Here is a 56,453-nt window from a genome sequence, read left to right on the forward strand (position 1 = left end):
GCCGGCCCGGACCGTGCGCGTCTCCCGTACGGAACGGATCAGGCCGGCCGGCGCAGCACCGTCAGCGTGAGCGGGGCGAGCGTCACCCGCTCGCCGGCCGCCACCCGCGGGCCCTCCTGCGGCGGCATGCCCTCCGGGTGGGAGGTGTCCACGACCACCCGCCAGCACTCGCCGTGGCTGTCCGGCACCTCGAACTCCAGCTCCTCCGAGGAGGCGTTGAACATCAGCAGGAAGGAGTCGTCGGAGATCCGCTCGCCCTGCGGGCCCGGCTCGGAGATCGCGTTGCCGTTGAGGAAGACCGTCAGCGCCTTCGCGTGCGCCGCCTGCCAGTCCCGGGCGGTCATCTCCTCGCCCTGCGGCGTGAACCACGCGATGTCGGTGAGCTCGTCGTGGGTGCCCTCCACCGGCCGCCCGTGGAAGAAGCGGCGCCGCCGGAACACCGGGTGCTCGCGGCGCAGCCGCACCATCGCCCGGGTGAACCCGAGCAGCGTGGACTCCGGTTCGCTGCCCGGCTTGGGCCAGCGCACCCAGGAGATCTCGCTGTCCTGGCAGTACGCGTTGTTGTTGCCGCCCTGGGTGCGCCCGAACTCGTCGCCGTGGGCGAGCATCGGCACGCCCTGCGACAGCATCAGGGTGGCCAGGAAATTGCGCATCTGGCGCTGCCGCAGCTCGCGGATGCCGATGTCGTCGGTGTCGCCCTCGGCACCGCAGTTCCAGGAGCGGTTGTGGCTCTCGCCGTCCCGGTTGCCCTCCCCGTTGGCCTCGTTGTGCTTCTCGTTGTACGAGACCAGGTCGCGCAGGGTGAAGCCGTCGTGGCAGGTCACGAAGTTGACCGAGGCGAGCGGCCGGCGCCCGTCGTCCTGGTAGAGGTCGGAGGAGCCGGTGAGCCGGGAGGCGAACTCGGCCAGCGTGCGCGGCTCGCCGCGCCACAGGTCGCGCACGCAGTCCCGGTACTTGCCGTTCCACTCGGCCCACTGCGGCGGGAAGTTGCCCACCTGGTAGCCGCCCTCGCCCAGGTCCCAGGGCTCGGCGATCAGCTTGACCTGGCTGACCACCGGGTCCTGCTGCACCAGGTCGAAGAACGAGGACAGCCGGTCCACCTCGTGGAACTGGCGAGCCAGGGTGGCCGCCAGGTCGAAGCGGAAGCCGTCCACGTGCATCTCGGTGACCCAGTAGCGCAGACTGTCCATGATCATCTGGAGCACGTGCGGGGACCGCATGAGCAGCGAGTTCCCGGTGCCCGTGGTGTCCGTGTAGTAGCGCGGGTCGTCGCCGAGCCGGTAGTACGAGGGGTTGTCCAGGCCCCGGAAGGAGAGCGTCGGGCCCAGGTGGTTGCCCTCGGCCGTGTGGTTGTAGACCACGTCGAGGATCACCTCGATGCCGGCCTGGTGCAGCGCCCGCACCGCCGACTTGAACTCCAGCACCTGCTGGCCCCGGTCGCCCCAGGAGGCGTAGGCGTTGTGCGGGGCGAAGAAGCCGATGGTGTTGTAGCCCCAGTAGTTCGACAGGCCCGCGTCGGCGAGCCGGTGGTCGTTCACGAACTGGTGCACCGGCATCAGTTCGAGCGCGGTCACCCCGAGTTCCTTCAGGTGGTTGATCACCGCCGGGTGCGCGAGGCCCGCGTACGTCCCGCGCAGCTCCTCCGGCAGGTCCGGGTGGAGCATCGTCAGGCCCTTCACATGGGCCTCGTAGATCACGGTGTGGTGGTACTCGGTGCGCGGGCGCCGGTCGTCGCCCCAGTCGAAGTACGGGTTGACCACGACCGAGGTCATCGTGTGCGGCGCGGAGTCGAGGTCGTTGCGCGCGTCGGGCCGCCCGAAGGGGTAGCCGTACACCGCCTCGCCCCACTTCACCGAGCCCGAGACCGCCCGCGCGTACGGGTCGAGGAGCAGCTTCGCGGGGTTGCAGCGCAGCCCGCGCTCCGGCGCGTACGGCCCGTGCACCCGGAAGCCGTAGCGCTGGCCGGGCATCACGCCCGGCAGATAGGCGTGCCGCACGAAGGCGTCGGTCTCGCGCAGCTCGACGGAGGTCTCGCCGCCGTCGTCGTCGAGCAGACACAGCTCGATCCGGTGCGCGGCCTCCGAGAAGACCGCGAAATTGGTACCGGCGCCGTCATAGGTGGCGCCCAGGGGATACGCCTGTCCCGGCCAGACCTGCATAGACCAACTCTTCCACTTCTGATCCGGGGTCACGGTGCTGCGGAGCCGCCCGGCCGAAACGGGGGGCCGGACGGGCCCGACTCGGCCAGATCCTGCCCGAAAGAGGCGCAACCTCCTAGGACTTCGGCCCGTCCTAACGGGTGACCACACCGCGAATCGGGGGATATGCGGAAGATACGTGCAAAGTGGGGGGAAGTGTGTACGACATAGTGCGCCGCCACCTGGGGAAGGTGGTGGCCGGCGCGGCGATGGCGGTGACCGGCACCGCGGTCGCCGTGGCCGTCACCCTGCCGGGGAGCGCCGGGGCCGACGAGGCCCCGCGCGGCACGGCCGCGAGCGGCACCGGCCCGGACGCCGCCGCCGACGGCACGCCCGGGCGGCCGGCCGCCGACGGGCCGGCACCCGGACCCGCCGCGCAGGCCGCGGCACCGCCCGAGGGGGCCAGGGGAGTGGGCACCGACCCGCTCACCGACGACGAGCTGAAGCGGGCCGAGGCCCTGGCGCTGACCCCGCCGGCCGCCCCGGACCGGCAGGGGGCCCAGCGGAACGCGGACGGCGGCCGGGGGCCGCAGCGCCTCGCCACCGAGCTGGCCGACCCGCGGCCCGGCGAGGAGGGCGGCGGGCCGCGCCGGGCCGTGGTCCGCCTCTACGACTACGCCCGCGACGAGCTCGTCACCCGGACCGTGAACCTCGACACCGGGAAGGTGGAGGAGTCCGGTGCGCAGCGCGGCGTCCAGCCCTCCGCCCACCCCGAGGAGCTGCGGGCCGCGCTCCGGCTCGTGCTCGGCAGCCCGCTCGGCGACGGCGTCAGGGCGGACTACCGGGACGCCACCGGCAAGGCGCTCACCTCGCCGGACCAGCTGTGGTTCAACGGCGACGTCTACCGCACCTACCGGGAGAAGGACGTGCCGCCGCAGCTCGCGAAGTGCGGCGAGCACCGCTGCGTCCGGCTCGTCACCAAGGTGCTCAACGGCCCCTGGATCGACACCCGCGGCCTGGTCGTCGACCTCAGCGCCCGCACCGTCACCCGCGTCGGCTGACCACCGACCCGGCCCACGTCACGCACGACCGTACCGAGGGAGTACGTCCGCATGTCCTCTTCGCGACTCCGGCACGCCCGCACCACGGGTGCCGTCCTCGCCGCCGGCGCCCTGCTCGGCGCCGCCACCGCCGCCACCGCCGCGCCCGCGAGCGCCGCGCCGGCCGCCCCCGCGCCGCCGCCCCCGGCGGCCGACTGCTCGGCCGCGTACCGCATCCAGCAGAAGCTCGACGGCGGCACCGTCTGGCGCATGTGCTGGCGCTATTCGACCGACTCCGGTCTGATCCTGGACAAGGTCACCTACCAGCCGCCCGGCGAGCCCGCCCCCATCCGGGTGCTGAACAGCGCCAAGCTCGCCCAGATCCACGTCCCGTACGACGACGGCAACGCCGAGTACGACGACCTCACCGGCGCCGGCTTCGGCTGGGGCCTGCAGGGCCTCAAGCCCGGCGAGTGCCCCGGCGGCACCCTCACCTCCGTGAAGATCCCCGACGTCGGCCGGGTGAACGGCCTGTGCACCACCACCCGGGCCCGCGGCCACGCCTACCGGATGGCCGCCGACAGCCCCGGCAGGGTCTGGCAGGCGCAGGGCAAGGACCTGCTCGTCTACACCGTCAACAAGGTCGGCTGGTACGAGTACATCAGCGAGTGGCGCTTCTCCTCCGACGGGACGATCTCGGCCAACGTCGGCGCCACCGGCAGCCTCTCGCCGGTCGACTACAACGCCACCGACGGACGCGGCTGGCCCATCGGCAAGGGCGCGCGCGACTACGCCACCAGCCACGCCCACAACGTCTTCTGGAAGCTCGACTTCGGTCTCGACGGGAGCTCCAAGGGGCGCGTCGAGCAGTACGACTCGACGGTCACCCCGCCCGCCCGGGACGGCAGCCCGACCGTCAAGACCACCCGGACCGTCGTCACCAAGGAGCTGGCCGGGGACGCGAAGAGCATGCGCTGGTGGCGGGTGGTGAGCCAGAGCGGCAAGAACAAGGACGGGCACCCGCGCTCGTACGAGATCGTGCCGGGCCACACCAACACCTACGCCGGACGCCCCTTCACCCGGCACGACGTCTACTTCACCCAGGCCCGCGCCTGCGAGCAGTTCGCCAGCAACAACATCCTGAACTGCGGCCGGAACGCGCCCACCAGCGTGGACAAATGGGTCAATGGGGAGACTCTGACCCATCCCTCCGTCTGGGTCAACATCGGGTTCCACCACATCGCCCGGGACGAGGACCAGCAGCCGATGCCGGTCCACTGGCAGGGATTCCAGCTCGCGCCCAGGGACGTAACCGCTATGAATCCGCTCACTCCGGCCGATCTCGCCGGCCGGAACGGTGCGCCGAATACGGGCAGTTGAGCAACCGGCCCGGCGATCCTGCTGCACCGCCTCCCGCTCCCGGAGTACCCTTCCTTGATCGTTGTCGGGAGCAGAAGGCGGTGCGCGGGTGAGCTCGGGAGGTCTGGAGCTGCCCCCAGGCGAGGCGGGTCACGACGGGGGACCGGCCGACCCCGGCGAGGTGCCGCCCGGCGCGGTCTCCGTCGCCCGGCCGGTGGAGATCGGCGCCGAACTGGAGTGGGGCGCGGAGGCGTGGAACGAGGTGCGCACCCGGGCCCAGCGGGCCGGCCGCGCCTACGTCTGGCTGAATCTCGTCGAACAGCGGCTGCGGGCGGTCGTCGCGGCCGTGCTCCGTCCGGTGTACGAGCCGGTGCACGGCGAGGAGTGGGTGGTGGCCGCGGCCGGGCCGGCCGGCCAGGAGTGGGTCCAGCGGGCGGTCGCCGTCCGCGAGGTGTCCCGCCGCAAGGGCTATCTGCTCGACCCGGCCGACGACAACGTGCTCAGCTTCCTCACCCTGCCGCAGCTGCGCGAGCTGATGGTGCAGCACTGGCCCTGCTTCGAGCCCTACTTCGACGACCGGCGCGAGGTCGAGCTGGCCCTGGACGAGCTGGAGGTGACGCGCAACGTCGTCTCCCGCAACCGGGCCCTGTCGCTGACCGTCCTGGCCCAGTCCGAACGGGCCTCCGCCCGGCTCCTGGACATCCTCGGGAGCGGGGCGGGAGTGCGCTCGGCGGACCGGCTGCCGGTCGACGCGGTCGAGGACCTGGTCGGCGACCGCTACGCGGACGTGGTGTCCGTGCACCCCGACCGGGTGCGGCTGCAGCGCCAGCTGCCCGCCGAGGACCTGTTCGGCGGGGCCCGCCGGCTCGACGCCACGGGCATAGGTCTGAATCTCCTGGTGCAGAACTTCTCGGGCCGGCGGATGGTGCACCTCGCCGAGTCCGGCTGCCGGATACGGCTGCTCTTCCTCAACCCGGCCAGCAGCGCCGTCAAACGGCGCGAGCGCGAGCTCGGCCTGAAGAAGGGCGAGCTGAGCCGCGCGGTCGAGATGAACATCCTGCACATGCGCCGGGTGCGCTCCAAGCTGCGCGACCCCGGCGCCTTCCAGATCCACGTCTTCGACGAGACCCCCCGCTTCACCGCCTATCTGGTGGACGGGGACGGCCCCGACGGGGTCGCGGTCGTCCAGTCCTATCTGCGCAAGGCCCGCGGCATGGAGGCCCCGGTGTTCGTGCTGCGCGGCGGCGGCCGGAACGTGGTCCGCTCCGGACAGGGCCCCGACAGCGGCACCGAACACGGACTTTTCTCGACATATCGGGAGGAATTCGAGTCGGTCTGGCTCGACTCCCGGCCGGTCTCCTGACCCCGTCCCGGGAGGCCGGGCGCTTTCGTTGTCAGTGGCCCGTGCGAGGGTGTCCATCACCACGGGGGAGAACACACGAGGAGGTCCCGATGGCTTGGCATGGGGAAGAGCTGGTCGGCTTCGACCTGGAGACGACCGGTACGGACCCGCTGGAGGCCCGCATCGTCACGGCCTCCGTCGTCGGCGTCCGCGGCGGCACGGTGGTGCGCCAGCGCGACTGGCTCGCCGACCCGGGCATCCGCATCCCGGCGCAGGCCTCCGCGATCCACGGCATCAGCAGCGAGCGCGCCGCCGCGGAGGGCCGCCCGGTCCGCGAGGTCGCCGACGAGATCGCCGAGACCCTGACCGGCTACTGGGCGCAGGGCGTCCCGGTCGTCGCGTACAACGCCTCCTTCGACCTCACCCTGCTCGCCGCCGAGCTGCGCCGGCACGGACTGCCCTCCCTCCAGGAGCGGCTGGGCGGCGCCGGCATAGGCCCGGTCGTAGACCCGTACACCATCGACCGGGCCGTCGACCGCTACCGGCGCGGCAAGCGCACCCTGGAGGCGGTCTGCGGGGAGTACGGGGTGGAGCTCACCGCCGCCCACCAGGCCGCCGCCGACGCGCTCGCCGCGGTCCGGGTCGCCATCGCGATAGCCGAGCGGCACCCCTCGGTCGCCGCCCTCGACCCGGCCCGGCTCCACGAGCGCCAGATCGTCTGGTACCGGGAGTGGGCCGAGGACTTCCAGTCCTTCCTGCGCCGCAAGGGCGACCCGGAGGCGGTCGTGGACCCGGTGTGGCCGCTGCGGCAGCCGGCTCCGGTGGCGGGCTAGGGGGTGTCTTGTCGATCAGGCCGGACGAGCGAGCGGCGTCCGGTGCGTGGGGTCTCCCCAGGCCCGTCAGGGCCGAGGGGAGGGATCGCAAGGCGGAGGAGGGACGCGATGCGGTGGGGGTACCTCCCGGGCGAAGCCCAGGGGGCCATCGGCGACCGACGACAACGCGGCGAGGCGCGGCACCGGGCGTCGAGAGCCCGGCATGATCGGCGAGACACCCCCTAGTCCCGCGTGGTCAGAGGTTCTCCTTGAGGAAGGAGAGCAGCAGCTCGTTCACCTTCTGCGGCTGGTCGAGCTGGAGCCAGTGGCCCGCGTCCTCGATCCGCTCGTAGCGCCAGGAGCCGGCGACGTACTCGGCGGAGTCCGTCATCGACCGCTCGGTGAGGAAGCGGTCGCCGGTGGACCAGACGCCCAGGACGGGGACCTGCTCCGGGAGGGGCGACAGCGGGAGTTCCGGGGCGAACTGCACCTCGGCCGGCAGCCCCGAGCGGTAGATGTTCAGCGCGGCCGTCAGGCCGCCGGGCTCGCGCAGGGGCGCCAGCACCGCCTCCGCGTCCGGGTGCTCGGCGAGCATCTCGCGCAGGTTCGCGTGGTCGTCGTGGGCCAGCCAGGTCTCGGCGACGTCCGCGAGCTGGAAGAGGAGCATGTACCAGGAGCGCTGCTTCTGCTCCCAGCCCGCGCCGCGGACGGCCCCGATGTGGCCCACCGACAGGATCGTCAGGCTCGCCACCCGCTCCGGCGCGACCTGGGCCAGGGCCTGGGCGATGCCCGAGCCCCAGTCGTGGCCGACCAGGTGGAAGCGGTCGACGTCGAGCCGGGCCAGCAGCTCCAGCATGTCGCCCACGTGCTTCGCCGGGTGGTACGCCTCCGCCCCGCCCTCCGGCCGGTCCGAGCCGCCGAAGCCGCGCAGGGTGGGCGCGATCGTCCGGAAGCCGGCCGCGTTCAGTGCGGGGACCTGGTGGCGCCACAGCCGGTGCGAGTCCGGGAAGCCGTGCAGCAGCAGCACCGCCGGGCCCTCACCGCTCACCTCGACGTCCAGCGTGACGTCCGACAGTTCCATCCGCATCCTCAACACCCCGTCCCTACCGTCCGGTTCGACAGGGATCATGATGTCAGAAGGGATACCAGCGCACCTCGGGGTCGCCGTCCCGCAGCGAGGCCACCCGCCGCTCGAACTCGGCGAGCGCCTTCGGATTGGCCGGCGCGTGCTGGGCCACCCAGGCGCAGCTCGCCGTCTCCCGCGCCCCGCGCAGCACCGCACAGCCCTCCCAGGCGCGCACGTCCCAGCCGTAGGCCTCGGTGAAGGCCTCGTAGGCCGCCGGGTCCAGGCCGTAGCGGTCCCGGGACAGGGCGAGCACCACCAGGTCGTGCTCGCGCAGGTCGGAGGAGAAGGTCTCCAGGTCCACCAGGACCGGGCCGTCGGGTCCGACGTGCACGTTGCGCGGCAGCGCGTCGCCGTGGATCGGGCCCGGCTCCAGGTGCGGGACGAGCGCGGCGGCGGCCGGGGCGAAGGCGTCGCGGCGCTCGCGCAGGAAGGCGGCGTCCGCCGGGTCGATCGCGTCGCCCGCGAGCCGCAGCCAGCGCTCCACCCCGCCGAGCAGCTCGCGCCGCGGCAGGTCGAGCCCGGCCGGCTCGGGCAGTGCGTGCACCGCCCGCAGCAGCGGCGCCAGATCGCGCGGCTCGCTGGGCCGCACGGCCTCCGGCAGCCGGTGCCAGAGGGTCACCGGATGGCCCTCGGCGAGCAGCGGCGCCGGCTCCGCGGCCCGTACGGCGGGGATGCCGGCCGACTCCAGCCAGCCGGCCAGGGCCAGCTCGCGCTCGGCGCGCGGCAGCAGCTCGGCGTCCCGGCCGACCTTCACCACCAGGTCGCCCAGCGCGAAGACCGCGTTCTCGCCGAGCGCCAGCAGGCGCGCGTCGTCCGCCCGCAGTCCCGCGGCGGCCAGGATCTCCCGGGCCCGCGCCTCGTCCATCGTCTCTCTCCCCACAGCAGTCTCTTCCGCCCCAGAGTCTCCCATCCGTGCCGCTCTCCTTGACGAACCGACCACCCGTCACGACGATGACCGGGTCCCAGGCAGGGTGACCGACCAGGCACAGGGGGTCGACCGTGAGTGTGCTGACCGCGCCGAAACGGTCCTCGGGCCGGGCCGCCCCCGACCGCGCCGCCCGGGGCCCCGGCCCCGGCCGCGACTTCGGGGCCTGGTTCCTGGTCCTGCCGGCCCTGCTGCCGATCCTGGTCCTCAGCGTCGGCCCGCTGCTGTACGGCATCGGGCTCGCCTTCACCGACGCCCAGTCCGGCCGCACCCAGGCCACCCGCTGGATCGGCACCCTCAACTTCCAGGACCTGCTGCACGACACCCTCTTCTGGGAGTCCTTCCGCATCGGCCTGCTGTGGGCGGTGGGCGTCACCGTCCCGCAGTTCCTGCTCGCCCTCGGCCTCGCCCTGCTGCTGAACCAGAACCTCCGGCTGCGCTGGCTGGCCCGGGCGCTCGCGATCGTCCCCTGGGCGATGCCCGAGGTCGTCGTCGGCATCATGTGGCGGCTCGTCTACAACCCGGACGCCGGCGTCCTCAACGAGACCCTGCACGACCTCGGCCTCGGCGACGGCCGCGCCTGGCTCAGCGGCCTCGGCACCGCCCTGCCCGCCGTGATCGTGGTCGGTGTCTGGGCCGGCCTGCCGCAGACCACGGTCGCCCTGCTGGCCGGGGTGCAGAACACCCCGCGCGAGCTGCACGAGGCCGCCGCCCTCGACGGCGCCGGCGCCTGGCGCCGCTTCCGCACCGTCACCTGGCCCGCGCTGCGCCCCGTCGCCCTGGCCATCACCTCGCTCAACTTCATCTGGAACCTCAACTCCTTCGCCCTGGTCTACGTGCTGACCAACGGCGGACCCGGCGGCCGCACCCGGCTGCCCATGCTCTTCGCCTACGAGGAGGCCTTCCGCTACGGGCAGTTCGGCTACGCCGCCGCCATGGGCTGCGTGCTCGTCGCCGTCGTCTCGGTGCTCCTCGCCCTGTACCTCGTCGGACGGCTGAAGGAGGAACGGTGAGCGCCTTCCGGACCCGCGGGGCCGCCCGCGCCGGGCAGTACGCCGCGCTCCTCGCGTATCTGCTCTTCCTCGCCTTCCCGTTCCTGTGGCTGGTCTCCACCGCCTTCAAGCCGGCCACCGAACTCGGCTCCCTGCACCCCACCTGGATCCCGAAGGACCCCACGCTCGCCAACTTCCGGCAGGCCTTCGACGAGCAGCCGCTGCTGCGGGCCGCCGGGAACAGCCTGCTCGCGGCCGTCGCCGCCGCGCTGATCGCGGTCGCCGTGGCCACCCCGATGGCCTACGTCCTCGCCCGGCACCGCTCGCGGCTCACCGCCGCCGCCACCGGCTGGGTCGTGGTCAGCCAGGCCTTCCCCTTCGTCCTGCTGGTCATCCCGCTCTTCCTCGTCCTGAAGAACCTGCACCTGATCAACAGCCTGCCGGGCCTCGTCCTGGTCTACGTGGTGTGGTCCCTGCCCTTCGCGCTGTGGATGCTCACCGGGTACGTGCGCGCGGTGCCCGTCGAACTGGAGGAGGCCGCCGCCGTCGACGGCGCCGGGCGGCTGCGGACCCTCGTCTCGGTGACCGCGCCGCTGCTCGCGCCCGGCCTGGTCGCCACCGCGCTGTTCGCCTTCGTCACCGCCTGGAACGAGTTCTTCTTCGCGCTCGTGCTGCTCAAGTCCCCGGAGAAACAGACCCTGCCCGTGGTCCTCACCCACTTCCTCGGCGCCGAGGGCGCCGCCGACCTCGGCCCGCTCGCCGCCGCGGCCTTCCTGGCGACCCTGCCGTCCCTGGTGGTCTTCGCCCTCGTCCAGCGCCGGATCACCGGAGGCATGCTCGCCGGGGCGGTGAAGTCATGAGCCGCGCCCGGCGGTTCGCGACCGCCCTGACCGCGCTCGCGCTGCTGTTGACCGGCGCCGGCTGCACGGCGGACACCGGCCGCGACGGCGGGGGAGCGGACGGCGTCGTCCGGCTCCGCTTCCAGTCCCTGGCCTGGCAGAAGGAGTCCGTCGACGCCAACCGGCAGCTGGTCGCCGAGTGGAACGCCGCCCACCCCGGCATCCAGGTCGAGTACGTGCAGGGCAGCTGGGACTCCGTCCACGACCAGCTGCTCACCTCCTTCGAGGGCGGCGAGGCCCCCGACCTCGTCCACGACGCCTCCGACGACCTCGCCGACTTCGCCTACGGCGGCTACCTGGCCGATCTGCGCCCCCTGCTGTCCGAGCGGCTGCGCTCCGGCATCCCGGCCGAGAGCTGGCGGACCACGACCTTCGGGGAGGGGGTGTACGGCGTGCCGTTCCTCCAGGAACCCCGCATGATCATGGCCAACCGCACGCTGCTCACCGAGGCGGGCGTGCGCATCCCGACCGCCGGACGGCCCTGGACCTGGGAGGAGTTCCGCGGGGTCGCCAAGACGCTGACGGCCCGGATGGGCACGGGCCGGTACGCCGTGGCCTGGCCGCTCAAGGAACCCGTGTCCGTCTCGCTCAACCTGGGCCTCTCGGCCGGCGGCCGGCTCTTCCACCGGGGCGCCGACGGCAAGGTCACCCTGCGCTTCGAGGACGCCGACGCGGTGGTGCCGGAAACCGTGCGCGCCATGGTCGGCACCGATCGGACCGCCTCCCCGGCCACCCTCGGCAGCGGCGGCTCCGACACCCTGCCCGGTTTCTTCGGCGGCAGGTACGCGATGGTGCCGCTGGGCTTCTCGTACCGCCAGCAGATCGCCCAGCAGGCCCCCGAGGGCTTCGACTGGACCGTGCTCCCGGCGCCCGCCGGGGCCGGCGGGCTCGCCCAGGGGGTCAGCCCGCAGACCCTGTCCATCGCCGCCGACAGCCCGCACAAGAAGGAGGCCGCCGCCTTCCTGGAGTTCTTCCTCCAGCCGCGCAACACGGTGCGGCTCGCGCTCGGCGACTGGATGCTGCCGACCGACACCGCCGCCCTCGCCGATCCCGCCCTGCACACCCCCGAGTTCGGCTGGGCCACCGGGGCCGCCGTCGCCCGCGCGCTGCGCCCGGCGCCCGCGCAGGCGGTGCGGGGCTACCCGGAGTGGAAGGACAAGGTCGCCACGCCCGCCTTCCAGGAGTACTACAGCGGCGCCATCGGGACCGACGAGCTGAGGCGGCGTCTGGTTACCGATGGAAACAGGGTGCTGGCCCGCTACCAGCGCGACTGAGCGCGGCCCCCACCTTCTCCTTGGTGCCCCTGCCGGTACGAAACGCCGGAGTCAAGGGGGGAGTTGGGGAGATCCTCTGCCCTTCTCATTAAGAAGCCTTGTTGAACAAGTCACACCCTCCGGAGGGGGTTGATTTGCACTCGTCAATGGGACAGGGTTTCGAACGTGCCGCCGGAGAGTTTCCGTCCGACGGCCCAACCCCCCACAAATCCTGACGAGGAGACCCCTCTTCATGGCCATACACAAGCGTGTCCGCCGGACCCGTTACATCGCCGTCACGACCGCGATCGCGGCCGCCGCCGGAGTCACCGTCCTCACCGGCCAGTTCGCCGGCGCGGCCCCCGCGCCCGCCGAGGGCACGGTCTACGGACTCGGTGTCGAAGGCGCCGTCGCCGGCAGCTACGTCGTCCTGCTCGACGAGAAGACCAACCAGGCCGGCAAGAACGACCTCGCGAAGGAGTACGGCGGCACCCTGCGCCGCAGCTACGACTCCGCCGTCAACGGCTTCTCGGTGAACGGGCTCACGGAGACCGAGGCCAAGCGCCTCGCCGCCGACCCGTCCGTCGCCAAGGTGGTCCAGAACCGCACCTTCAGCATCAAGGAGACCCAGGAGAACCCGCCGTCGTGGGGCCTCGACCGGGTCGACCAGACCGACACCGCCGGGGACCAGAAGTACACCTACCCCGACGGCGCGGGCGAGGGCGTCACCGCGTACGTCATCGACACCGGCGTGCGCATCAGCCACCAGGACTTCGGCGGCCGGGCCTCGTACGGCTTCGACGCCGTGGACAACGACAACGAGGCCCAGGACGGCAACGGCCACGGCACCCACGTCGCGGGCACCATCGCCGGCGCCTCCCACGGCGTCGCCAAGAAGGCGAAGATCGTCGCCGTCCGCGTCCTCGACGACAACGGCTCCGGCACCACCGAGCAGGTCGTCGCCGGCATCGACTGGGTCACCAAGAACCACCAGGGCCCGTCCGTCGCCAACATGAGCCTCGGCGGAGGCGCCGACCCGGCCCTCGACGACGCCGTCAAGAAGGCCATCGCCTCCGGCGTGACCTTCGGCGTCGCCGCCGGCAACGAGTCCTCCGACGCCGGCCAGGGCTCCCCGTCCCGCGTGCCGGAGGCGATCACCGTCGCCTCCTCCACCAAGGACGACCAGCAGTCGAGCTTCTCCAACTTCGGCTCGGTCGTGGACCTCTACGCCCCCGGCTCGGACATCACGTCCGCCTGGAACGACAGCGACACCGGCACCAAGACCATCTCCGGCACGTCGATGGCCACCCCGCACGTGGTCGGCGCCGCCGCCGTCTACCTGGCCGGCCACCCCGACTCCACCCCGGACCAGGTCGCCCAGGCGCTGGTCGGCGGAGCGACCCCGGACAAGATCGGCAACGCCTCGCCCGGCACCGCCAACAAGCTCCTGAAGATCGTGGAGTAGCCCTCCGGGAGCGACTCCTCACCGCATGACCGGCGACCGCCGTGCCCTCCCCCACGGGGCACGGCGGTCGCTCTAGGGTGTGTCCATGACGAAGACCTACGCCCTGCTGCTGCGCGGCATCAACGTCGGCGGACACCGCAAGGTGCCCATGGCGGAGCTGCGTTCCGTCCTCGAAGGACTCGGGCACCGGGACGTGAAGACGTATCTGCAGAGCGGGAACGCCGCCTTCACCGCCGCCGAGGACGTGGCGGACGCCGGGGACGAGACGGTGCGGCAGGGTGTCGAGGCCGCGATCGAGGCGCACTTCGGCTTCGCCGTCGACTGCCTGGTGCGCGAGCACGCCTACCTCGCGGCCGTCGTCGCCGACTGCCCCTTCCCCGCCGAGGAACTCCAGGGCAAGCAACTGCACGCCCTCTACCTCTCCGAGCGCGTCGACGAGCAGCGCTTCGCCGCCCTCGACCGCGAGGCCTTCCTGCCCGAGGCCTTCGCCCTCGGCGACCGCGTGCTCTACCTCTACGCCCCCGGCGGCCTCGGCACCTCCAAGCTCGGCGAGGCCCTGTCCCGGCCGGCCCTCTTCAAGGGCGTCACCGTCACCGCCCGCAACTGGAACACCGTGCGCAAGCTGGTCGAGATGACCGAGCCCACGGACTGAAGGAGCTCCCGGCGGCCCCGCGAAGTGGCCCAGCCGGGCGACCCGCGATTGGCCCGCCCCGGCGGGCCACCCGGCGCCTAGGCTCGGCACCATGACGACCACCGTGGACTTCTACTTCGACCCCGCCTGCCCCTTCGCCTGGATCACCTCCCGCTGGATCCTCGAAGTGGAACGGCACCGCGACCTCGACGTGCGCTTCCACGTCATGAGCCTCTACCTCCACAACGAGGGCAACGAACTCCCCGACTGGTACCGCACCCTCGTCGACGCCTCCCTCGGCCCCGTCCGGGTCGCCGCCGCGGCCGCCGAACAGCACGGCCCGGAGGTGCTGCGCCCGCTCTACACCGCCTACGGCACCCGCATCCACGAGCAGAAGAACAAGGACTTCGACGCCGTGATCGCCGAGTCCCTCGCCGAACTCGGCCTCCCCGCCGACCTCGCCGCCGCGGCCCACGACCCCGCCCACGACCCCGCCGTCCGCCGCAGCCACGACGCCGGCAAGGACCCCGAGGCCGACGCCTACGTCGGCACCCCCACCCTCCACGTCGACGGCACCGCCTGGTTCGGCCCGGTCCTGCGCGCCGTCCCCCGCGGCGAACGCGCCGCCGACCTCTGGGACGCCTTCCGCACCCTCGCCACCCACCCCGACCTCTTCGAACTCAAGCGCACCCGGACAGGGGGCCTCGACTTCTCCTGAGCCGCGCCCGCCCCGCCCGCCGCGTCCCCTGTCGCGAAACTTCAAGACCCGCCCCCGCACCCCGCCTAGCGTGGGCGGCATGAACGCGATTCACCGACACCTCACCGTCTGCGCCGCCGAATCCGTACGGGTCGCCCGCGGCGTCACCGACGACCGGCTCGCCGAGGGCTCCCGCTGCACCGACTGGACCGTGCGGGAGCTCGTCAACCACCTCGTGCGCTACGGCGCGCACGGGCTCGAACACCGGGCGCTGCGCCTCGAACTGCCCGAGGAGCTGGTGCTGCGGGACTTCGCCGCGGAGGGGGACTGGGCCGAGCGGTACGCGGAGCAGCTCGACCGGGCGCTCGCCGCCTGGGAGAAGCCCGAGGCGTGGGAGGGGGACGTCGACATGGGCGGCAGCCCCGTCCCGGCCGCCGAGATCGCCGCCGTGCTCGTGCTCGAACTCGCCCTGCACGGCTGGGACCTGGCCCGCAGCACCGGGCAGGAGTACGCGCTGCCCGAGGAGACCGGCGCCTACGTGCTGGAGGTGGTCGAGCGCTACGCCGAGATGTACCGGGAGTACGAGGGGTTCGACGCGCCCGTGGCGACGGAGCCCGGGGACGCCGGCGAGGCCTCGTTCGCCCGGGCGCTCGCGCTCAGCGGCCGCGGCGCCTGAGCCGCCGCCCCGTACCGCTCCAGGAGCAGCCGGGCCAGTTCGGGGGAGGGGCCGAGGACCTCGGCGAGGACGTCGGCCCCCGCCGCGCCGGCCGCGATGCGGTCCGGGAGCCGGCCCGGCGCGATCACGTACGGGGCCACCGCCACCCGCCGGACCCCCGGCTCGGCGCGCAGCGCCCGTACCGCCTCCTCCGTACGGGGAAGGGATGCGGAGGCGAAAGCGGGCCGCACGGAGCACCAACCGGTGTTCCGCAGCTCCCGCGCCGTTTCTGCGATCACCGCGATCGCCTCCGGGTCGGTGGAGCCCGCCGAGGCCAGGACGACCCCGGTCGAGCTCTTGTCGGCGGGCGTGAGCCCCGCCTCGTACAGGCGCCGTTCCACCGTCGCGAGCAGCAACGGGGACGGGCCGAGGACCTCCGCCTGCCGGATCCGCAGCGCGGCCGGGGCCTGCCGCAGCACCGCCGGGATGTCCGCCTTCGCGTGGAAGGCGCGGGTCAGCAGCAGCGGCAGCGCCACCACCTCCCGCACCCCCTCCGCGGCGAGCCGGTCGAGCACCCCGGTCACCGACGGCAGGTTGAAGTCCAGGAACGCCGTCTCCACCCGCAGCCCCGGCCGCAGCAGCCCGGCCCGGCGCACCAGCGCCTGGACGGTCGCCGCGTGCCGCGGGTCGCGGCTGCCGTGGGCGATGACGAGGAGGACGGGGGCGCTCACCGGAATCAGGCCTTCACCAGCAGACCGCGGCGGCGCAGCACCGAGCGCTCCAGCGGGCTGAAGATCAGCAGGTCGATGGCGACACCCACCAGCAGGATCAGGATGATCGCCAGGAAGATCCCCGGCATGTCGAAGTTGTTCCGGCCGTTCTCCAGGAGCTGGCCGAGGCCGAGGCCCAGGTCCGGCGAGGAGGCGATGATCTCCGCCGCCATCAGCGAGCGCCACGAGAACGCCCAGCCCTGCTTCAGGCCCGCGAGATAGCCCGGTAGCGCGGCCGGCATCACGATGTGCCAGGCGCCCTTCAGACCCGTCGCACCGAGCGTCCGCCCGGCCCGCAGGAACAGCGGCGGCACCTGGTCCACGCCGGCCACCAGGCCGTTGGCGATGGACGGCACCGCGCCGAGCAGGATCACCGCGTACATCATCGAGTCGTTGAGGCCCAGCCACAGCACCGCCGGCGCCACCCAGGCGACCGAGGGCAGCGACTGCAATCCGGACAGGATCGGGCCGATCGCGGTCCGCACCACGCCCACCCGGGCCACGATCAGACCCAGCGGGGTGCCGATCGCGAGGGCGAGCAGGAAGCCGAGCAGCGCCCGGGACACGCTGGTCCACAGCACGTCGAGCAGCGTGCCCTCCAGCCACATCGTGGCCAGGCTGTCCCACACGGCGCCGGGCGAGGGCAGCTTGCCCTCGTCGGCGACCTGCGCGGTCACCAGGATCTGCCACACCGCGACGACCAGGACGATCGCCAGGACCGGCGGCAGGACCTTCTTCAGGAGGACCTCGCGCACCGGGGTGCGGCGCACCTGCACGCTGTCCAGGGCGTCGAGACCGGCCTCCAGGCCGGCGAGGTCGTCGCCCTTGACGGCGGTGGTCTCAGTGCTGGCCATGGCGGCGGATCTCCCCACGCAGTTGTTCGGTGATCTCGACGGACAGCTCCGCCACGGCGGCGTCCTCGATGCGGCGCGGCTGCGGGATGTCGATCGTCCACTCCCGGGCGATCCGGCCGGGGCGGGACGAGAGCAGGACGACGCGCTGGGCCAGCCGCACGGCCTCGCGCACGTTGTGGGTGACGAAGAGGACGGAGAGGTCGGTCTCGCGCCAGATCCGGGTCAGCTCGTCGTGCAGCACGTCCCGGGTGATCGCGTCGAGCGCGGCGAACGGCTCGTCCATCAGCAGCAGGTCGCTGTCCTGGGCGAGAGCCCGGGCCAGGGCGACGCGCTGCCGCATGCCGCCGGACAGTTCGTGCACCCGCTTGCCGTACGAGCCGCCGAGCCGCACCAGCTCCAGGAGGCGCTCGGCCTCCGGGCGGCGCTCGGACTTCGGCACCCCGCGCAGCTTCAGGGCCAGTTCGATGTTCTTGCCCGCGGACAGCCACGGGAACAGCGCGTGTTCCTGGAACATCAGGGCCGGCCGGCCGCCCGGGGTGTCGATGGTCCCCGCGGACGGCCGGTCGAGCCCGGCGACCAGGTTGAGCAGGGTGGACTTGCCGCAGCCCGAGGCCCCCAGGAGGGTGACGAACTCGCCGGGCGCGACATCGAGCGAGATGTCGTCGAGGACGAGCTGTCCGCCGGACGGACCGCCGAAGGACTTCGAGACGTGCGCGATGCGCGCGGCGTGTCCGGCCGCGGCGACGCGGTCCTCGTCCTTGGCGAGCGTCGTGGTCGTGGCCATGGTCGTCACCTCCTGGGTAGCAGCAGCGGACTGGTTACTTCACGCCGAGACCGGCGTCGGACACCTCGGGCCGGCCCGCGGCCTTGAGGACCTTGTTGAGCGGCTTCAGGTCGTAGATGCCGGCCAGGTCGGGCTCCTTGAGGAGACCGGCCTTCACGGCGTGGTCGGCCTGGGCCTGGAGGGTCGCGGCGAGCGGGTCGTCGATGAACTGGATGGACGCCCAGGCCCCGTCGATCACCTTCGCGCCGAGCGGCTTGCCGGTCAGCTCCTTCAGCTTGGCGTTGGCCGAGGCCTTCGCCTTGTCCGAGTTGGCCTTGATCCACTCGTTGGTCTTCACCGAGCCCCGCAGGACCGCCTCGACGACGTCGGGGTGCTCCGCGAGGAACTTCTGCGACACGATGACGTTGGTGATGACGAACTTCTTGTCGGGCCACAGGTCGGACTCGTCGAGGAGCACCTTCGCGCCCTCGCTGACCAGCTTCGACGCGGTCGGCTCGGGCACCCAGGCGCCGTCGATGGAGCCGGACTTGTAGGCGTCGGGGGTCACCTTGTTGTCGGTGCGGAGCACCGACACGTCGCCCTTGCCGCTCTGCGCGTCGACCTTCCAGCCCTTCTCGGAGACCCAGTTGAGGAAGGCCACGTCCTGGGTGTTGCCGAGCTGCGGGGTCGCGATCCGCTTGCCCTTGACGTCGTCGACGGTCTTGATCTTTTCCGGGTTGACCACGAGCTTCACGCCGCCGGAGGCCGAGCCGGCGACGATGCGCAGGTTGCTGCCCTTGGACTTGGTGTAGCCGTTGATCGCCGGGGAGGGGCCGATGAAGCCGATGTCGATCGAGCCGGCGTTGAGGGCCTCGATCTCGGACGGGCCGGCGTTGAAGGTGGACACCTTCAGCTGGGTGCCGCCCAGCTCCTTCTGGAAGATGCCCTCCTGGTCGCCCACCAGCGCGGTGGCGTGCGTCAGATTGGGGAAGTACCCGAGCCGTACGGTGTCGGCGGAGAGCTTCTTGCCCTCCGCGGCCACCTTCTTCTCGTCGTTCTTGGCCTCGGAGCCGTAGCCGCAGGAGGCGAGCGCCCCGATCAGCAGGGGCAGCGCGGCGGCCGCCGCGAGGCCGCGGCGCAGGGTGGTACCGGTGGTGGCAGGCACGGGAGTGGTTCCCCTCGATTCAGCTTCTGCGAAGTCTGTGTCTATGTCGCCGCCCGGGTCCGGGCGGGAGGTGGTGCGGGTGGAGCGGCATCGCGCCGCGACAGCGGCGCGCGGAGGTCAGCACGCACATCGCGCGACACCTCCCCGGCCCGCACCGAGGGCGCCGGAGCCCACCCGGCCGCCCTCCTTGGCGAAGGTGCCGTAGACGTCCTGGTGCATCAGAAGTCCCACCCCTCCTCGTCCTCCGCGACGGCGGGGACGGCCTTGGCGGTGGCGAAGGACTCGCCCGCCATGCCGGCCGCGAGCGTGGTGCCGTCGGCCGGGTCGATCAGCAGGAAGGAGCCGGTACGGCGCGAGTCGGCGTACGCGTCGAGCGCGAGCGGCTCGGCGGTGCGCACCTTGACCCGGCCGATGTCGTTGGCCACCAGCTGCCCCGGCTCCGGGTGCTGGGAGAGGTCGTCCAGGGTGAGCCGGGACGGGATCTCCTTGACGATGGCCTTGACCGTGCGGGTGGTGTGCTTGAGCAGCACCCGCTGGCCGACCGTGAGCGGCTGGTCCGCCACGTGGCAGACGGTCGCCTCGACGTCCTGGCTGGTGGCCGGCGCGTCGGCGGCCGGCGCGAGCAGGTCGCCGCGGGAGATGTCGATGTCGTCGGCGAGCCGGATGGTGACGGACTGCGGCGCCCAGGCGATGTCCACCGACTGGCCCAGCGCGTCGATCGCGGTGATCGTCGAGGTCTTCCCGGACGGCAGGACGGTGACCTGCTCGCCGACCCGGAAGGCGCCGGCCGCGATCTGGCCCGCGTAGCCGCGGTAGTCGGGGTGCTCGGCGGTCTGCGGGCGGATCACGTACTGCACGGGGAAGCGGGCGTGGCAGGCCGTCAGGTCGTGACTGACCGGCACCGTCTCCAGGTGCTCCAGGACCGTCGGGCCGCCGTACCAGTCCATGTTGGCGGACGGCTCCACCACGTTGTCGCCGGCCAGCGCCGAGATCGGGATCGCGGTGATCTCCGGAACGCCGAGCTCGGTGGCGTAGGTGGTGAACTCCTCGGCGATCGCGGCGAAGACGGACTCCTGGTAGTCGACCAGGTCCATCTTGTTCACGGCGAGCACCACGTGCGGGACGCGCAGCAGCGCGGCGACCGCGGCGTGCCGGCGGGTCTGCTCGACGACGCCGTTGCGGGCGTCGACCAGGACCACGGCCAGCTCGGCGGTGGACGCGCCGGTGACCATGTTCCGGGTGTACTGCACGTGCCCGGGGGTGTCGGCGAGGATGAACCGGCGGCGCGGGGTCGCGAAGTAGCGGTAGGCCACGTCGATGGTGATGCCCTGCTCGCGCTCGGCCCGCAGGCCGTCGGTGAGCAGCGCCAGGTCCGGGGCCTCCTGGCCGCGGGACCGGGAGGCGTGCTCGACGGCCTCCAGCTGGTCGGCGAGGACCGACTTGGAGTCGTGCAGGAGCCGGCCCACCAGGGTGGACTTGCCGTCGTCGACGGAACCGGCGGTGGCGAAGCGCAGCAGCGTGGTGGCCGCCAGCTCGGCGGGCTGCTGCTCGGTGGAGGTCGTCATGGCTAGAAGTACCCTTCGCGCTTGCGGTCTTCCATCGCGGCCTCGGACATCTTGTCGTCCGCGCGGGTGGCGCCCCGCTCGGTGAGGCGGGAGGCGGCGATCTCGGCGATCACGGCCTGCAGCGTGGTGGCGTCGGAGTCCACCGCGCCGGTGCAGGACATGTCGCCGACGGTGCGGTAGCGGACCAGCCGCGTCTGCACCTGCTCGGTGTCCTTCGGGCCGCCCCACTCGCCGGCGGTCAGCCACATGCCGTTGCGCTGGAACACCTCGCGCTCGTGGGCGAAGTAGATCTCCGGCAGCTCGATCTTCTCGCGCTGGATGTACTGCCACACGTCCAGCTCGGTCCAGTTGGACAGCGGGAACACGCGCACGTGCTCGCCGGGGGCGTGCCGCCCGTTGTAGAGCTGCCACAGCTCGGGCCGCTGGCGGCGCGGGTCCCACTGGGAGAACTCGTCGCGCAGCGAGAACACCCGCTCCTTGGCGCGGGCCTTCTCCTCGTCGCGCCGGCCGCCGCCGAACACGGCGTCGAAGCGGTGCTGCTGGATGGCCTCCGTGAGCGGCACGGTCTGCAGCGGGTTGCGGGTGCCGTCCGGGCGCTCCTTGAGGACCCCGCGGTCGATGTAGTCCTGCACGGAGGCGACGTGCAGCCGCAGCCCGTGCTCGGCGACCACGCGGTCGCGGTACTCGAGCACCTCGGGGAAGTTGTGGCCCGTGTCGACGTGCAGCAGCGTGAAGGGGATCGCCGCGGGGGCGAAGGCCTTCAGCGCCAGGTGCAGCATGACGATGGAGTCCTTGCCGCCGGAGAAGAGGATCACCGGCCGCTCGAACTCGCCCGCCACCTCACGGAAGATGTGGACGGCCTCGGACTCCAGGGAGTCGAGGTGCGACAGCGCGAACGGGCTGTCGGTCGCCTCGTGGACGTGGGCAACGGTCGTCATGCGAGACCCCTCTCGGTGAGCAGCGCGTGGACGGCCGCTGCCGACTCCTGCACGGTCTGGTTCTGGGACTCGATCCGCAGATCGGGCGCCTCGGGGACCTCGTACGGGTCGTCGACGCCGGTCAGCCCGCTGATCTCGCCGGCCGCCTGCTTGGCGTACAGGCCCTTGACGTCACGGTCGGCGCACACGTCCAGCGGCGTGGCCACGTGCACCTCGACGTACGGGGTGCCCTCGGCGGCGTGCCGCTTGCGGACGGCCTCGCGGCTGTCGGCGTACGGGGCGATGACGGGCACCAGCACGTGCACGCCGTGCGAGGCGAGCAGCTCGGCGACGAAGCCGATCCGCTGCACGTTGGTGTGCCGGTCCTCGCGGCTGAAGCCGAGGCCCGCGGAGAGGAACTCGCGGATCTCGTCGCCGTCGAGGATCTCGACCCGCCGGCCCTCCTCGCGCAGCCGGCCGGCCAGCTCGTACGCGATGGTGGTCTTGCCGGCGCTGGGCAGGCCCGTGAGCCAGATGGTGGCACCGGTCACGTGATTCTCCTGAGGTGTGGGGGTGTCGTGGGCGTCCGTCATCCGTGCAGCCCGCATTCGGTCTTGGCGCGTCCGGCCCAGCGGCCTGCCCGGGCGTCCTCGCCCTCCAGGACCCGGCGGGTGCAGGGGGCGCAGCCGACGGAGGCGTAACCGTCCATCAGGAGCGGGTTGGTGAGCACGCCGTGCTCGGCCACGTAGGCGTCCACGTCGTCCTGGGTCCAGCGGGCGATCGGGGAGACCTTGACCTTCTGCCGCTTCTCGTCCCAGCCGACGACCGGGGTGTTCGCCCGGGTGGGGGACTCGTCGCGGCGCAGACCGGTGGCCCAGGCGGCGTAGCGGGTCAGTCCCTCCTCCAAGGGCTTGACCTTGCGCAGCGCGCAGCACAGGTCGGGGTCGCGGTCGTGCAGCTTCGGGCCGTACTCGGCGTCCTGCTCCGCGACCGTCTGGCGCGGGGTCAGGGTGATGACGTTGACGTCCATGACGGCGTCGACGGCGTCGCGGGTGCCGATGGTCTCCTCGAAGTGGTAGCCGGTGTCGAGGAAGACCACGTCCACGCCGGGCCGGACCCGGGAGGCGAGGTGGGCGACCACCGCGTCCTCCATGGAGGAGGTGACGCAGAAGCGCTCGCCGAAGGTGTCGGCGGCCCAGCGCAGGATCTCGAGCGCGGAGGCGTCCTCCAGGTCGCGGCCGGCCTGCTCGGCGAGTGCCTTCAGGTCGGCCGCGGTGGTGTCCTCGGCGATCGGAGTGCCCGTCATATCTCTTCCCTCCCAGGGGTGTTGCCCGAAGTGGCCGGGGCCAGGAGCCCCAGGAACTTCAGCTGGAAGGCTCGGCTGCAGGCGTGGCATTCCCACGCCCCGTGTCCCTGCTCGGCCGGACGCAGGTCCTCGTCGCCGCAGTAGGGGCAGTGGAACGGGGCCGCTCGCTCGCTCATACGGCATCCCTCGTTTCGCTCGCCGTGCTCACGACAGTGCCTCTTCCGAGGCGCGGGCGGTCCAGGTGGCGAAGCGCTCGCCCTCCTCGCGCTCCTCCTGGAAGCGCTTGAGGACCCGCTCGACGTAGTCGGGCAGCTCGGCGGCGGTGACCTTCAGGCCGCGGACCTTGCGGCCGAAGCCGGCCTCCAGGCCGAGCGCGCCGCCCAGGTGCACCTGGTAGCCCTCGACGCGGTTGCCCTCGTCGTCGAGCACCAGCTGGCCCTTGAGGCCGATGTCGGCGACCTGGATGCGGGCGCAGGCGTTCGGGCAGCCGTTGATGTTGATGGTGATCGGCTCGTCGAACTCCGGGATGCGGCGCTCCAGTTCGTCGATCAGCGAGGCGCCGCGGCCCTTGGTCTCGACGATGGCGAGCTTGCAGAACTCGATGCCGGTGCAGGCCATCGTGCCGCGCCTGAACGGCGAGGGGGTGACCCGCAGGTCCAGCGCCTCCAGGGCGGAGACGATCGAGTCGACCTGCGCCTCCTCGATGTCGAGGACGAGCATCTTCTGCTCGGCGGTGGTGCGGACCCGGCCGGAGCCGTGCTGCTCGGCGATCTCGGCGATCTTCGTCAGGGTGGCGCCGTCGACCCGGCCGACGCGCGGGGCGAAGCCCACGTAGAAGCGCCCGTCCTTCTGCCGGTGGACGCCGACGTGGTCGCGCCAGCGGCCGGCCGGCTCCGCGGGGGCGGGGCCGTCGGTGAGCTTGCGCTTGAGGTACTCGTCCTCCAGGACCTGGCGGAACTTCTCCGGGCCCCAGTCGGCGACGAGGAACTTCAGACGGGCGCGGTTGCGCAGCCGGCGGTAGCCGTAGTCGCGGAAGATCGAGATGACGCCCTCGTAGACGTCCGGGACCTCGTCGAGCGAGACCCAGGTGCCGAGGCGGACGCCGAGCTTGGGGTTGGTGGACAGACCGCCGCCGACCCACACGTCGAAGCCCGGCCCGTGCTCGGGGTGCTCCACGCCGACGAAGGCGATGTCGTTGATCTCGTGCGCCACGTCGAGCAGCGGCGAGCCGGAGATCGCGGACTTGAACTTGCGGGGCAGGTTGGAGAAGTCCTTGTTGCCGACGATCCGGCGCTGGATCTCGTCGATGGCCGGGGTGCCGTCGATGATCTCGTCCGCGGCGATGCCGGCGACCGGCGAGCCGAGGATGACGCGCGGGGTGTCGCCGCAGGCCTCGGTGGTGGACAGGCCGACCGCCTCCAGGCGGTTCCAGATCTCCGGCACGTCCTCGATGCGGATCCAGTGGTACTGCACGTTCTGCCGGTCGGTGATGTCCGCCGTGCCGCGCGCGAACTCCTGCGAGATCTCGCCGATGACCCGCAGCTGCTCGGTGGTCAGCCGGCCGCCGTCGATCCGGACCCGGAGCATGAAGTACTCCGCGTCCAGCTCCTCCGGCTCCAGCACGCCCGTCTTGGTGCCGTCCAGACCCTCGCGGCGCTGGGTGTAGAGACCCCACCAGCGCATGCGTCCCCGCAGGTCGTTGGGGTCGATGGAGTCGAATCCGCGCTTCGAGTAGATCGTCTCAATACGTGTCCGCACATTGAGACCGTCGTCATCCTTCTTGAACTGCTCATTGCCGTTCAGCGGGGTGAAGTGCCCCGCGGCCCACTGACCCTCGCCACGGTGGCGCCCGGCCTTGCGGCGGGCGGCGGCGGGAGTGGGGTTTTCCGGGGTGGCGGCCATGGCGATGTGTCCTTCGGGACTGCGAGAGGGCGGCTCTGACCTGCACACTCGCGCTCGGATAGGAGGGTGGCGCGGCAGTGCGCAGAGACAGGACGTCAGGAAAGATGTGCGGCGGTGCTGAGGTGCTCAGCGCGCCGAACAGATGGCGCTGGACATGCGGCCGAGGTCGACGTGCCGCCGACTCACCAAGGCAATTCCAGTTCCAGGCATGACGGAAGCGTGTCACGGGACTTTGGACCCAGTCCAGCTTCGTCCAGGATGTGGACATGGGTGTCTCGCGTGGCAAGACAGTGTGGTGTGGGTCACGTGAAGGGGGCCCAGTTCAGGGCCCCTTTCGGAAGGCGGTGCCGGGGGGGGGTACGGGCAGGCGCAGGGCGCGGGCGTACGGGGAGGGTGCCCGGACCGGGGCGTACGGCTCAGGCGTGGGCGCCGGGCCAGGGGCCCGGGTTCGCCGGCTCGTCGACCTCCTCCACCTTGGTGTCGAAGAGGCGGAAGCCGCGCCGCTCGTAGTTGGCCATCGCGTGCTCGCCGTCCAGCGAGCAGGTGTGCAGCCACACCCGCTTGGTCGGGGTCCGCCCGGGCCACCGCTCGGCGAGGTCCCAGGCGCGCTCCACCCCGTAGGACAGCAGGTGCCCGCCGATGCCGCGGCCCCGGAAGGCGGGGATCAGGCCGAAGTAGACGATCTCCACCACGCCGTCGTCCTGCGCGTCCAGCTCCACGTAGCCCGCGGGCGTGCCCCGCTCGTAGGCCACCCAGGTCTCCGTGCCGGGCTTCTCCATGATCCCCTGCCACTGGGCGTGGGTCAGGGACAGGCGGTCGGTCCAGCGGATGTCGCCGCCGACCGCCGTATAGAGGAAGCGGCTGAACTCCGCGGAGGGCACCTCGGCCCGCACGATCCTCAGGTCGCGCCCCTCGGGGGCGGGCACCGGCCGGAGGTCGGAGGGCGAGGTCTGTTCCAGGGACCAGGTGGTCAGGGTGATGCGCGTGGGCGTGCTCATGGGCTTATCGCATCATGCGGAGCGCCGGATTCCCAGGGCGGACCCCCTCCGCCCCGGTCCCGTACCCCGAGCTGTCCGACATGTGGACACGCGACCGCTCCATGGACAGCGCTCACGCGCTCGTCGCGCTCCGGGCCGCGAGCACCGCCGGGGCGGTGGAGTGGGGCAGCAGGTCCGCCGGGTCGGCGGGGTGCCGCAGCTCGACCTCGACCTCCTCGCTGAAGCGGTACGGGCGGTGCGCGAGCACGGCGGCCAGATTGCGCCGCACCCGCGACAGCTCCGCCCGTACCGTCACCGTCCGGGTCCGGTCCCCGAACACGTCCTGCGCCAGCTCGGCCGCCGTCCGCCCCTCCGGGTGCAGGGCCAGCAGATAGAGCAGCTCGGCGTGGCGCGGGCTGAGCTCCTGCGACCAGCTGCCGGCCGCGCCCGTCACCGACACCGCCGGGCGGCGCGGCCGGCTCAGGTCGAGCACCACCCGGCTCGCCGCCCCGCCGCCCGCGCCGTCCGGCCGGGCGTCGTCCTCCGCCACCCGCAGCAGCCAGCCGCCCGGCAGCGGCTCCACCGCGCACATGCCCAGGGACGGCAGCCAGACCCGACCGGCCCGGAAGGACTTGGGCAGCGCGATCCGGTCCACCGGCGCCATCCCGGTCACCGCGGCCGTCCACCCGTGGGTGTCCACGGCGACGGCCCGCCCGCCCACCCGGCACAGGATCGGCGCCGCCACCGACCGCAGCCGCTCGATCGACCGCAGGTGCCGCTCGCGCATCTCGGCCTCCGCGAGCTGCGCCACCGAGCCGACCAGGGCCAGCGTCGCCGGATGGAAGCTGGACGCCGGGCCGCTCACGTCCACGATCCCGAGCAGCCGCCGGTCGCGCGGGTCGTGCACCGGAGCGGCGGCGCAGGTCCAGTTGTGCAGGGTGTGCACGTAGTGCTCGGCCGAGTGCACCTGCACGGCCCGGCCCATGGCGAGCGCCGTGCCCACCGCGTTGGTGCCGGTGGTGTGCTCGCTCCAGGCCGCGCCCTCCTCCAGGCAGATCCCATTGGCCTGGCGCAGCACCGCGAGGTTGCCCTCGCGCCACAGCACCCGGCCCTGCTCGTCCGTCACGACCATGATCTGCATGGAGGCGTCGGCGATCCCGGCGAGACCGGCGCTGAGGGTGCGCATGACCTCGCCGAGCACCGAGGAGCGGCGCCGCTCCTCCAGCTCCTCGCGCTGGAGCAGCACGGAGCTGGTGCCCTGGTCCGGGTTCACGCCGAGCCGGGACATGCGCTGCCAGGAGGCGTCGATCACGGGGCGGGGCGCGACCGGCGGGGTGCGGCCGGCCAGCGTCTCCTCGCGGACCTTGTGCAGCAGCCGGGTCGCCTTGGCGGCGTCCATCACGGCGAGCCGGTTCAGGTCGACCTGCGCTCGGTTCATCGGTCCCTCCCAGCTCCGCACGGTGTCGCCGTCTCTTCGCCGTCCATCCGCTTTTCCGTCTGTGCTTCCATCTGTCGTCGTTCCGTCACCGACCCGCCGCCGCACCTCTGCTGTATCGGTTCTGCACAGGGTGCGAACCGATCGCGAGCGGTGCGGCCCGACGCACATCGTGCCGCTCCACAGCGTCACGTGTGCGCTGCTTCCGGTAATCCTGCAACCTCATGCAACTCTGGCAACCCCCGCCCCCGTGCACGAGGGTGGAACCCGAAGCGGAGGGTGGTGCCGTGTCGGCGCAGCACCACCCTCGGCTTTTCCGCGCGTGCCGACCCCCGCAGGTCCACCCCTGGCGCGCGCGGCACAGCACTTCCCTCACCCGCGCGAGCGACCCCTCGCGCACGCGTTCACCTCCCCGCGCCCGTCCTCGGGCCGTCTTCGGGCCGTCCTCAGGCCGGGCTCAGGCCTCCGGCCGGGCCCGCTCCACCACCGCGCCCAGGTCGAGCGTGTGCGGCAGCGTCCCGAACGCCGCCCCCCAGCCCCCGCCGAGCCGCGACGCGCAGAACGCGTCCGCCACCTCCGCCGGCGCCCACCGCACGAGCAGCGCCCCCTGCAGCACCCGCGCCATGCGCTCCGCGAGCCGCCGGGCCCGCGCCTCGATGCCCTCCAGATCCGCCAGCTCCGTCAGCAGGTCCCGGATCGCCCGGTCGAGCCGGTGGTCCGCGCCCCGGGCCCGCCCCACCTCCGTCAGGAACGCGTCCAGCGCCGCCGGTTCCCTCTGCAGCGCCCGCAGCACGTCCAGCGCCTGCACGTTCCCCGCGCCCTCCCACAGCGAGTTCAGCGGCGACTCGCGCAGCAGCCTCGGCAGCCCCGACTCCTCCACGTACCCGTTCCCGCCCAGGCACTCCAGGGCCTCCGCGACCACCGGCGTGCACCGCTTGGTCACCCAGTACTTCGCCACCGGCACCGCGATCCGCAGCAGCGCCCGCTCGCGCGGATCCCGCGCCTCCTGCGCGTCGTACGCCGCCGCGAGCCGCATCCCGAGCACCGTCGCCGCCTCCGACTCCAGCGCCAGATCGGCCAGCACGTTGCGCATCAGCGGCTTGTCGACCAGCAGGCCGCCGAACGCCCGGCGGTACGAGGCGTGGTGCACGGCCTGCGCCACCGCCTGCCGCATCAGTGCCGCAGAGCCGAGCACGCAGTCCAGCCGGGTCGCCGCCACCATCCCGATGATCGTGTGGACCCCGCGCCCCTCCTCGCCGACCCGGCGGGCCCAGGTCGACCCGTCGAACTCGACCTCGGCCGAGGCGTTGGACCGGTTGCCCAGCTTGTCCTTGAGCCGCTGGATCGCGAACGCGTTCCGCGTGCCGTCCGGCAGCACCCGCGGCACCAGGAAGCAGGTGAGGCCTCCCGGCGCCTGCGCCAGCACCAGGAAGGCGTCCGACATCGGCGCCGAGCAGAACCACTTGTGCCCCGTCAGCACGTACTCGCCGGCGTCCCCGCCGCCCCCGGCGGCGGACAGCGGACGGGCCTGGGTGGTGTTCGCCCGCACGTCGCTGCCGCCCTGCTTCTCCGTCATGCCCATCCCGAGCAGCACACCGGTCTTCTCCAGCGGCGGCCGCAGCCCCTGCTCGTACACCCGCGAGGTGACCAGCGGCTCCCACACCGCCGCCAGCTCCGGCTCCGCGCGCAGCGCCGGCACCGCCGCGTGGGTCATCGACAGCGGACAGCCGTGCCCCGCCTCCACCTGCGAGGCCAGCAGGAAGCCCGCCGCCCGCCGCACATGACCACCCGGACGGCCCCACGCGCCGGTGAGCCCCGCGCCCACCGCCCGGCCGAGCAGCCGGTGCCAGGCCGGATGGAACTCCACCTCGTCGATCCGGTTTCCATAGCGGTCGTGGGTCCGCAGACGCGGCGGATGCTCGTTCGCGAGCCGCCCCCACTCCTGGGCCTGCGCGGAGCCCGCCGAGACCCCGAACGCGGACAATTCCGCCCGGGCCTCCTCGGCCGCCTCCGGGGGCAGATGGCGGGCCACCGCCTCCGCCAGGGCCCGATCGGTCGCGAACAGGTCGTATTCCACCAGGGGCGGAGCCTGGTTGGTCACGGTGTGGGTGCCGGCTGCCATGCCGATACGGTAAGGAGGTGCAGGCAGCAAACGAAACACCCGAAAGGCCCGAGCGGCGGCCCTGGAGCAAGCTCCACCGCGCGCGCGTCCTCTACCGCAACGTCTCCAAGCGGAAGATGGTCTGGCTGCTCCTGAAGGACACGGTCAACTCGTGCATCGAGTACCGCATCCTCGGCCTCGCCGCCGAGGCCGCCTTCTTCACCCTGCTCTCCCTGCCGCCCCTGCTGCTCGGCCTCATCGCCCTCCTCGGCTACGCCGACGAGTGGACCAACACCAACACCGTGGCCAGCATCGAGGAGAACATCCTGCACGCCGCGGGGACCGTCCTGTCCGACCGCGGCGTCCGCGAGATCGCCCGCCCGCTCCTGGAGGACGTCACCCGGGGCAAACGCCCCGACCTGATCTCCCTCGGCTTCGCCATCGCCCTGTGGTCCGGCTCCCGCGCGGTCAACGTCTTCATCGACACCATCACGGTGATGTACGGACTCGACGGGCACCGCGGCATCGTCAAGACCCGGCTGCTCGCCTTCCTGCTCTACATCATCGCCCTGATCATCGGCGCCGTCGTGCTGCCGCTCGCCGTCGTCGGCCCCGACCGCCTCGTCGAACTGGTCCCCTGGGGCACCGAGGTCGTCTCGGTCCTCTACTGGCCGACCGTCATCCTGCTCTCCATCGCCTTCCTGACCACGCTCTACCACGTGTCCGTCCCGGTCCGCTCCCCGTGGATCGAGGACATCCCCGGCGCCCTGGTCGCCCTCGCCATGTGGGTGCTCGGCAGCTTCCTGCTGCGCATCTACCTCACCAGCCAGGTCGAGGGCCCCACCATCTACGGCTCCCTCGCCGCCCCCATCGCCGTCCTCCTCTGGATCGGCATCTCGGCCTTCGCCGTCCTCGTCGGCGCCGCCGTCAACGCCGCCATCGACCGCGTCTGGCCCTCCGTCGCCACCGCCGCCGCCCGCGAGGCCAACGAACGCGCCCGCGCCGCCCAGGCCGCCGACCTCGTCGCCCGGCTGCGCGCCGAGGCCGACGACGTGGACGAGGACGACCCCGACATGCCCTCCGAGTTCCCGGAACGCTGGTCGCGGTTCCTGCCCCCGGACGACGTGAAGTCCCGGCTGCACGCGGGGTGGGAGAAGGACACGTAGCAGCGGGGAGCGCCCGGGCTGCCGGGCGAGCCGCGAGGTGCGCCGACTCCCGGGCGCGCGCCCGGCCGCCCGGCCTACCCTGGACCGGTGTACGAGGAACGGCCCGCGCGGCTCGCCGGAGCCTTCGTGTGGCGGCGGGACACCGGGACGGCCGCAGGCCCCGGGACCCGGCCGGTGCTGCCCGACGGTTGCATGGACCTGATCTGGGCGGACGGCCGGCTGCTCGTCGCCGGCCCGGACACGACGGCGTACGTGCCCCGGGACCCCGCCGCGCACTACGCCGGGGTGCGGTTCGCACCGGGCGAGGCGCCCGGCGTGCTCGGGGTCGAGGCGAGCGCGCTGCGCGACCGGCGGGTCGACCTCGCCGAGCTCTGGGGCGCCCGGGCGGCCCGCGGGCTCGCCGACCGGGTGAGCGGGGCGCCCGACCGGGCCGCCGCGCTGGAGGAACTCGTGCTGCGCCGGGCGGCCGAGGCGCCCGCGCCCGACCCGCTGCTGCGGGCCGTCGTCGCCCGGCTGCGGGCCGGCCGACCGGTCGGCGCCACCGCCGACGAACTCGGCATCGGCGCCCGGCAGCTGCACCGGCGCTCCCTGGCCGCCTTCGGGTACGGCCCGAAGACGCTCGCCCGCATCCTGCGGCTGCGCCGCGCCCTCGCCCTCGTCACGTCCGGCGTGCCGGCCGCCGAGGCCGCCGGCCGGGCCGGCTGCGTGGACCAGGCGCACCTGGCCCGCGAGATGCGGGCGCTGACCGGGCTGACCGTCGGCGGTTACGTGGCGGGGCCCCGGTCCGCGTAGAGCGACACGCCCGTCCCGTCGGGGTCGAGCACGACCGCGTACCGCTGCCCCCAGACCGCGTCCCACGGCTTCAGGTGCCCGCGGTGGCCGGCCGCCGTCAGCTTCTCGTACACCGCGTCCACCTGCGCCGGACCCGCGCAGCGGAAGGCCAGGGCGACCCGCTCGCCGCCGCCCGGCGGCCGGGTCCACGACGGGTCGAAGGAGCGCACGACGTCCTCGGTGTCCCACAGCACCCGCATCCCGCCGGGCAGCGCGAGCTCCACGTGCGGCGCGCTCTCGGCGCCCGCCGGGAGGTCGAGGCCGAGCAGCCGGTAGAAGGCGAGGGAGGCGCCCATGTCGGCGGTGACGATGCCGATCACGTCGAGCCGGGGCGCGGGGGCGGGGGCGGGGACGGTGCGGTCGGCGTTCGTGTCCGTGTCCGTGCTCGTGTTTGTGCTCGTGTTCGTATTCGTGTGCGTGTCCGTGTTCATGCGGGCACGCTAAGCGGGCCGGGGGAGGGGCGTCTTGTACGGATCGGACACGGGCGGGGAGCACGGGTGGTGGGTGTGCCCGGTGGTGCCGGGTGTGCCTGGTGGTGCTGACACCAGGTCCGGCACACACTCCCGGGGTGCGGGGCCGGGAGCGAGGGTGGCGGCATGGAACCACAGCACGCCGCTTCCGACGCGGGAACCCGCACCACGCTCGTCACGGGTGCCACCTCCGGCATGGGCCGCGACCTGGCGCTCGCGCTCGCCGCGCACGGCGGCACCCTCCTGCTGCACGGCCGGGACGCCGGCCGGCTGGACGCCGTCGCCGCCGAGGTCCGCGCCGCCCACCCCGGCACCGCCGTCCGCACGTACCGCGCCGACCTGTCCGACCTCGACCAGGTGCACGCGCTCGCCGACCGGGTCCGCGCCGCCGAACCGCACCTCGACGGGCTCGTGCACAACGCGGTGGCCGGCGGCGGCTCGCGCCCCCTCGTCCGCGAGCTGAGCGCCCAGGGCCACGAACTGCGCTTCGCCGTCAACCACCTCGCCCCGTACGCCCTCACCCGCGGTCTGCTGCCGCTGCTCACCGCCTCCGCGCCCGCCCGGGTGGTGAACGTCGCCAGCATCGGGCAGGAGGAGATCGACTTCGACGACGTCATGCTGGAGCGGGACTACGAGGGCCTGCGCGCCTACTGCCGCAGCAAACTGGCCCTGATCATGGGCACGTTCGACCTGGCGGAGGAGCTGGCCGGCACCGGCGTCACGGTCAACGCGCTGCACCCGGCCCACCTCATGGACACCCCCGGGGTGCGCGCCTACGGCCTCGCGCCCGCCGTCGGCACCGACGAGGGCGTCCGTCCGACCCTGGGCCTGCTCCTCGACCCCGGGCTCGCCGGCGTCACGGGCCGCTACTTCGACCGCTTCACCGAAGCGCGCGCCCACGCGCAGGCCTACGACCCGGCGGCGCGGGCCCGGCTGCGGGAACTGACGGAGCGTCTGACGCCGCGCCGGGCGGCGGTGGACCGGCGCGAATAAATGCGTGGCGCGCCCGGGAGGGCATCGCTACGGTGGGGACACCACGAAGGGAGCGGCGCGGAAGAGCTGCGCCGCCGAGCCTCGTGCCCGTGACCAGGAGGTGTGTGACCGATGGCTGTCGTTGCGAAGGGCCGTGCCCTCAACCAGATGCTCGTCCACCCCACTTCCGTGGCCACCGGCTGATCCTTCCTTTCACGCGCTGCGGTACGCAGCCGCCGGGGCCACCCTTCGAAGGGTCTCCCCTTGTCTCTGCTGTCCTCCTCCCGTTCCTCCCACTCCGCTCTGCTCGCCTACGGCTGGGACGACGACTGGGCCGCGGCCTTCGCCCCCTACGCGGCGCAGGGCCTGCTGCCCGGTCGCGTCCTCCGGGTCGACCGGGGCCAGTGCGACGTCGTCACGCCCGAGGGCGTCGTGCGCGCCGACACCGCGTTCGTCGTGCCGCACGACCCGCTGCGGGTGATCTGCACCGGCGACTGGGCCGCCGTCGACCCCGAGGACGCCGGCGATCCGCGCTACGTCCGCGCCTGCCTGCCGCGCCGCACCACCTTCGCCCGCTCCACCTCCTCCAAGAGGTCCGAGGGGCAGGTCCTCGCGGCCAACGTGGACCACGCGATCATCACCGTCTCGCTCGCCGTCGAGCTCGACCTCGGACGCATCGAGCGCTTCCTGGCGCTCGCCTGGGAGTCGGGCGCGCAGCCGCTCGTCGTCCTCAGCAAGGCGGACCTGGTGCCCGACGCGGTCGGTCTGTCGTACCTCGTCGAGGACGTCGAGACCGTCGCCCCCGGGGTGCAGGTGCTGCCGGTCAGCGCCCTGACCGGGGACGGGCTCGACGTGCTGCACGCGATCACCGCGGGCGGTACGAGCGTGCTGCTCGGCGTCTCCGGCGCCGGCAAGTCCACCCTCGCCAACACCCTGCTCGGCACGGACGCGATGGAGGTGCAGGCCACCCGCGACATGGACGGCAAGGGCCGGCACACCACCACCACCCGCAACCTCTTCGTGCTCCCCGGCGGCGGCGTGCTCATCGACACCCCCGGCCTGCGCGGCGTCGGCCTGTGGGACGCCGAGGCGGGCGTCGGCCAGGTCTTCGCCGAGATCGAGGACCTCGCCGCCGAGTGCCGCTTCCACGACTGCGCGCACGAGTCCGAACCCGGCTGTGCCGTCACCGCCGCCATCGCCGACGGCACCCTCCCGGAACGCCGCCTCGACAGCTACCGCAAGCTCCTCCGCGAAAACCAGCGCCTCGTCGCCAAGACCGACGCCCGCCTCCGCGCCGAAATCCTGAAGGACTGGAAGCGCAAGGGCGCGGAGGGCCGCGCGGCAATGGACCTGAAGCGCGGCCGCATGCGGTGAGGGGGCGGGCCCGGCGGGCCCGGCCCGCCTTGCCCCCCGGGGGGGGACTTGACCCTCCGGGCCCGCCCCGTAGGGCCCGGCTTCCCGGCCCAGGAGGCCCGCCTGCCGGCGGGGCCTGGGCCTGCCCGCTGGCGGGGCCTGTGCCTGGGCCTGCGGCGGGCCGGCTTGCCCGGCCCGGCCGTTGCGGGCCGGGACCCGGTAGGGCGGGCAAGCCCGCCGGGCTTGCCCCGGGGGGACCGGGGACTTGAGCCTCCGGGCCGCGCCCCGGAGGGCGCGTTTTCCCGGCCCAGGGGGCCCGCCCGCCGCCGGGTTTGCCGGGGCCCTGCGGGCCCGGCCGGTCTTGCTCTTGAGGATCGGGGGCTTGACCCTCCGGGCCGCGCCCCCGGCGGGCCGGGCGTGCCCGGCCCCGGAGGCCCGACCGCTGGCCGGGGCCGGGTACGCGGGCCTCCTGGCCGCGTCTTGGAAGGCGCAGGTACCCGGTCCGGGGCGTTACCTGGGCCTCCGCGAGGGCGGACGTGGCCGCACGGCGTACGGCCGGGTCGGAGTCGGACAGGGCCGCCAGATGTCCCGGGACGTCCGCCGCCCGGCCGTAGGCGTGGTACAGGCCGGCCCAGTCGGTCGGCGGCGGGATGCTCACGGGTCGCGAGCCTAGCAACGTCGCCCCGCCTCCGTGTCCGAATCCCGCCAGTCGAGGCGGCGCCCGTCCCGCACACTGGGGGCATGGCGGACACGGAGAGCGTGCAGCACACGCGGCTGCTCGACGAGGAGACGCGCTACCAGGCGGTCAGCAGCCGGGACGCGCGGTTCGACGGGGTGTTCTTCTTCGGGGTGGCGACCACCGGGATCTACTGCCGGCCGAGCTGCCCGGCCGTCACGCCCAAGCGGCGGAACGTGAGCTTCTTCCCGAGCGCCGCCGCCGCCCAGGGGCACGGCTACCGGGCGTGCCGGCGGTGCCGGCCGGACGCCGTGCCCGGGTCGGCCGAGTGGAACGTGCGGGCCGACGTGGTCGGGCGGGCCGTGCGGATGATCGGGGACGGGGTGGTGGACCGGGAGGGGGTGCCCGGACTCGCGGCGCGGCTCGGGTACAGCGCCCGGCAGGTGCAGCGGCAGCTCACCGCCGAGCTCGGCGCCGGGCCGGTCGCGCTGGCCCGGGCGCAGCGGGCGCACACCGCGCGGCTTCTGCTGCAGACCACCGGCCTGCCGGTCACCGAGATCGCGTTCGCGTCCGGCTTCGCGAGCGTGCGGCAGTTCAACGACACCATCCGCGCCGTCTACGCCCGCACCCCCACCGAGCTGCGCGCCGAGTCCGGCACCGGCACCGGCGCGGGCCCCCGCACCGCGCTCGCCGCCGGGGTGCCGCTGCGGCTCGCCCACCGGGGGCCGTACGCGCGGCGGGAGGTCTTCGACCTGCTCGCCGCGGAGGCGCTGCCCGGCGTCGAGGAGGTCGTCGGCGCGCCCGGCGCCCGCACCTACCGGCGCACCCTGCGCCTCCCGTACGGCACCGGGATCGTCTCCGTCGACGAACGCGCCCAGGGCCGCGGCAACGGCACGGACGGCGGCTGGCTGGACGCCCGGATCCACCTCACCGAGCTGCGGGACCTCACCACCGCCGTGCAGCGCCTGCGCCGCCTCCTCGACCTGGACGCCGACCCGTACGCCGTCGCCGAACGCCTCGGCGCGGACCCGGCGCTCGCCCCCGAGGTCGCCGCCCGCCCGGGCGTGCGCTCCCCGGGCGCGGCCGAGCCGGAGGAGTTCGCGCTCCGCACCCTCCTCGGCCCCGCCGAGGCCGCGCGGGTCGCCGAGGACCGCGGCACGCCGCTGGAGACCCCCTGCGGCACGCTGACCCACGTCTTCCCCGAGCCCGCCGCGCTCACCGCCCACCCCGTCGCGGGCCCGCTGGCCGCCGCGCTCGCCGACGGCACCGTCCGGCTCGACCCCGGCGCGGACCGTACGGCCTCCGCGGCCGCCCTGACCGCCGTACCCGGGGTGGGACCCGAGGCCGTCGCGGTCATCCGCACCCGCGCGCTCGGCGACCCGGACGTCCCGGCCCCGGGCCTCCCGGACCATCCGTCCTGGCGCCCCTGGCGCTCGTACGCCGCCCGCTACCTGCGCCCCGCGGCGGCCCCGACCACCTGAGCCCGAAATCCGACTAGCCCCAGATCACCGCCCCCGCCCACGCCCCCGCGACCAGCAGACAGGCGAACAGCTCCACCAGCACGCTCGTGCCCGCCGCACGCATCACCGTGCGGGTGGCCGCGCGGGCCTGGCCGTGGCCGCCGAGGCGGAGGCGCTCCGAGAGGTACACGCCGCCGACGAAGCCGGGGATCGCGCCGAGCACCGGGACCAGGAAGAAGCCGAGGAGCGCGCCGATCCCCGCGTACGCCACCATCCGCCGGGTGATCCCGACGCCCCGGAAGCGGCGCGGCGGCAGCTGCCAGACCACGACCTGGGTGAGCAGCAGCAGGCCGGTCGAGGACACCAGCAGGATCCAGGCGAGGCCGGTCTGCTCGTGCAGCGCCCACCACAGCATCGCCGCCCACACCAGCCAGGTGCCCGGCACGCCGGGCGTCAGCACCCCGAACAGGCCGAGCAGCATCACCATCGCGATCAGCAGGAGCTGCCACACACCCATTGGCCCAGCGTGCAGGACGGGCGGTGTCCTCGCAGGTCAAGCGGGCGGACGGGCGACGCGCACGGGCCCGGTGCGGGCGCGTGCCGATCAGTCCGCCGCCACCGGGATCGCCGCCGCCACCAGGTGCCGCTCCTTGCGGCTGATCAGCGGGAAGATCAGCTTCAGCCGGGTCTCGCTGTGCGGCGAGGACAGCACGAACGAGGAGTTCAGGACCCGCTCCCGGATCTCCGAGCGGTACAGGTGCTCCCGCTGGATCGTCATCAGGTGCGCCACCGGCTTCGCGAACGTCGGGTCCGCCCGGAAGACGAACAGCCGCCGGTCGGTCATCGCCAGATAGTGCGGCACCGGGGTCGGGATCACCGTCATCGCGCCGCCGCTCGCGATCGCCGAGGCGACGCCGAACGCCGCCGTGCGCCGCACCGACACGGTGCTCAGGCCCACGATCGTCGTGACCTCGACCCGCTCCCCGGGCTCCAGCATCGGGGTGACGGTGTCCAGCAGGGCGCGGCGGCGCCTTCCGTTCATGTGCGCTACTCCAGAGGGGTGACGGGATCGACCGGCGCACACCCTGCCACACGCCCCCGGCTCACCGACGCCCCACCCACCCCTTCTCGTACGCGTGCCAGCCCAGCTGCAGCCGGGTCGTCACCCCGGCCAGCTCCATCAGGCCCTTCACCCGCCGCTGTACGGTCCGCAGCCCGAGGTCCAGCTGCTTGGCGACGCTCGCGTCGGTCATCCCGGCGAGCAGCAGGCTGAGGATCTCCAGGTCGGTCGGGTCCGGGCCCGGCACCTCGTCCTCGGTGATCTGGGCGCCCGCGCCGAGCCGCAGCGGCAGGGCGTCGCGCCACACCGACTCGAAGAGGCCCATCAGCGATTCGAGGAGTCCGCTCGCGTGCACCACCAGCGCGGCCGGCTCGGCGCCCCGGCCGGTCAGCGGCACCATCGCGAGCGTCCGGTCCGCCACCACCAGTTTGGTCGGCACCCGGTCCACCACCCGGATCCGCTCGTGCCGGCCGAGCGCCGCGGCCAGCTCCACCAGGCCGTTCGGCTGGGACATGACCTCCCGCTCGATCACCACCCGGTAGCGCACCCCGCGCTCGGCGGCCAGCGCCTCGGCGTCGTTCTCCACCCCGGAGACCGCGATCGGCTTGCCGGTGACCAGCGCGCACACCTCCTCGGTGGCGCCGAGCTGGAGCTGGAGGAAGCGGTGGGTGACCGCTCCGGCGCCGGTCACGACCTCGACCAGGTCGTGCACCACCGGCTCGGTGGCCTCGGCCCGGTACTCCTGCGCGAGCAGCGCCGCCGCCAGCTCGGCCTGGTCCAGCTCGTGCCGCTGCTGGGTGAGGAGGGCGCCGAGGGCCACTCCCGGCGGGGCCGCGACCCACCGTCCGGTCCGGGCGGAGGACTGCGCGGCCAGCCCCTGGGCCTCCAGGCGGCGCAGTGCCCGCTCGGTGTCGGGCTCCGGCAGGGCGAGCCGGTGGGCCAGGTCGGAGACCTCGGCCGCGCCCATGGCGACCAGGGCGCGGTAGGCGGACTCCTGCCGCTCGTCGAGACCTATCGCTGCCAGCATCGCTGTCCCACCCCTCGCGCGGACGTCCCGGAACCGGTCCGTCCGGAAGGTCCGGACGGCGGCCCTCGGACGCATTCGTTCCGTCGGTGCTCTGGCGGGAATCGGCCACGGCGCATTCCCGCCTCGCCCATCCTGCCTGCACCACCCTCACCTCTGCCAATGTGGCGCCACCGCAGCACCAACAGCCTCCGGACATGGGCGCCTTATGCCCTTTTGCGCTGATGCCCTCATGTCCGGATTCAGATGGGGAGAGCGATGCGTCCGATTTCGCGTACGGCCCTGGGGGCGGCGACCGCCGCCGTCCTCGCCGTCACCGCGGTCGCCGGAACCGCGGCCGCCGCGCCGCAGGACACCGGGGCGGCCGGCGGCCGGACCCCGGTCGGCGGCGAGGCCACCCGCACCGGCGGCCGGCAGCCCGTCACCGTCAGCCTCGTGACCGGCGACCGGGTCGTCGTCACCACGGACGCCGCCGGCGACCCGGCGGCCACGGCGCTGCCCCGCGAGGACGGCACCGTGCCCTTCGTCCAGACCCGCCGCTCCGGCCGGGACCTCTACGTCTACCCCGAGCGCGCCACCACCGCGCTCGCCGCCGGCCGCGTGGACCCCGAACTCTTCAACGTCACCGGACTGATCCGGCAGGGCTACGACGACGCCTCCACGGCCACCCTGCCGCTCATCGCCGTCTACGGCACCGACCTCGCGACCGCCCGCTCGGTCCCCGCCGCCCCGCGCGGCGCCACCCGCGGCACCGTCCTGAAGACCGTCGACGGCGTCGCCCTCAAGGCCGACAAGAAGCGGACCGCCGACTTCTGGGCCGACCTGAACGGCCCGGCCGCGCGCTCCACCGGCGGACTGAAGAAGCTGTGGCTCGACCGCAAGGTGCGCGCCACCCTGGAGCGCTCCACCGCCCAGGTGCACGCCCCCGAGGCCTGGGCCGCCGGCTTCGACGGCACCGGCACCACGGTCGCCGTCCTCGACACCGGCGCCGACGCCGAACACCCCGACCTCCAGGGCCGTATCGCCGCCCAGCAGAACTTCACGGACTCCGACACCACCGGCGACCGCCAGGGCCACGGCACCCACACCCTCTCCACCGTCGGCGGCTCCGGCGCCGCGAGCGGCGGAAAGAAGAAGGGCGTCGCGCCCGGCGCCCGGCTGCTCAACGGCAAGGTCCTCAACGACGGCGGCTCCGGCGCCACGTCGTGGATCATCGCCGGCATGGAATGGGCCGTCGCGCAGGGCGCCGACGTCGTCTCCATGAGCCTCGGCGACCCCTCGCAGACCGACTGCTCCGACCCGATGAGCACCGCCACCGAGGAACTCGCCCGCAGCACCGACACCCTGTTCGTGATAGCCGCCGGCAACACCGGCCCCGGCGGCAACACCGTCTCCGCCCCCGGCTGCGCGCCCGGCGCGCTCACCGTCGGCGCCGTCGACCGCGACGACTCCACCGCCTCCTTCTCCAGCCGCGGCCCGACGGCCAACGCCGCCCACACCCTCAAGCCGGAGATCGCCGCACCCGGCGTCGGCATCTCCGCCGCCGCGGCCGGCGGCCGGGGCGTCTACGCCTACCAGTCGATGTCCGGCACCTCGATGGCCACCCCGCACGTCGCCGGCGCCGCCGCCGTCCTCAAGCAGCGCCACCCCGACTGGACCGCCCAGCGGATCAAGGCCGCGCTGGTGTCCTCCGCCGACAGCGGCGTCCCCGGCGACGCCCGCGAGACCGGCGGCGGCCGCCTCGACGTCCGCGCCGCCACCCTGCAGAGCGTCCTCGGCGCCCCCGCCGTCCAGGCCGGCGGCTACGGCTGGCCCCAGGTCAAGGAGGACCGCGCCACGGTCGCCGTCCCGTACACCAACACCGGCGACCGGCCCGTCACCCTCTCCCTCGCCGTGGAGCGGGTCACCGGCAACGACGGCTCCGCCGTCCGCTCCGGCATCGCCCGCCTCGGCCGGAGCAGCGTCACCGTCCCGGCCGGCGCCACCGTCGAGGTCCCGCTGACCGTCGACCCGACCGCCCGCCTCCAGCGCGCCCAGTACGGTGACATCACCGGCCGGGTGGTCGCCACCGGCCCCGGCGGCGCGCACGTCTCCACCCCCTTCGCGCTGTACGTCGAGCCCGAGACCGTCACCCTGCGCGTGAAGTTGATCGACCGTCAGGGCGAGCCCGCCGCCGGCGCCTCCTCGCTCGACGTCATCGGCACCGACGACGCCTCCGGCGAGCGCCGCTTCAACGACGGCGCCCCCGAGCAGGTCTACCGCCTGCGCGCCGGCAGCTACTTCCTCTCCTCCTTCGTCACCACCCCCGACCCCGGCGAGGGCGCCACGCTGAACGACTCGATCAGCTACCTCGGCCGCCCGCAGGTCGAGTTGCGCAAGGACACCACGCTCGTCCTCGACGCCCGCCGGGCCCACCGGCTGTCCGTCCGCACCGACAAGCCGGGCGAAGTGCGCGGCGCCACCCTCGCGTTCGCCCGCTCCTGGGACGACACCTGGCTGCACGCCGGCACCGCGGCCGGACCGCGCACGATCCGCGGCTACTACGCCGACGTCGAAGGCCGCGCCGAGGACGGGGAGTTCGAGTTCGGCAGCTACTGGCGCACCGCCGCCCCGCAGATCACCGAGCTGACCGCGCACGACGCGACGGGCACCCTCGCCCTGCACCCGTACACCGGTTCCACCGGCTCCGACAACCTCGACGGCACCGGCGGCGCGCCCCTCGTCGACGCCGGCACCGGCACCCCCGCCGAACTGGCCGCCGCCCAGGTCAAGGGCAAGGTCGCGCTCGTCCGGCTGCCCGATGACAGCACCTCCTCGGTCACCGTCGCCCGCAACGCGAAGGCGGCCGGCGCCCTCGCCGTCCTCGCCCACCACACCGCACCCGGCCGCTGGTACCCGTCCGCCGGCTTCGGCAGCGCCGGACTTCCCGTCCTCGCCGTCGAGTCCGCCGAGGCCACGGCCCTGCTCGGCCGGCTCGCCGCCGGCGAGGTCCGCCTCTCGTGGCGGGCCACCGCCAAGAGCCCCTACCTCTACAGCCTCGCCTTCCCCGAGACCGGGCCCGTCCGCGACGCCCGCTCCTACCGGGTCCGCGACGCCGAACTGGGCAGCACCCGCTCCACGTACACCGCCATGGGCGTCGCCAACGACTTCCTCGACTTCACCTCCGCGCACCGCCCCAGCGGCGCCTCGGTCGGCTTCGCCGGCCTGGAGACCGTCCCCGCCCCCGGCACCCGCACGGAGTACCACACGCCCGACGGCACCGTCTGGGACAAGATGCTCTGCTCCAGCTTCCCGTTCGGCGAGTTCATGATCGGCACCCCGCACGCCTACCGCGAGGGCGAACGGCGCACCGAGAACTGGTACGACGGCGTCATCGCCCCCACCGCCCCGCGCGACGCGACCGGCGCCCCGGTGCTCGTCTCCGAGCGGCAGGGCGACCTGATCGGCTTCGCCGACGCCATGTGGGGCGACGGCACCCACCACGGCGAGGCCGGCTCCTTCGGCGACATCGGCAACCTGGTGCTCCGCAGGGGCGACGAGGAGATCGGCCGCAGCGCCTGGCCGTTCGGCGTCTTCGAGGTGCCCTCCGAGGAGGCCTCGTACACCCTCGAACAGAACGTCATGAAGATGTCCAGCAAGGTGTGGAACCGCTCCACCGCCGTCAACTCCGTCTGGAAGTTCACCTCCAAGCGGGACGAGAACGTCTACTCTCAGGGCATCCCGATCCTCTTCCCCCGGTACGACCTTCCGGAGGACGGGCTCAAGACCCTCGCCGCCGCCGACAACCAGCGGATCGGCCTCACCGTGACGGGTCACGCGGGATACACCCCCGCCGCGCTCTCCTCGGTCGCGCTCTCCTACTCCTACGACGGGGGCACGACCTGGACCGCGGCACCGGTCTCCCGACAGGGCGACGCCTGGACCGCGACCGTGCACCACGCGGGCGCCGCCGGCCGCCAGGTCACCCTGAAGACCGAGATGACGGACGCCCACGGCAACTCCGTCACCCAGACCGTGGTCCGCGCTTACGACGTGCGCTGACCACGCCGGTCCGCCGGGCGTCCTTCCCGTGGGGGGTGGGGCCGCCCGGCGGACCACCCTTTCGGCCCAGTCCTTTTCGCGATGTCCCGTTTTCTGACGCCCTGTGCGGTGGACAATAAGGGCATGACTCAGCAGGGGGACACCAACTGGTGGGACAAGCTGTACGACGAGGACGCGCAGGACACCGGACCCGCGCCCACGCCGGACAGCCTCGACGAGCGCTACGACTCCGCCGCGGCGACCACGACCGAGCTCCCGGCCCCGGCCCCGCCGCCGGAGCCCCCGCCCGCGCCCCCGGCCCAGGCAGCCGGCCAGGCCGACCGGGACCCGCGCCTGACCGCCCCGCCGACGCGGCCCGAGCGCGTGCCCGAGCCCGGGGAGCCCGAGGGCGAGAAGACCGTCGCCGACCCCGCACCCGCGCCGCCGCCCACCCCCACCCTCCAGGTCCCCGCGCCCCGGCCCCGTACCGGACACGTCGGCACCCGGCCGCCCACCTACGACCCCGAGCCGACCCACCTGCCCGCCGCACGCCCCGGCGAACTCGACGCGCTCGTCGCCGACACCGCGCTCGACGGCGCCCGCTACGGCGGCTACACCCTGCGCGCCGCCTCCGTCCGCGGCGACTCCGCCCGCTTCCGCGGCGAACCCCGCAGGGACGCCCTGCTCACCGCCCGCTTCGGACACGACGAGGCCGCCCTCGTGCTCGTCGCCGTCGCCTCCGGACAGCGCGGATCCGACCACACCCACCTCGCCGCCGCCGACGCCTGCCGCTGGATCGCCGAGTCCGTCGGCCGCAGCCACGCCCGGCTCTCCGAGGACATCCGGGCCGGCCGCCGCGGCGACCTCAAGTCCGGACTGCACCGGCTCACCGCCCGCACCTACGGCAAGCTGCGCTCGCGCGCCGCCGAACGGGACCTCGACCCCGAGGAGTACACGGCGGGCCTGCGCTGCCTGCTGCTCACCGCCGACCCCGAGTGCCGCACCCGGATCTTCTTCGGCATCGGCACCGGCGGCCTGTTCCGGCTCCGCGACGGCTCCTGGCAGGACATCGAACCGCTGCTCCCCGAAGCCACCGCGACCGTCGGCGCCCCCGTCGTCGGCTTCGGCTCCCCGCCCCCGCCCCGCGCCCGGATCATCGGCGATCCCGAGGACCTCGCCGGGCCCACCGGCCCTGACCTGCCCGAGGCCGGGGAGGGCGGCGACCGGCTCACCCTGCGGCTCGGCGTCGCCGACGCCCCGGGCCGCCCCTTCGTCGAGGACCCCCTGCCGCCCGCCGAACCGTTCCGCTTCCGGGCCTCCGTCGCCCGCCCCGGCGACACCCTGCTGCTCGCCTCGCCCGGCCTGGCCGAGCCCATGCGCGGCGAACCCGCCCTCGCCCACGAACTCGCCGCCCGCTGGTCCGCCGGCGACCCCCCGGGCCTCGCCGCCTTCCTCGCCGACACCCAGCTCCGCGTCACCGGTTACGCCGACGACCGCACCGCCGTCGCCGTCTGGGAGGCGTAATCCGACCGCCGCCCAGGAGGCACAACCCCGACGCCCGTGGGTTGATGGACCCATGGCCAAACAGAACGTCGCAGAACAGTTCGTCGACATCCTCGTGCGGGCGGGCGTCCAGCGCCTCTACGGCGTGGTCGGCGACAGTCTGAACCCCGTCGTCGACGCCATCCGCCGCAACGGCGCCATCGACTGGATCCAGGTGCGGCACGAGGAGACCGCCGCGTTCGCGGCCGGCGCCGAGGCCCAGATCACCGGCCGGCTCGCCGCCTGCGCCGGCTCCTGCGGCCCCGGCAACCTCCACCTCATCAACGGCCTCTACGACGCGCACCGCTCCATGGCCCCGGTGCTCGCCCTCGCCTCGCACATCCCGTCCAGCGAGATCGGCCTCGGCTACTTCCAGGAGACCCACCCCGACCAGCTGTTCCGCGAGTGCAGCCACTACAGCGAGCTGATCTCCAACCCGCGCCAGATGCCCCGGCTGCTGCAGACCGCCATCCAGCACGCCATCGGCCAGGGCGGCGTCAGCGTGGTCTCGCTGCCGGGCGACATCGCCGCCCAGCAGGCCCCCGAGAAGGCCGCCCAGAGCGCGCTCGTCACCTCCCGGCCCACCGTGCGCCCCGGCGACGCCGAGATCGACGCCCTGGTGCGGATGATCGACTCCGCCGACCGGGTGACGCTGTTCTGCGGCAGCGGCACCGCCGGCGCGCACGCCGAGGTCATGCAGTTCGCCGAGCGGGTCAAGTCGCCCGTCGGCCACGCTCTGCGCGGCAAGGAATGGATCCAGTACGACAACCCGTACGACGTCGGCATGAGCGGACTGCTCGGCTACGGCGCCGCCTACGAGGCCACCCACGAGTGCGACCTGCTGATCCTGCTCGGCACAGACTTCCCGTACAACGCCTTCCTGCCCGACGACGTGAAGATCGTCCAGATCGACGTGCGGCCCGAACGGCTCGGCCGGCGCTCCACGCTGGACCTCGCCGTCTGGGGCGACGTCCGCGAGACCCTGCGCTGCCTCATCCCCCGGGTCCGCGCCAAGACCGACCGGCGCTTCCTGGACAAGATGCTCAAGAAGCACGCCGACGCCCTGGAGGGCGTGGTCAAGGCCTACACCCGCAAGGTCGACAAGCACGTGCCGATCCACCCCGAGTACGTGGCCTCCGTGCTCGACGAACTCGCCGACGACGACGCCGTCTTCACCGTCGACACCGGCATGTGCAACGTGTGGGCCGCCCGCTACCTCACCCCCAACGGGCGCCGCCGGATCATCGGCTCCTTCAGCCACGGCTCCATGGCCAACGCCCTGCCGCAGGCCATCGGCGCCCAGTTCACCGACCGCGGCCGGCAGGTCGTGTCGATGTCCGGCGACGGCGGATTCGCCATGCTCATGGGCGACTTCCTCACCCTCGTCCAGTACGACCTGCCGGTGAAGGTGGTCCTGTTCAACAACTCCTCGCTCGGCATGGTCGAGCTGGAGATGCTCGTCGCCGGACTGCCCTCGTACGGAACGACCAACAAGAACCCCGACTTCGCCGCCCTCGCCCGGGCCGCCGGCGCCTACGGCGTACGGGTCGAGAAGCCCAAGCAGCTCGCGGGCGCCCTCAAGGACGCCTTCAAGCACAAGGGCCCGGCGCTCGTGGACGTGGTCACCGACCCCAACGCGCTCTCCATCCCGCCCCGGATCAGCGCCGAGATGGTCACCGGCTTCGCCCTGTCCGCCAGCAAGATCGTGCTCGACGGCGGCGTGGGCCGGATGCTCCAGATGGCCCGCTCCAACCTGCGCAACGTGCCCAGGCCGTAGAAACCGCCGCCGTCAGCCCCTTTCTGCCGGTCAGGTGAACGACTTGGCCAGCGCTGCGACCTGCTTGAGGTCCTTGATTTCCTCTGTCGAGGAGCCGCGCCGCACGAAGACGCGGTCTCCCAGGTAGGTGAGGTCACTCTGGCCGGGGATGAGGACGCGGATGACCGACGTGCCCTTGTACTCGATCGTGTCGATGCCGGAAAGCAGCTGGGTCGCGAGCGGTTCGCTGATCGGTTGCTGGGACAGCTTCGTCACGAACCGCTGGACGTAGGTGTCCAAGGTCATCTTCTTGGCATGTGCCTCCCGGTCGACACCGACGACGCTGTGCGGTCCCACGCCTATCGGCTCGATGCCATCCAGCTCCCGGATGCGTCGCGCATCGCTCTCTTTGTCGGCCACGCCGATGAAGAGATAGCCCTCCGTACGGGGCTTGACGTTCGCGATGGCGCAGATGGTCTCCGCCAGCCTCCCGGTCAGGCTGCCGTCCCATGTTCGCTGCCCGTCCAGGCGGAGAAGTCCCTGCTTGAACTCGTAGCGGCTCGTCTCGATCCTCGACCTGCGGAGTGAGTTCTCGAAGTCCAGCGCCAGACCGGGGCCGTGCCCGAAGGCTGGGGGAGTCTTTTCGACGAAGTAGCGTTGGATCAACCCGGTGATCGTGTCGATGTTCGACACCCGGTCCTCGGTTGAGGTGTAGTGGCGAGCGCTCTTCAACCGGGGCCCGATACCGCGCAAGGCGCTGACGATCGAAGCGTAGTCCTCGGGAGACTTCTGCTGGCGCACGACCAGGTCGAAGAAGGACATGAAGAGGGCGTAGAACGGTGTCCGGATGGGGTTGCCGCCCGGGCGCACGAGGTTGCGGAGGCCGTTGGGGGAGGGAAGCTCCGCGTCCACGACTTCGGACAACACGGAGAAGGTCGCCTGGATCTCTTCCTCGAGCCGGCGGACCCCGTACGCGGCCAGGCTCCGTTCGATGCGCTTGTGCTTCTCACTCTGGCCGTCGTAGATCTCGTCGAACTCCTCCTTGCTGGCGGGGAAAGGGTTGTCCAGCAGGATAGAGGCGGCGATGTCGGCGACCATCTGTTCGTCGTCGCCTTCTCGCAGCTGCTTCACGTTGAGAATGCCGTGCCGGATCCAGAGGGTGTCCTCTGCCTTGACGCCGTACCGCTGCTTCTCGCGCGCTGACTCGATGGAGATGCTCGGCATGTCGTGCAGGAGCAGGACGTCATCCGAGACGTCGCCGCGAAGCGAGCTCGCCATGGTCCTGACCAGCTCGGAGAAGGGGTTCAGCATTCCCGCCTGACGCTTCTCCTGGGCGCTCAGCTGACGACCGTTCGAATTGATCCTGCTGAAGACGTCGGTGATCTGCTGTTCCGTCTGCGTGGGAAAAATTGTGACTGCCAGCTGGTAGTCCAACAGGTTGGCGCACTTCTCGGCCGGGAGGAGAGTCGTGACGTGCACCGGTTCGAACGCACCGGCGTCCGCTGCCTGACGGGCACGTGCGCTCTGGCTCAGGTCGAAGTAGTAACCGTCGTAGTCGTACTTCTGCTCGATGAACGAGAAGATCGCGTCCAGGCGCTGCATCCCGTCGATGATCTCGTACTTGCCGCTCCCGTGGATCTCGGGGCGCTCCGCGAGCAGGATCAGGGGGATGGGGTAGCCGTCGAGGATGCTGTCGATCAGAAGTTGCTTCTCGGCGACAGACCAGACGAGTTTCCGCTGATAGCGCCGGTTCACGAGCAGTGCGTCGTCGCGATACAGGCGGTACGCCTCCTGGACGCTCATTCCCCGAGGGGTGATGGAGACGTGCATCTCGTTGGCCAACTGAATCTCCGGTTGAAGGCGATCGAGTACGTGGATGGTGCGCGGTCCGGAGCGGCAGCAGTGCCGAAGGGAGCGCCGATCCAGGACCGGGTGAACGAAGCTGCGCATTGCACCAAGCTGCGTCCGGTGCCAGCTGTAGACGCATTTCTCACGGCTTGCACTCTTGTCGAGCGCAGTGTGTCAGGTTCTGTGGAGAGGCCGTCTCGGCTCGAGCCGGCCCCACCGCGGCCCGGCGGGCGGGATGAATGCCGCCCTGCCGGTGGGGCATGCATCCCCGTGAGCCTGTTCGACGCGACGACGGGGTGGGGGATATGGCCGGGGAGGCGCAACAGCCGACTCAGTTGCTCAGAAAGGTGGGATGCGCGGATCTCACCGCCGTACCGGAGGTGCGACATGCCTTGCGCGAGATGCTGGGAACGTGGGGCGGGCCGGGCGCCACCGACGTCGCCGAACTCCTCACCAGCGAGCTGGTGACCAACGCCCTGGTCCACACCGAGCACGGCGCGGTCGTCACCGCCACCGTGCTCCCCGAGCACCTCCGGGTCGAGGTCCGGGACTTCGTGCCCGGACTCAGCCGCCCGCCCGTACCGCACGCCGACGACGGTACGCACGGGCGCGGACTCGTCCTGGTCCAGGCCCTCGCCGACTCATGGGGGGTGGAGAACCAGGGCGCGGGCAAGGTGGTCTGGTTCGAACTGAACGGCGGGGCCGCCTGAGGAAGTCCTCGGGCGGCCCCGCCGTCGACGGTCCGCTGCTCAGCCGAACTGCTGCTCCAGGTCCGCGAGTTTGCGTTCCAGGGAGTCCAGGCGCGGCAGTGCCTGGGTGTCGTCCTCGGCGGTGAGGTCCACCGTCCGGGACTCAGCCGGGCGCGGCTCAGCGCCCTTCACGGCTTGCAGGGAGGGCCGGGGCCGAAGCGGCAGCTGTCCGGGGTCGGCTATGGCGGGCTCCGCGACGGCGGCCTGCACCGGCCCCGCCGCGGAGCCCACACCGCCCACACCGCCCGCGCCCAGCGCGGCCACGTCGACCTGGCGCCCGCCGCGACCGAAGGCCCGGTGCTGCCGGTTCATGGCCTTCAGGCGCGCCCGGTCCAGCTTGGCCTGCTCGCGCCGGCGGATCCGGTTCTGCTCCTTCTCCCGCCGGTCCTCGCGCACCTCGTCCACGGCCTCGTCCAGGGTCCGCACGCCCTCCAGGAGCATCAGCGACCAGGCGCCGAAGGTCTCCCGGGGCGCCCGCAGCCAGCGGACCATCCGGATCTGCGGCAGCGGCCTGGGGATCAGGCCCTGCTCGCGCAGCGCGGCCCGGCGGGTCTGCTTCAGGGCCCGGTCGAAGAGGACCGCGGCCGACAGGGACATGCCCGCGAAGAACTGCGGAGCGCCCGCGTGGCCCAGGCCGCGCGGCGCGTGCACCCAGTTGAACCAGGCCGCCGCCCCCGCGAAGGTCCACACCAGCAGGCGCGAGCCGAGCGCCGCGTCCCCGTGGCTGGCCTCGCGGACCGCGAGCACCGAGCAGAACATCGCGGCGCCGTCGAGGCCGAACGGGACCAAGTACTCCCAGCCGCCGGTGAGGTTGAGGTTCTGTCGGCCGAAGCCGACGAGCCCGTGGAAGGAGAGCGCCGCGGCGACCGCGGCGCAGCAGAACAGCAGGACGTAGGAGGCGGTGCCGTAGACGGCCTCCTTGCGGCGGCGGCGCTCCTCGCTGCGCTCCCAGGAGTCGTCGGCCGCGGCCTGCTCACCGGCGCGCTTCCCGCGCGCGAGCACCGCCACCGCCGTCAGGACTCCCGCCACCATCACGCCGCCCGGAAGCAGCCAGTCCAGCGATATGTCGGTCAGTCTCATGCGGTGTCCCTTTGTCTCGCAGAGAGGGCGATACGGCCGCCCATACTGGCCGACCGCGCACGGCGGCCACGGGGTTTCGGGACAAGAGCACGCCATCGGGGTCGCACGGCATACGAATAGGTGCGATCTGGTCGAACGGAAGCGCGAGGGCACCGAGCTGCGTTCGAATCCGACCACCCCTGCGGGTGGTGTGACCGGGGGAGCGGTCAGGCGGTGGCGGCCAGCCGGCGGACCCGCTCGGCGTCGGCCGTGCGCGGACAGGTCAGACAGGTGTCCTCGGGCCGCACCGTGTAGAAGAAGCAACAGGTGGCCCGGTCCCGGGTGGCGCGCGCCGCGCCGCCGCAGGCCTCGGCCGAGCCGGGCAGCTCCCGGAAGCCCGCCGATCCCACGTACGGCCGGGCGGTGCCCGGCATCAGGAGCTCCAGCTCGGCGAGCGCCCGGCGCTCCTCGCCGAGCAGCGCCGCGATGTACCAGAGGCTCTCGACGACCTCGTCGGTCACCATGCCCCACAGGGCCCGCCGGCCCCGCCGCATCCGGGGCCCGAAACCGGCGAGGACCTCCTCGAAGTGCTCGGCCAGCGCGTCCCGGGCGGCTGCCCGCAGCGCCTCCCCGTCCGCCACCACGCGGGCGCCGGGCAGTCCGGCCAGCGGATCGTCCGGCAGGCACGCGAACTCCTCGACCCGCACCGCGATCCGGCCGAGGGCCCGCTGGAAGGACAGGTCCCGCGCGGGCAGCCGGGGCACCCGGCGGTCCAGGAACCAGGGGAGCGTCACCAGCAGGCAGACCGGCCACGCGTACCGGTGCAGCCCGAAGCCGGCGACGACGTCCGGGCGGGCCGCCCGCCCGTAGTCCCGCTTCACCTGCGCCTCGTCCCAGGCGAGGAAGCCGTCCAGACCGGTCCCGCCGGCGCCCAGCTCCGCCGCGGTCACCCAGCCCGTGCCGCCCGGCAGGGGCGCGTCCCCGGCGAGCTCGTCCACGCGCAGGCCGGCGAAGACCCCGGCCAGGCGCGCGTAGGCGGCGGCGACGGGTGACGACGGCAGAGCGGGTACGGCCATGCGGAACCACCGAATCACGATCGTTAGCAGGTAAGGCTTACCTTACCCGATCGGGGCGGTGTTTGAACTGCGGCGCCGTCCGCCTATCGTGCACGGGGGACCCCGGCACCGCGAGCCGGGCCCCGGCACGACGGCGCAGGAGGACCCCGGTGGAGCAGGGCAGCACACGCGGGCGGACGACCGGCCGCCCCGCCCCCGCGGCGTACGGCGACCCGGGCACCGCCGACGCGGCACGGGTCCCCGAACAGACCGCCCGCGGCGAGCACACCCACGCCGAGCCGCCCGGCCCCGGCCTCGCCGAGCCCCGCACCGTGCGCCGCCACTCCGTCCGCGGCCAGATCCTCCAGGCCCTGCGCACCGCCCTGGTCGGCGGCGAGCTCGTCCCCGGCGAGGTCTACTCCGCCCCCGCCCTCGGGGAACGCTTCGGCGTCTCCGCCACCCCCGTCCGCGAGGCCATGCAGCAGCTCGCCACCGAGGGCGCCGTCGAGGTCGTCCCCAACCGAGGCTTCCGGGTCACCGAACGCACCCCGCGCGAACTCGCCGAGCTCGCCGAGGTCCGCGCCCTCATCGAGGTCCCCGTCATGCTGCGGCTGGCCCGCACCGTGCCCGCCGAGCGCTGGGCCGGGCTGCGCCCGCTCGCCGAGGCCACCGGCGCCGCCGCCGCCCGCGGCGACCGCGCCCACTACGCCGAGACCGACCGCGCCTTCCACCGCGCCGTCCTCGCCCTCGCCGGCAACGAACAGCTCCTGCTCGTCGCCGACGACCTGCACCGCCGCTCCCAGTGGCCGCTGGTCAGCGGCCCCGCCACCCGCCACGCCGACCTCGTCGCCGACGCGGCCGAGCACAGCGCCCTCCTCGACGCCCTGATCGCCCAGGACCTCCCGGTCGTTTCCTCCCTCGTACGGGAGCACTTCACCGGAGCGCAAGCCTGACGGCTAAGGTCGACACCAGCAGCCGTTACTCCGTTCGCAGCAGGCCGACCGAGAGGTGTCCATGCCGTCCGTCCGCGCGGAGCGCCCCGGGGCCGCGGCCCTGCTCGGCTGGCTCACCGATCCCGACGCGCCCCGCCTCTGCCTCGTCACCGGCGGCCCCGGGCTGCTCGACTGGCTCGCCGCGCACGGCCCCCGGGCCGCCGGGCGGCACCGCAGCGCCCGCGCGCTCGTCCCGCTGACCGGTCGCACCGCCCTCGGCACCGCCTGGGCCGTCGCCGACCACCTCGGCGTCGTCGCCGCCTCGCCCGCCGACCTGGTCCGCGCCCTGGCCACCAGCGACACCGGCCGGGCCGCCCGCACCGTGCTGCTGCTGCCGGACCTGCACACCGCCGCCGAGCCGCTGCGGGTCGCCGAACTGCTCGCCGAGCTCGCCCGCACCCGCCGGGTCCGCCTGGTCGTCGAGACCCGCCCGGACACCCCCGAGCACGCGCTGCTCGCCGCGGCCGGCCGCCACACGGAGGTCACGGACGACGAGACGGCCGAGGCGCCCACCCCTTCCCCCGCCCTCCCCCCGAACCTCTCCGACCCGGCCCTCGTCTGCGCCGCGGACCCCGTCGCCGTCACCACCGGATACGTACGGGAGGAGGGCGACGAGCACGGCGGACTGCGCACCGCCTGGCTGCGCGCCGGGCAGGCGCTCTGCGCGGCCCGCACCCCGGCCGACCGGGCCCTGGTGCTGCTCTGCGCCCTCGGCGACGGCGCCGACCCCCGGCTGCGCCCCGCCCTCACCCGGCTGGCCGAACCGGCGCCCTGGCGGGTGCGCTGGACCCGGGTCACCGGGGACGGCGCCCCGCCCTGGCCCGGCCCGGTCGCGGCGCTCGCCGCCCAGGGCGGCACCCTGCTCGCCGCCGACCTCGGCGGCACCGTACGGCTGCTCGCCACCGCCGACGCCCGGCCGCTCGGGCGGCTCGACCACCCGGTCACCGGACGGGTCACCGCCCTCGCGCCCGCCCCCGACGGGACGGTGCTGCTGCTCGACGAGCGGGGCCGGCTGCACACCGTACGGGGCCGGGAACCCCGCCCGCCGTACCTCCAGCGCCTCACCGAGGCGGTCACCACGACCCTGACCCGGCACCCCGGCACGGCGCTCGCCGCGATCGGCGGCTCCGTCGTCGTGGGCGACCGGCTGGGCTCCGTGCACGCCTTCGGCCTGACCGGACTGCACCAGGCGGCCCTGCACAGCGGCCGGGTCACGGCCGTCGCCGCGGTCGAGTCCGCGACCCCCTTCGTGTGCAGCGGCGGCACCGACGGCACGGTGCGCCGCTGGACCCCCGGACAGGACCCGGACCCCGCCCCGCTCACCGAACGCCGCGCCCCGGTGGTCTCCCTCGCCGCCGCCGAGACCCCGCACGGCCCGTTCCTGGCCGCCGCCTGGGCCGACGGCACGGTCGAGCTGCACCGCCCGGAGCGGTCCGACCGCCTGACCTTCCGCCCGGGCCCCCCGGTCCGCGCGGTCACGGTGACGGAGGACGGCGCGCTGGTGGTGGGCCTCGACGAGGCGCTCGTACGGCTGGAGCCGCACCCGGCCTGAGACGGGAGCGGGCGACGTGCAGGGGGCGGTCAGATCGCCGGACGCGGCACCAACTGCCCCGCCAGCCACGTCGGTACGCCCCCCAGGAGACGGAAGAGGCGGGTCGCCTCGGCGCGGAGGCGACCCGCCTCGGGTTCGGTCTCGGTGGCCGCGAGAGAGGCGAGGGCGGGGGCCGTGCCCACGAGGTACCCCAACTCCTCGCGGATCCGCAGCGATTCGGCGAACCCGTGCCGTGCCTCCGCCAACTCCCCCTCGCGCAGGGCGAGTCCGGCGAGGTGCCGCCAGGTGGAGGAGAGCAGCAGCGCGTCCTCGTGGGCGGTGGCCCCGGCGTGCGCCCGGCGCAGTGCGGCGCGGGCGGCCTGCGGGGAGTCGCCGAGGTTCTGCGCGACCAGCCCCCGCCGGTAGTCGAGGAGCGCCCGGGCGGCGGTGTCGGTGCCGACCAGGGCGGCGGCCCGGCCGAGTGCCGCGCGGGCCTCGTCGGCCCGGTCGCGGACGCCAAGGAGGGTGGAGGCGTACGCCAGGTGGCCGCGTTCGCAGGCGGCGGCGCCGCGCTCCTCGTCGGTGCGGGCGACCGCCTCGGCGGCGCGCAGCGCCTCCTCGGCCTCGGCCCAGCCCTGCTCGGTGTAGAGGCAGCGCTCGATCAGCAGGGCCGCCCGTTCGAGGGCGGCGGCGGGTTCCGTCGCGCGGGGGGCGAGGAGTTCGGCGGCGTCCGTCCAGCAGCCGCGGGAGCGAAGCCTCCAGATCGCGGTCTCCAGTGGGGTTCCCCGGCCGTACGCCACATTGCCCTCCCCGAGCGCGCCATCGAGCTGTGAGTAGGACGGAATCTCAGCACGAACGGGGACGGTGGCCAAGGGGTCGGGTGAAAGTTTTCACAAAGCGGTGGCGCCCGGAAACACGCGGGAACGCGGTACGGGGCGGCCGTCGGCTGCCGCCCCGTCAGGTCCCCCGGTCACCCGATGAGATGAACGCGCGCGACGGAATCGCGCCTTCACCCGTTCAGCTCATCCGGAGCGCCAGGAAGAAGTCGAGCTTGTCCTCCAGGCGGGACAGGTCCCGGCCGGTGAGCTGCTCGATCCGGCCGACCCGGTAGCGCAGCGTGTTCACGTGCAGGTGGAGGCGGGTGGCGCAGCGGGTCCAGGAGCCGTCGCAGTCGAGGAAGGCCTCCAGGGTGGGGATGAGCTCGGCGCGGTGGCGCCGGTCGTAGTCGCGCAGCGGGTCGAGCAGCCGGGCGGTGAAGGCGCGCCGCACGTCGTCGGGGACGAAGGGCAGCAGCAGCACGTGGGAGGCCAGCTCGTGGTGGCCGGCGGCGCAGACCCGGCCGGGGCGGGCGGCGGCGACCCGGCGGGCGTGCCGGGCCTCCTCCAGGGCGCCGCGCAGCCCCTCGGCGGAGTGCACGGCGGCGCTGACGCCGAGGGTGAGGCGGCCGTCGCCGTCGAGGCCCGCGGAGAGCGGGGCGCGCACGGCGTCCAGCAGGACGTCGGCGTGCAGGCCGAGGGTGGCGGGCGGCATGTCGTCCTCGCTGTCGGGCAGCGGGGCGGCGGCCAGCGGGACGAGGGCGATGGCCTCGTCGCCGCTGTGGGCGACGGCGATCCGGTCGGCGGTGTCGGCGCCGGAGGCGGCCGGGTCGACCAGGATCTCCTCCAGGAGGGCCTGGGCGACGGGGCCGCTGTCGACGCCGTTCTGCCCGGGCTCGGTCTCCCACTCGACGCGGGCGACCACGACCTGCCAGTGCGGGGCGGTGCCGAGGCCGGGCAGCAGCACGGGCGCGGCGACCCGGAGCCGGGCGGCGATCTCGGCGGGCGCGGCGCCGGACTGGACGAGCTCCAGGACCTCCTGGGCGAGCCGGCGGCGCACGGTGCGGGCGGCGTCGCGGCGGTCGCGCTCGACGGCGATCAGCTGGGTGACGCCCTGGAGCAGGTCGAGCCGGGCGGCCGGCCAGTCGCCGGCGTCGGCCTCGACGGCCAGCAGCCAGTCGGAGAGCACGGTCTCGCGCACGTCGCGGGCGGCGGGGGCGGCGCCGCGGCCGGTGTTGCGGATCGGGAAGAGCGAGTAGGGCGTTCCGCCGACCGTGAGCCGGTGCGGGCCGCGCCGGCCGGTGCGGGTGGCGGCGAGGTGCTCGCCGGCCAGGGTGGCGGCGAGGCCGGCCTCCAGGGGCTCGCCGGCGCCGGCGATCTGGCGGCCGGTGGGGGAGAGCACCCAGGCGCGAAGGTCCAGGTCGGAGCCGAGGAGGTCGAGGACGACCTCGGGGCCGCCGCCGGCCGGGCCGGAGGTCATCAGGCGCCGGTGCCGGTCCACGACGGCGGCCAGGTCGCCGGCCCGCTCGCCGGAGACCTGTCGAACAACGTGCTCGGTGATCGTCGCGAACGCAACGGACTCGTTCACACCGAACAGCGGAAGCCGATGGCGTGAACACGCCTGTACGAGGTCCTCGGGGATGTCGCCGAGCTCGGCCTCGCCGGCGGCGAGCGCGGCCACTCCGGCGCCCGCCAGGATGCGGACGAAGGGCTCCGCGTCGGCCGGCTCGCGCAGCCAGGCCAGACCGGTGAGGACCAGCTCACCGCCGGACAGGTAGCGGCTGGGGTCCTTCAGGTCGGTCGTCATGACGCCGCGGACGGTGCGGTCCAGCTCGTCCTCTCCGCCGAGCAGGCGCAGCCCGAGCGCGTCGTTCTCCAGCAGTGCGCGCAGCCGCATGGTCTCGCCGCCGTTCCAAGTCGTGGGGTGTCGCGTTGTCGCCGGTGAGGCGGTGCTCGTGTTTCCAGGGGGAAACGCAGGGGTCACCGTTCTCCGGCTTTCGTTCGAATCTACAAGACGAGGGTGGCAGCCAGCCAACCGCTTCATGTGTTCGGTGGCTGCACACCGGGGGACCGTGGCTTGTGTACTAGGCCACACACCACGCGTTAACAGCACATGAAGAGATCGTCAGGGCCGTCGGCCGTCCCCCCGGGCCCGCTACGGACGAATCCCCGTTCACCGCAAGCACAAGAAGAGAGCCACCATGGACTTCCTTCGCCCCGCCAGCTGGGAGGAGGCGCTCGCCGCCAAGGCCGAGCACCCCACGGCCGTGCCCATCGCGGGCGGTACGGACATCATGGTCGAGATCAACTTCGACCACCGGCGTCCCGAGTACCTCCTGGACCTCAACCGTATCGAGCTGCTCGGCGAGTGGGAGGTCGGCGAGGAGAACGTCCGGCTCGGCGCCTCCGTCCCGTACAGCCGGATCATGGAGAACCTCCGCGAGGAGCTGCCCGGTCTGGCGCTCGCCTCCCACACGGTCGCCTCCCCGCAGATCCGCAACCGCGGCGGCGTCGGCGGCAACCTGGGCACCGCCTCCCCGGCCGGTGACGCCCACCCCGCGCTGCTCGCGGCGGGCGCCGAGGTCGAGGTCGAGTCGGTGCGCGGCACCCGCTTCATCCCGATCGACGAGTTCTACAAGGGCGTGAAGCGCAACGCGCTGGAGCCCGACGAGCTCATCAAGACCGTCCACGTGAAGAAGGCGGACGGCCCCCAGCAGTACTCCAAGGTCGGCACCCGCAACGCGATGGTCATCGCGGTCTGCGCCTTCGGCCTGGCCCTCCACCCGGAGACCCGGACCGTGCGGACCGGCATCGGCTCCGCCGCCCCGACCCCGGTCCGGGCGACCGCGGCCGAGGAGTTCCTGAACGCGGCGCTCGAAGAGGGCGGCTTCTGGGACAACGGCAAGATCATCACCCCGTCGATCGCCACGCAGTTCGCGGAGCTCGCCTCCGGCGCCTGCAACCCGATCGACGACGTCCGAGGCA

49 protein-coding genes (1 of these 49 running past the window's edge) are annotated in these 56,453 nt (G+C 73.4%); 23 read left to right on the forward strand and 26 right to left on the reverse strand.

What is annotated here, in order from left to right; all coding sequences use genetic code 11:
- Nucleotides 1-38: 38 nt before the first annotated feature.
- Entirely contained in the window at nt 39-2,159 is a 2,121-nt protein-coding gene (gene glgX / locus ACIGW2_RS20345; RefSeq protein WP_356067189.1) for a glycogen debranching protein GlgX, read from the reverse strand.
- A gap of 197 nt (nt 2,160-2,356) precedes the next feature.
- Here glgX and ACIGW2_RS20350 point away from each other — a divergent pair, with 197 nt between their 5' ends.
- The 4 genes from ACIGW2_RS20350 (at nt 2,357) to ACIGW2_RS20365 (ending at nt 6,712) form a co-directional block, all read left to right on the forward strand.
- Entirely contained in the window at nt 2,357-3,199 is an 843-nt protein-coding gene (locus ACIGW2_RS20350) for a Tat pathway signal sequence domain protein (RefSeq protein ID WP_399844840.1), read from the forward strand.
- A 51-nt stretch (nt 3,200-3,250) separates the two neighbouring features.
- Nucleotides 3,251-4,558: a copper amine oxidase gene (locus ACIGW2_RS20355; protein WP_399844842.1), complete on the forward strand. Its 1,308-nt coding sequence runs from the start codon at nt 3,251-3,253 to the stop codon at nt 4,556-4,558.
- A gap of 88 nt (nt 4,559-4,646) precedes the next feature.
- Nucleotides 4,647-5,900, forward strand: coding sequence for an SAV2148 family HEPN domain-containing protein (locus tag ACIGW2_RS20360; RefSeq protein ID WP_361581060.1), 1,254 nt, complete (start codon nt 4,647-4,649; stop codon nt 5,898-5,900).
- Nucleotides 5,901-5,989: 89 nt separating this feature from the next.
- On the forward strand, nt 5,990-6,712 hold the full coding sequence (locus tag ACIGW2_RS20365; RefSeq protein ID WP_399844844.1) for an exonuclease domain-containing protein: 723 nt from the start codon (nt 5,990-5,992) through the stop codon (nt 6,710-6,712).
- A 235-nt stretch (nt 6,713-6,947) separates the two neighbouring features.
- Here the strand turns inward: ACIGW2_RS20365 and ACIGW2_RS20370 are convergent, their stop codons facing one another.
- A complete protein-coding gene (locus ACIGW2_RS20370) occupies nt 6,948-7,772 on the reverse strand; it encodes an alpha/beta fold hydrolase (RefSeq protein ID WP_399844846.1) in 825 nt (274 codons plus the stop codon).
- A gap of 52 nt (nt 7,773-7,824) precedes the next feature.
- Nucleotides 7,825-8,682 (reverse strand): phosphotransferase enzyme family protein, encoded by an 858-nt coding sequence (locus ACIGW2_RS20375; protein WP_399844848.1) that lies wholly within the window; start codon nt 8,680-8,682, stop codon nt 7,825-7,827.
- A 140-nt stretch (nt 8,683-8,822) separates the two neighbouring features.
- Here ACIGW2_RS20375 and ACIGW2_RS20380 point away from each other — a divergent pair, with 140 nt between their 5' ends.
- From ACIGW2_RS20380 to ACIGW2_RS20410, 7 genes are all read left to right on the forward strand, one after another.
- On the forward strand, nt 8,823-9,755 hold the full coding sequence (locus ACIGW2_RS20380; RefSeq protein WP_399844934.1) for a carbohydrate ABC transporter permease: 933 nt from the start codon (nt 8,823-8,825) through the stop codon (nt 9,753-9,755).
- On the forward strand, nt 9,752-10,594 hold the full coding sequence (locus tag ACIGW2_RS20385) for a carbohydrate ABC transporter permease (protein WP_399844850.1): 843 nt from the start codon (nt 9,752-9,754) through the stop codon (nt 10,592-10,594). Before ACIGW2_RS20380 ends, ACIGW2_RS20385 begins: the two co-directional genes overlap by 4 nt.
- Nucleotides 10,591-11,907 carry an ABC transporter substrate-binding protein gene (locus tag ACIGW2_RS20390; protein WP_399844852.1) on the forward strand — a complete coding sequence of 439 codons (1,317 nt, stop codon included), beginning with the start codon at nt 10,591-10,593 and terminating at the stop codon, nt 11,905-11,907. The genes ACIGW2_RS20385 and ACIGW2_RS20390 overlap by 4 nt, the downstream gene beginning before the upstream one ends.
- 232 nt (nt 11,908-12,139) lie before the next feature.
- Complete coding sequence (locus ACIGW2_RS20395) at nt 12,140-13,351, forward strand: S8 family peptidase (RefSeq protein WP_356067208.1); 1,212 nt, start codon at nt 12,140-12,142, stop codon at nt 13,349-13,351.
- An 85-nt stretch (nt 13,352-13,436) separates the two neighbouring features.
- Entirely contained in the window at nt 13,437-14,003 is a 567-nt protein-coding gene (locus tag ACIGW2_RS20400) for a DUF1697 domain-containing protein (RefSeq protein WP_391653405.1), read from the forward strand.
- Between the two features lie 91 nt (nt 14,004-14,094).
- Nucleotides 14,095-14,700 carry a DsbA family protein gene (locus tag ACIGW2_RS20405; protein ID WP_391653404.1) on the forward strand — a complete coding sequence of 202 codons (606 nt, stop codon included), beginning with the start codon at nt 14,095-14,097 and terminating at the stop codon, nt 14,698-14,700.
- A 79-nt stretch (nt 14,701-14,779) separates the two neighbouring features.
- Nucleotides 14,780-15,355, forward strand: a complete 576-nt coding sequence (locus ACIGW2_RS20410) for a TIGR03086 family metal-binding protein (protein ID WP_399844856.1) — start codon at nt 14,780-14,782, stop codon at nt 15,353-15,355.
- Here ACIGW2_RS20410 and ACIGW2_RS20415 read toward each other — a convergent pair.
- The 14 genes from ACIGW2_RS20415 to ACIGW2_RS20480 form a co-directional block, all read right to left on the reverse strand.
- Nucleotides 15,238-16,065, reverse strand: a complete 828-nt coding sequence (locus ACIGW2_RS20415) for a sirohydrochlorin chelatase (RefSeq protein WP_399844858.1) — start codon at nt 16,063-16,065, stop codon at nt 15,238-15,240. The two genes, ACIGW2_RS20410 and ACIGW2_RS20415, sit on opposite strands and share 118 nt — an antisense overlap.
- A 5-nt stretch (nt 16,066-16,070) precedes the next feature.
- Nucleotides 16,071-16,958, reverse strand: a complete 888-nt coding sequence (locus tag ACIGW2_RS20420) for an ABC transporter permease (RefSeq protein ID WP_391653401.1) — start codon at nt 16,956-16,958, stop codon at nt 16,071-16,073.
- Entirely contained in the window at nt 16,945-17,742 is a 798-nt protein-coding gene (locus tag ACIGW2_RS20425; RefSeq protein WP_391653400.1) for an ABC transporter ATP-binding protein, read from the reverse strand. The genes ACIGW2_RS20420 and ACIGW2_RS20425 overlap by 14 nt, the downstream gene beginning before the upstream one ends.
- Before the next feature lie 34 nt (nt 17,743-17,776).
- A complete protein-coding gene (locus tag ACIGW2_RS20430; protein WP_399844861.1) occupies nt 17,777-18,886 on the reverse strand; it encodes an aliphatic sulfonate ABC transporter substrate-binding protein in 1,110 nt (369 codons plus the stop codon).
- Between the two features lie 218 nt (nt 18,887-19,104).
- Entirely contained in the window at nt 19,105-20,451 is a 1,347-nt protein-coding gene (locus ACIGW2_RS20435) for a GTP-binding protein (protein WP_361581102.1), read from the reverse strand.
- Nucleotides 20,452-20,453: 2 nt separating this feature from the next.
- Entirely contained in the window at nt 20,454-21,389 is a 936-nt protein-coding gene (gene cysD / locus ACIGW2_RS20440) for a sulfate adenylyltransferase subunit CysD (RefSeq protein WP_356067223.1), read from the reverse strand.
- The gene (gene cysC / locus ACIGW2_RS20445; protein ID WP_361581108.1) at nt 21,386-21,976 is read right to left on the reverse strand and encodes an adenylyl-sulfate kinase; all 591 of its coding nucleotides are present in this window, start codon (nt 21,974-21,976) and stop codon (nt 21,386-21,388) included. Before cysC ends, cysD begins: the two co-directional genes overlap by 4 nt.
- Nucleotides 21,958-22,674, reverse strand: coding sequence for a phosphoadenylyl-sulfate reductase (locus ACIGW2_RS20450; RefSeq protein WP_391653398.1), 717 nt, complete (start codon nt 22,672-22,674; stop codon nt 21,958-21,960). Before ACIGW2_RS20450 ends, cysC begins: the two co-directional genes overlap by 19 nt.
- Nucleotides 22,671-22,850, reverse strand: a complete 180-nt coding sequence (locus ACIGW2_RS20455; RefSeq protein ID WP_356067229.1) for a hypothetical protein — start codon at nt 22,848-22,850, stop codon at nt 22,671-22,673. Before ACIGW2_RS20455 ends, ACIGW2_RS20450 begins: the two co-directional genes overlap by 4 nt.
- A 28-nt stretch (nt 22,851-22,878) precedes the next feature.
- Nucleotides 22,879-24,576, reverse strand: coding sequence for a nitrite/sulfite reductase (locus ACIGW2_RS20460; protein ID WP_361581113.1), 1,698 nt, complete (start codon nt 24,574-24,576; stop codon nt 22,879-22,881).
- A gap of 126 nt (nt 24,577-24,702) precedes the next feature.
- Nucleotides 24,703-24,786 carry a putative leader peptide gene (locus ACIGW2_RS20465; protein ID WP_356067285.1) on the reverse strand — a complete coding sequence of 28 codons (84 nt, stop codon included), beginning with the start codon at nt 24,784-24,786 and terminating at the stop codon, nt 24,703-24,705.
- A gap of 206 nt (nt 24,787-24,992) precedes the next feature.
- Complete coding sequence (locus tag ACIGW2_RS20470; RefSeq protein ID WP_391653396.1) at nt 24,993-25,574, reverse strand: GNAT family N-acetyltransferase; 582 nt, start codon at nt 25,572-25,574, stop codon at nt 24,993-24,995.
- Between the two features lie 112 nt (nt 25,575-25,686).
- A complete protein-coding gene (locus ACIGW2_RS20475; protein WP_361581119.1) occupies nt 25,687-26,991 on the reverse strand; it encodes a GAF domain-containing protein in 1,305 nt (434 codons plus the stop codon).
- Nucleotides 26,992-27,445: 454 nt separating this feature from the next.
- Nucleotides 27,446-29,110: an acyl-CoA dehydrogenase family protein gene (locus ACIGW2_RS20480; RefSeq protein WP_399844867.1), complete on the reverse strand. Its 1,665-nt coding sequence runs from the start codon at nt 29,108-29,110 to the stop codon at nt 27,446-27,448.
- A 17-nt stretch (nt 29,111-29,127) separates the two neighbouring features.
- Here ACIGW2_RS20480 and ACIGW2_RS20485 point away from each other — a divergent pair, with 17 nt between their 5' ends.
- Both ACIGW2_RS20485 and ACIGW2_RS20490 read left to right on the forward strand, forming a co-directional pair.
- Nucleotides 29,128-30,255 (forward strand): YihY/virulence factor BrkB family protein, encoded by a 1,128-nt coding sequence (locus tag ACIGW2_RS20485; protein WP_356067238.1) that lies wholly within the window; start codon nt 29,128-29,130, stop codon nt 30,253-30,255.
- A gap of 87 nt (nt 30,256-30,342) precedes the next feature.
- Complete coding sequence (locus ACIGW2_RS20490; protein ID WP_399844869.1) at nt 30,343-31,047, forward strand: helix-turn-helix domain-containing protein; 705 nt, start codon at nt 30,343-30,345, stop codon at nt 31,045-31,047.
- Here ACIGW2_RS20490 and ACIGW2_RS20495 read toward each other — a convergent pair.
- On the reverse strand, nt 31,020-31,382 hold the full coding sequence (locus tag ACIGW2_RS20495) for a VOC family protein (RefSeq protein ID WP_399844938.1): 363 nt from the start codon (nt 31,380-31,382) through the stop codon (nt 31,020-31,022). The genes ACIGW2_RS20490 and ACIGW2_RS20495 overlap by 28 nt on opposite strands.
- 300 nt (nt 31,383-31,682) lie before the next feature.
- Here ACIGW2_RS20495 and ACIGW2_RS20500 point away from each other — a divergent pair, with 300 nt between their 5' ends.
- The 3 genes from ACIGW2_RS20500 to ACIGW2_RS20510 all read left to right on the forward strand — a co-directional run bounded on the left by ACIGW2_RS20500 (nt 31,683) and on the right by ACIGW2_RS20510 (nt 36,038).
- Nucleotides 31,683-32,549, forward strand: coding sequence for an SDR family NAD(P)-dependent oxidoreductase (locus ACIGW2_RS20500; RefSeq protein WP_391653393.1), 867 nt, complete (start codon nt 31,683-31,685; stop codon nt 32,547-32,549).
- Nucleotides 32,550-32,798: 249 nt separating this feature from the next.
- Nucleotides 32,799-33,902, forward strand: coding sequence for a ribosome small subunit-dependent GTPase A (rsgA, locus tag ACIGW2_RS20505; protein WP_399844941.1), 1,104 nt, complete (start codon nt 32,799-32,801; stop codon nt 33,900-33,902).
- A 720-nt stretch (nt 33,903-34,622) separates the two neighbouring features.
- Nucleotides 34,623-36,038: a DNA-3-methyladenine glycosylase 2 family protein gene (locus ACIGW2_RS20510; protein ID WP_391653391.1), complete on the forward strand. Its 1,416-nt coding sequence runs from the start codon at nt 34,623-34,625 to the stop codon at nt 36,036-36,038.
- A 13-nt stretch (nt 36,039-36,051) separates the two neighbouring features.
- Here the strand turns inward: ACIGW2_RS20510 and ACIGW2_RS20515 are convergent, their stop codons facing one another.
- The 3 genes from ACIGW2_RS20515 to ACIGW2_RS20525 all read right to left on the reverse strand — a co-directional run bounded on the left by ACIGW2_RS20515 (nt 36,052) and on the right by ACIGW2_RS20525 (nt 38,104).
- Entirely contained in the window at nt 36,052-36,534 is a 483-nt protein-coding gene (locus tag ACIGW2_RS20515) for a DUF456 domain-containing protein (RefSeq protein WP_361581138.1), read from the reverse strand.
- 87 nt (nt 36,535-36,621) lie between these two features.
- Nucleotides 36,622-37,059: a hypothetical protein gene (locus ACIGW2_RS20520; RefSeq protein ID WP_391653390.1), complete on the reverse strand. Its 438-nt coding sequence runs from the start codon at nt 37,057-37,059 to the stop codon at nt 36,622-36,624.
- A gap of 61 nt (nt 37,060-37,120) precedes the next feature.
- Nucleotides 37,121-38,104: a helix-turn-helix domain-containing protein gene (locus ACIGW2_RS20525; protein ID WP_399844873.1), complete on the reverse strand. Its 984-nt coding sequence runs from the start codon at nt 38,102-38,104 to the stop codon at nt 37,121-37,123.
- A 255-nt stretch (nt 38,105-38,359) separates the two neighbouring features.
- On the opposite strand from ACIGW2_RS20525, the gene ACIGW2_RS20530 reads away from it, so the two are divergent.
- The 3 genes from ACIGW2_RS20530 to ACIGW2_RS20540 all read left to right on the forward strand — a co-directional run bounded on the left by ACIGW2_RS20530 (nt 38,360) and on the right by ACIGW2_RS20540 (nt 45,440).
- Complete coding sequence (locus ACIGW2_RS20530; RefSeq protein WP_399844875.1) at nt 38,360-42,142, forward strand: S8 family serine peptidase; 3,783 nt, start codon at nt 38,360-38,362, stop codon at nt 42,140-42,142.
- Between the two features lie 123 nt (nt 42,143-42,265).
- Nucleotides 42,266-43,645, forward strand: coding sequence for a protein phosphatase 2C domain-containing protein (locus ACIGW2_RS20535; protein WP_399844880.1), 1,380 nt, complete (start codon nt 42,266-42,268; stop codon nt 43,643-43,645).
- Between the two features lie 52 nt (nt 43,646-43,697).
- On the forward strand, nt 43,698-45,440 hold the full coding sequence (locus tag ACIGW2_RS20540) for a pyruvate dehydrogenase (RefSeq protein WP_361581150.1): 1,743 nt from the start codon (nt 43,698-43,700) through the stop codon (nt 45,438-45,440).
- A gap of 30 nt (nt 45,441-45,470) precedes the next feature.
- Here ACIGW2_RS20540 and ACIGW2_RS20545 read toward each other — a convergent pair whose 3' ends face one another.
- Entirely contained in the window at nt 45,471-47,369 is a 1,899-nt protein-coding gene (locus ACIGW2_RS20545) for a DUF262 domain-containing protein (RefSeq protein ID WP_399844882.1), read from the reverse strand.
- A gap of 203 nt (nt 47,370-47,572) precedes the next feature.
- Here ACIGW2_RS20545 and ACIGW2_RS20550 point away from each other — a divergent pair, with 203 nt between their 5' ends.
- Entirely contained in the window at nt 47,573-47,977 is a 405-nt protein-coding gene (locus tag ACIGW2_RS20550) for an ATP-binding protein (RefSeq protein WP_391653387.1), read from the forward strand.
- A 39-nt stretch (nt 47,978-48,016) separates the two neighbouring features.
- On the opposite strand, the gene ACIGW2_RS20555 is transcribed toward ACIGW2_RS20550, so the two are convergent.
- Nucleotides 48,017-49,096 (reverse strand): DUF2637 domain-containing protein, encoded by a 1,080-nt coding sequence (locus ACIGW2_RS20555; protein ID WP_391653386.1) that lies wholly within the window; start codon nt 49,094-49,096, stop codon nt 48,017-48,019.
- A 206-nt stretch (nt 49,097-49,302) separates the two neighbouring features.
- The gene (locus ACIGW2_RS20560) at nt 49,303-50,151 is read right to left on the reverse strand and encodes a (2Fe-2S)-binding protein (RefSeq protein ID WP_399844885.1); all 849 of its coding nucleotides are present in this window, start codon (nt 50,149-50,151) and stop codon (nt 49,303-49,305) included.
- A gap of 149 nt (nt 50,152-50,300) precedes the next feature.
- Between ACIGW2_RS20560 and ACIGW2_RS20565 the strand changes: the two genes are divergently transcribed.
- Together ACIGW2_RS20565 and ACIGW2_RS20570 are read left to right on the forward strand one after the other, a co-directional pair.
- Nucleotides 50,301-51,083: a GntR family transcriptional regulator gene (locus ACIGW2_RS20565; protein ID WP_361581159.1), complete on the forward strand. Its 783-nt coding sequence runs from the start codon at nt 50,301-50,303 to the stop codon at nt 51,081-51,083.
- A gap of 61 nt (nt 51,084-51,144) precedes the next feature.
- Nucleotides 51,145-52,674, forward strand: coding sequence for a WD40 repeat domain-containing protein (locus tag ACIGW2_RS20570; RefSeq protein ID WP_399844887.1), 1,530 nt, complete (start codon nt 51,145-51,147; stop codon nt 52,672-52,674).
- Nucleotides 52,675-52,703: 29 nt separating this feature from the next.
- Here ACIGW2_RS20570 and ACIGW2_RS20575 read toward each other — a convergent pair whose 3' ends face one another.
- Nucleotides 52,704-53,429 (reverse strand): hypothetical protein, encoded by a 726-nt coding sequence (locus tag ACIGW2_RS20575; protein WP_391653674.1) that lies wholly within the window; start codon nt 53,427-53,429, stop codon nt 52,704-52,706.
- 241 nt (nt 53,430-53,670) lie between these two features.
- Complete coding sequence (locus ACIGW2_RS20580; protein WP_399844889.1) at nt 53,671-55,365, reverse strand: PucR family transcriptional regulator; 1,695 nt, start codon at nt 55,363-55,365, stop codon at nt 53,671-53,673.
- 304 nt (nt 55,366-55,669) lie between these two features.
- On the opposite strand from ACIGW2_RS20580, the gene ACIGW2_RS20585 reads away from it, so the two are divergent.
- Nucleotides 55,670-56,453 carry the 5' portion of an FAD binding domain-containing protein gene (locus ACIGW2_RS20585; protein WP_391653380.1) on the forward strand. The gene runs 110 nt beyond the window's last position, so the window shows 784 of its 894 coding nt (coding positions 1-784); the start codon lies at nt 55,670-55,672; the stop codon falls past the right edge of the window.

The sequence above is a fragment of the Streptomyces sp. NPDC053541 genome (assembly GCF_044544705.1).
GTDB lineage: Bacteria > Actinomycetota > Actinomycetes > Streptomycetales > Streptomycetaceae > Streptomyces.

Coding starts and splice junctions, on each gene's coding strand:
- glgX (WP_356067189.1), bottom strand. CDS start 2,159: ATGCAGGTCTGGCCGGGACAGGCGTATCCCCTGGGCGCCACCTATGAC.
- ACIGW2_RS20355 (WP_399844842.1), top strand. CDS start 3,251: ATGTCCTCTTCGCGACTCCGGCACGCCCGCACCACGGGTGCCGTCCTC.
- ACIGW2_RS20365 (WP_399844844.1), top strand. CDS start 5,990: ATGGCTTGGCATGGGGAAGAGCTGGTCGGCTTCGACCTGGAGACGACC.
- ACIGW2_RS20370 (WP_399844846.1), bottom strand. CDS start 7,772: ATGGAACTGTCGGACGTCACGCTGGACGTCGAGGTGAGCGGTGAGGGC.
- ACIGW2_RS20375 (WP_399844848.1), bottom strand. CDS start 8,682: ATGGACGAGGCGCGGGCCCGGGAGATCCTGGCCGCCGCGGGACTGCGG.
- ACIGW2_RS20390 (WP_399844852.1), top strand. CDS start 10,591: ATGAGCCGCGCCCGGCGGTTCGCGACCGCCCTGACCGCGCTCGCGCTG.
- ACIGW2_RS20395 (WP_356067208.1), top strand. CDS start 12,140: ATGGCCATACACAAGCGTGTCCGCCGGACCCGTTACATCGCCGTCACG.
- ACIGW2_RS20400 (WP_391653405.1), top strand. CDS start 13,437: ATGACGAAGACCTACGCCCTGCTGCTGCGCGGCATCAACGTCGGCGGA.
- ACIGW2_RS20405 (WP_391653404.1), top strand. CDS start 14,095: ATGACGACCACCGTGGACTTCTACTTCGACCCCGCCTGCCCCTTCGCC.
- ACIGW2_RS20410 (WP_399844856.1), top strand. CDS start 14,780: ATGAACGCGATTCACCGACACCTCACCGTCTGCGCCGCCGAATCCGTA.
- ACIGW2_RS20420 (WP_391653401.1), bottom strand. CDS start 16,958: ATGGCCAGCACTGAGACCACCGCCGTCAAGGGCGACGACCTCGCCGGC.
- ACIGW2_RS20425 (WP_391653400.1), bottom strand. CDS start 17,742: ATGGCCACGACCACGACGCTCGCCAAGGACGAGGACCGCGTCGCCGCG.
- ACIGW2_RS20435 (WP_361581102.1), bottom strand. CDS start 20,451: ATGACGACCTCCACCGAGCAGCAGCCCGCCGAGCTGGCGGCCACCACG.
- cysD (WP_356067223.1), bottom strand. CDS start 21,389: ATGACGACCGTTGCCCACGTCCACGAGGCGACCGACAGCCCGTTCGCG.
- cysC (WP_361581108.1), bottom strand. CDS start 21,976: ATGCGGGCTGCACGGATGACGGACGCCCACGACACCCCCACACCTCAG.
- ACIGW2_RS20450 (WP_391653398.1), bottom strand. CDS start 22,674: ATGACGGGCACTCCGATCGCCGAGGACACCACCGCGGCCGACCTGAAG.
- ACIGW2_RS20455 (WP_356067229.1), bottom strand. CDS start 22,850: ATGAGCGAGCGAGCGGCCCCGTTCCACTGCCCCTACTGCGGCGACGAG.
- ACIGW2_RS20460 (WP_361581113.1), bottom strand. CDS start 24,576: ATGGCCGCCACCCCGGAAAACCCCACTCCCGCCGCCGCCCGCCGCAAG.
- ACIGW2_RS20465 (WP_356067285.1), bottom strand. CDS start 24,786: ATGCCTGGAACTGGAATTGCCTTGGTGAGTCGGCGGCACGTCGACCTC.
- ACIGW2_RS20470 (WP_391653396.1), bottom strand. CDS start 25,574: ATGAGCACGCCCACGCGCATCACCCTGACCACCTGGTCCCTGGAACAG.
- ACIGW2_RS20475 (WP_361581119.1), bottom strand. CDS start 26,991: ATGAACCGAGCGCAGGTCGACCTGAACCGGCTCGCCGTGATGGACGCC.
- ACIGW2_RS20480 (WP_399844867.1), bottom strand. CDS start 29,110: ATGGCAGCCGGCACCCACACCGTGACCAACCAGGCTCCGCCCCTGGTG.
- ACIGW2_RS20495 (WP_399844938.1), bottom strand. CDS start 31,382: ATGGGCGCCTCCCTCGCCTTCTACCGGCTGCTCGGCCTCGACCTCCCG.
- ACIGW2_RS20500 (WP_391653393.1), top strand. CDS start 31,683: ATGGAACCACAGCACGCCGCTTCCGACGCGGGAACCCGCACCACGCTC.
- ACIGW2_RS20510 (WP_391653391.1), top strand. CDS start 34,623: ATGGCGGACACGGAGAGCGTGCAGCACACGCGGCTGCTCGACGAGGAG.
- ACIGW2_RS20515 (WP_361581138.1), bottom strand. CDS start 36,534: ATGGGTGTGTGGCAGCTCCTGCTGATCGCGATGGTGATGCTGCTCGGC.
- ACIGW2_RS20520 (WP_391653390.1), bottom strand. CDS start 37,059: ATGAACGGAAGGCGCCGCCGCGCCCTGCTGGACACCGTCACCCCGATG.
- ACIGW2_RS20525 (WP_399844873.1), bottom strand. CDS start 38,104: ATGCTGGCAGCGATAGGTCTCGACGAGCGGCAGGAGTCCGCCTACCGC.
- ACIGW2_RS20530 (WP_399844875.1), top strand. CDS start 38,360: ATGCGTCCGATTTCGCGTACGGCCCTGGGGGCGGCGACCGCCGCCGTC.
- ACIGW2_RS20535 (WP_399844880.1), top strand. CDS start 42,266: ATGACTCAGCAGGGGGACACCAACTGGTGGGACAAGCTGTACGACGAG.
- ACIGW2_RS20540 (WP_361581150.1), top strand. CDS start 43,698: ATGGCCAAACAGAACGTCGCAGAACAGTTCGTCGACATCCTCGTGCGG.
- ACIGW2_RS20545 (WP_399844882.1), bottom strand. CDS start 47,369: ATGCGCAGCTTCGTTCACCCGGTCCTGGATCGGCGCTCCCTTCGGCAC.
- ACIGW2_RS20550 (WP_391653387.1), top strand. CDS start 47,573: ATGGCCGGGGAGGCGCAACAGCCGACTCAGTTGCTCAGAAAGGTGGGA.
- ACIGW2_RS20555 (WP_391653386.1), bottom strand. CDS start 49,096: ATGAGACTGACCGACATATCGCTGGACTGGCTGCTTCCGGGCGGCGTG.
- ACIGW2_RS20560 (WP_399844885.1), bottom strand. CDS start 50,151: ATGGCCGTACCCGCTCTGCCGTCGTCACCCGTCGCCGCCGCCTACGCG.
- ACIGW2_RS20570 (WP_399844887.1), top strand. CDS start 51,145: ATGCCGTCCGTCCGCGCGGAGCGCCCCGGGGCCGCGGCCCTGCTCGGC.
- ACIGW2_RS20580 (WP_399844889.1), bottom strand. CDS start 55,365: ATGCGGCTGCGCGCACTGCTGGAGAACGACGCGCTCGGGCTGCGCCTG.